Origin of the sequence: Pantoea agglomerans, assembly GCF_020149765.1 — a bacterium.
In the GTDB taxonomy this organism is placed as follows: domain Bacteria; phylum Pseudomonadota; class Gammaproteobacteria; order Enterobacterales; family Enterobacteriaceae; genus Pantoea; species Pantoea alvi.
This window is the reverse complement of the sequence record NZ_CP083809.1, coordinates 3,415,342-3,471,925: the sequence shown is the minus strand read 5'-3', so window position 1 is coordinate 3,471,925 and position 56,584 is coordinate 3,415,342. Positions and strand designations below refer to the sequence as shown.

Genomic DNA, 56,584 nt, shown 5'->3' with positions numbered 1-56,584 from the left:
GGTAAGGGATCCTGCATGGTGCCTCCAGAGTTAATGTTTAGCTGGCGATGCCAGCGCAGTGCGAGAGTCAGGGGTCAGGCCGAAAATCATCAGCGCGCCTGTGGCGGCGATAGCGGCAAGCACCAGCAGCCCGGCGCTACCGCTGTTAAACAGCGATTCGGCGTTGACGCGGATCAGCGGCGCCAGAAAGCCGCCCACCGCGCCGAACAGATTGACGAAACCGATACCGGCCGCCAGTGCGCTGCCGGAAAGCAGCTGCGTCGGCATAGTCCAGAACACCGGCTGCACGGCGATAAAGCCGATGGCCGCCACGCTCAGCGCCACGATCGCCAGCACCGGCGACACCAGGCCCGAGATGCCGATACCCGCGGCGGCGGCCAGCAGCGTTACCGCGGCGATCGGGCGACGTTCACCGCGGCGATCGGCATAGCGGGGGATCAGCCAGGTGCCAAACAGCGCGGCGATCCAGGGAATAGCGGCCACCAGCGACGCGACAAAGCCGACTTTGGTGCCCAGCAGCGCAGCGACCTGCGAGGGTAAAAAGAAGATCAGGCCATAGACCGCAATCTGGATGGTCATGTAGATCAATGCCAGATGCCAGACGCGTCCCTGGCGCAGGGCGTCGCGCAGCCGCGAGGTGGGCTTTTGCTGCTCCTCGCTCGCCAGCTGCTGCTGAAGCGCCGCTTTCTCCTCGCCGCTGAGAAAACGCGCCTGCGCCGGGCTGTTATCGAGCCAGGCAAAGGTAAACAGCCCGGCGGCCACCGCCATCAGCCCCTCAATCATAAACATCCAGAACCAGCCCGGATGGCCGAGAAAGCCGTGCATCTCCAGCAGGGCGCCAGAAAGCGGCGAGCCAAAGGTCAGCGCCAGCGGCGCGCCCATATAGAACAGCCCCATCACGCTGGCGCGCTGCTGCTGCGGAAACCACTGGGAGGTGAGGTAGATCATGCCGGGGAAAAAGCCCGCCTCCGCCGCGCCGAGCAGCGTGCGCACCAGCAAGAATTTCGCCTCGCTATCGGCAAAGGCCATCGCCGCGGAGAGCAACCCCCACAGCAGCGTTGTGCCGCCGATCCAGCTGCGTGCGCCGAAGCGGCGCATCAGCAGATTGGCGGGCACGCCGAACAGGGCATAGACCACAAAGAAGATGCCCGCCCCCAGCGCGTACGCCTCGTTGCTCAGGCCGGTATCCAGCTGGTAGGCCTGTTTTGCGAAGCCAATATTGGCGCGGTCGAGAAACGCCAGCACGTAGAGCATCAGCATAAAGGGGATCAGGCGGGCGCGGTTTTTGCGCACCGCCTGCTGTACAAGACTGTTCATCTTATCGATCCTCCCGACAGGGGCAGCGCGCGGCCTGCATTATTAGTGGGTATAGGGGCGTTTCAGGCCGTCGCGATTGAGTTCGACGCCGAAACCGGGTTTGTCGAGCACCGACTTGTGCAGGCGGCCGCGCGTCGGCACCGGCTCGTCGATCAGCAGCGGATCGAACTGCGGGCGCAGCGTGCTGCAGTCCGGGCTGGTCATCAGAAACTCGCTGAACGGACTATTGGTAAAAGTGATGACCGCGTGGTGCGAGTAGACCGACGAGCCGTGCGGCACCACCAGCTGGCCGCGCGATTTCGCCAGCGCGGCGATCTCGACCAGCGTGGTCAGCCCGCCGCACCAGCCGACGTCGGGCTGCAGGATATCGATGCCGGTATCCGCCAGGGTGCGGAACGAGCTGAGCGTGCCGTGATGTTCCCCGCTGGCGATCAGCATGCCCGGCGGCGCCTGGCGTTTCAGCTGCCTGTAGCCTTCGTACTGCTGCGGCGGCAAACACTCTTCCAGCCACTTAAGGTTGTAGGGGGCGCAGGCGTGCGCCAGTCTGGTGGCAAAGTTAACGTCCTGACTCATCCAGCAGTCGAGCATCAGCCAGAAGTCGGGACCGCAGGCTTCGCGATAGTGGGCGATACGCGCCACCTCTTTGCGGATGCCCGCGTCGCCGTCGTGCGGCCCCCACTGCACCGCCAGCTTGCCGCCGATAAAGCCCATCTCCTGCGCCAGATCGGGCCGCGCGCCGGTGGCGTAGAACTGCAGCTCGTCGCGCACTGCGCCGCCCAGCAGCTGATAGACCGGCAGTTGCGTCACCTTGCCGAAGAGATCCCACAGCGCCAGGTCGACGCAGGAAAGGGTATTCATCACTATGCCGCCGGAGCCGGCGTAGAACATCGTCGCGTTCATCATCTGATCGTGAATCAGCCTGATATCGCTAACGCAGCGCCCCTCAATAAAGCGGTTCAGATGTTTTTCCACGATAAAGCAGCCCATCTCACCGCCGGTAGAGATAGCGAAGCCGGTCTGGCCATTATCAGCCTCGATTTCCACTACCAGCGTGCCCAGCACGTTAATGCCGAACGACTGGCGCGACTGCTCATAGGCCGGGTATTTGCTCATTGGCGTGGCGATATGATCGTCGATCCAGTGGCCGCCCGCCTGGTCGTGATAGTCAGCGCCCGCCGCGGCTTTCTCTGCGGTGGCGCCGCCGGTAAACCAGGCGCGGACGGTTTTGATTTTTGGCAAGCTCATAGCATTCTCCTGATTAAGAAGCGAAAGATTCCGCCGGGCTGCGCCAGCCCAGGGCGTAAGAGATATCGCGCGCGCAGGCCAGCGCCCGGCCAGCCAGATAGTCGCGGTTGTCGTCATCGATCTGCAGCCGCGTGCCGACCAGCGAAATAGCGGCAACTAACTGGCGACGGGCGTCGAAGATCGGCGCGGCGACGCAGCGTACGTCGGGATAATCCTCCCCGTTATCGAAGCTCCAGCCCTGGCGCCGGATGCGCGCCAGTTCGGTAAGCAGCGCCTCTGCGCTGCGAATGGAGGTTGGCGTAACGGCGACAAAGCGCAGCTGGCTAATGATCTGCGCCTGCTCCTCGGCGGGCTGCCAGGCGAGCAGGCATTTACCGATACCGGAGCGGTGCAGCGACAGGCTTTTGCCCTCATGGGATCGCACGCTGATGGTGGCGGGAGACTCCAGCTTCAGGATGTAGCAGGCGTGCCCGCCATCGATAATGCCGAGATGACAAAGCAGGTTGCTCTCCTGCATCAGCCGCGTCAGGCGCGGACGGGCGATCTCGCGGAGATCCATCTTCTCCAGCGCATGCCCGGCAAACTCCACCAGCCGTGTCCACAGGCGGTAGCGATCGTGGCGATCCACCGTGATAAGGCGCTGCTTCTTTAGCTCGGCCAGCAGCAGATAGGCGCTGCTCTTTGGCAGCGTCAGGCCGTCGATAATCTCGGCCGCGCTGCATGGGCCATGCTGGGCGATAAAGTTGAGGATGGCGATGCCGCGGGTAAGTGCGGGTACAGGGGTTATTTCCAGCATGCTGGACTCCAGTCTGATTATCTGGAGGCAGTGTTGGTAAATCAGCGAGCGGGAAACGTGAGCCGCTTCAAAGAACCCAGGTCAGGAGAGCGTGGTTGCGCGCGCGACGCGCAGAGTGTGAGATGCGCCGCGCTGGCAGTACAGCGGGCTGGACTCAGCGCGCCAGCAGGCGATGGATCTGCCGCACGCCCGCTTTAAGCTGGGTGCCGCTGGTGTTGCCGTAGCCCAGCACCAGCCCGCGCAGCGGCGCCTTCTCCCCGCAGTAGCTGGAGAGCGCGGCGGGCGCGTAGCCCGCCTGCCACAGCTGCGCCGCCAGCGCCGCGTCGTCGATCTCATCCGCCAGCCGCAGCACCAGATGCATGCCGCACTCCCCGCCCAGCAGCGGGACCCTCTCACCCAGCGTCTCCTGCAGCGCCTGCCGCAGCGTCTGCTGCCGCTGACGGTAAAGCCGACGCATCTTGCTGAGATGACGCATAAAGTCGCCGCTGGCGATAAAGGCGGCCAGCGCCTGTTGTTCAAGGCGGTTGCCGCCGCGCAGCAGCTCGTGCAGCGCCGGGCGCAGCGGCACCGCCAGCGTCGCAGGCAGCACCATAAAGCCCAGCCGCAGCGCCGGAAACAGCGTTTTGCTGAACGAGCCGACATAGATCACCGGCGCGCCGGGCGTCATGCCCTGCATCGCGCCGATCGGCTCGCCGACGTAGCGAAAATCGCCGTCGTAGTCATCCTCGATAATCCACGCCTGATGCGCCTGTGCCTGGGCGAGCAGCGCCAGCCGTCGCGCCGCGCTCATCACCGCCCCGGTAGGGTACTGATGGGTTGGCGAACAGAAGATCAGGCGCGGCGGAGCGCTCTGCCACAGCCGGGCGTCAGGCGCCAGTCCCTGCTCATCCACCGCCACCGCCTGCACGCGCAGATTGCCGGCCAGCATGGCGGATTTCGCGCCGCGATAGCCGGGATCCTCTACCCAGCCGATATCGCCGGGGTTGCTGAGCAGGGTGACGCAGAGCGACAGCGCCTGCTGCGCCCCCTCGGTGATCACGATCTGCTGCGGCTGGCAGCGCACGCCGCGCGTCAGGCTGAGATGCTGCGCCAGCGCTTCACGCAGCGCCATCTCGCCCAGCGGATCGCCATAGCCCAGCAGGCGCTGCGGCGTGTCGTTCAGCACGCGGTTAAGCGCGCGTCGCCAGGCGGCGAAGGGGAAATGGGTCAGCGCAGGCACGCCGGCGCGCAGCGGCATCTCTTCGCTGCTGTAGCGATGGCCGGAGTGCAGCAGCGCCACGCGGTCGGCCACCGGCGCCTGGCTGCCGGTGTCGACCGCGGCGGGCGCGGGCAGGGCAATCGGACTGACGCGGCTGCCCTGGCGATCGCTGATCAGATAGCCTTCCGCCTGCAGCTGCGTCCAGGCGTTTATCACCGTATTGCGCGACACCTGAAGATCCTGCGCCAGCTGGCGCGTCGCGGGCAGGCGCGTGCCCGCCGGAAGCTGACCCGCAAGGATAGCGCGCTTCACGCGCAGGCAGAGCTGCTGCTGCAGGGTTTCACCGCCGCGCAGCGCGAGCGGCGCCGAGAGCAGCTGGATGGGGGAGGGCGAACAGCGGTCAGGCATGCGTGGATCCATCATTCTTTTAAGCCGTGGAGCTTTTTAGCCTACCAGAAAAGCGGCACGCTCAGGTGACCACCACTCAGGCGATTGCCACAAGGAGATGCTATGCCGCACACCACCAATGAATATGGTCAGCCGGTCGGCCTGCCGTTAACGGACTGGCAGCCGCGTCCGCTGCCGCAGCGCGAGACGCTGGAGGGCCGCTACTGTCGTCTTGAGCCGCTCAGCGTGGCGCAGCACGGCGAGGCGCTGCGCGCCGCCTATGCGCTGGCGCAAGATGGCCGCGACTGGACCTATCTGTTCGCCGGGCCCTTTGCCGACGAGGCGCAGTGGCTCAGCTATGCGCAGCAAATGGAAAGCAGCCGCGATCCGCTGCACTTCGCGGTGATCGATCTGGAGAGCGGACGCGCGGCAGGCACGCTGGCGCTGATGCGCATCGCGCCCGAGCACGGCGTAATTGAAGTGGGGCACGTCGCCTTTTCGCCGCTGCTGAAGCGTACGCGCCAGGCGACCGAGGCGCATTTTCTGCTGATGCGCTACGCCTTCGAACAGCTCGGCTATCGCCGCTACGAGTGGAAGTGCGACAGCCTGAACGCCCCCTCGCGCCGCGCCGCCGCCCGGCTCGGTTTTCAGTATGAGGGGGCGTTTCGTCAGGCGATCGTCTACCGCGGCCGCACGCGCGATACCCACTGGTTCTCGATCGTCGACAGCGAATGGCCGCAGGTGAAGCAGGGCTTCCTGCGCTGGCTGGCGGCGGATAACTTCGGGGCCGACGGGCAGCAGCGCGAAACCCTGGAGGCGCTGCGCCAGCGGCCCTGAGCTAGCTCTGCGGCACGATGCGGATATCCACCATGCCGATGCCGAGCCGCCGCGGATCCTGGCCGGTAATATTGCCCAGATTGCTCTGCTGCGGCTCCGGCGGCGCGATGGTCAGCGTACGCTCGCCCGCCGGATTGGTGAAGTGCAGCGTGGTGGTGGAGAGATCCTCGCCCAGCGTCAGCAGCTGCTCGCTATCGCCGACGCGCACCGGAATCGGGCGGTGCGCGTTAGGCCCGAAGGCGCGCGCGGTGATCACCATATCAAAGCGCGCCGGCAGCGGATCGACATATTCAATGCTGACCGCCGGTGCCAGGTTGGCGTTGGACCAGCGTCCCCAGTTTTCCCAGCGCGAAATGCCGCTGAAGCGCTTCACGCTGGCCGGCGCGCCCGGCACGGCGAACAGAAAGCGGTCGGCATCGTAGCGGATATCGTTATCTTCAACGCGCAGCAGCGCCTCATTGCGCTGGTAGTTGGCGGTGCTCAGCACGCTCTGCGGAAACTGCGCCTGGCCTTTCCACTGCGCTTTGTCGATACGCGCAACGCTCGGCTGGCCGCCAAGCTGTCCCATCGCCACGCAGAAGTCGGTGGAGAGCGCCAGCTCAGGCTGCCACAGCCGCGCCATACGGAAGCAGCGATCGACCCAGACGAACTTCTCGCTGGCGGTAAAATCCGCCAGCTGGTAGCGCAGCGGCGCGGCATATTCCCCCTCCGGCAGCGGCTCGACGTGGTTTTCGGCGACGCGGAACAGGATCGGCAGCCGGAAGGTGGCGCCGGAAAAGCTGAAGCTGTTTTTCGCCGTATCGATAACGAAACGATCGAGCTTTTTCGGGAAGTTCCACAGCTGAATAATATCCGCCTTCCAGCGGGTGATATGGGACTTAAAATCAGCGAACTGGCCCGTCAGCGTTGTTCCCGCGAGGCTGCTGCGGCCGAGGCCGATCGCTTTATCGCCGCCGAGGATATCGAGCACCGTCGCGCCGTTATCCAGCGTGCTGCGCGGCTGGTCGATCACCTCCGCCTGCGGCCGATCGCCGCGGATCACCATAAAGAGATCGCGACGCGGCTGTTTGATCAAATAGGGATGGGCGGTGTTGTTCATCGCCAGATGATCTGAGGTCACCACGATCACCGTGTTTTTAAAGTAGGGCGACGCCTTGATGCGGGCGATCAGCCGCGCCACATGCTCCTGCGAGCAGGCCACTGCGCTGAAGGACTGGTTAGGCTTGCCCTCGTAGCTGTAGCTTTTGCGCTGGCAGCTGCGCGACACAAAACCGTCGGGATGGTGCGTATCCACGGTCAGGGCGAACAGGGCGAAGCGCTTCTGCTGACGCGACAGCGCCTCATATTTCTCAAACACCTCATCCATCACCGTATCGTCGTAGTAGCCCCAGTTGTTGCGGTAGGCTGGATCGGCGACGCTATCTTTCAGCTGCTGCGATCCCACCATATTGGCCGGATCGAAGCCGTGCGAGGTCAGAAAAACGTCTTTACCGGCAAAGCGCAGATCCGCGCCCTGAATAAACCAGTTCTCATAGCCGGAGTTTTTCAAAATATCGCCAAGGCAGACGTTTTGCGGATAGAAGCTGGAGAGCGCGGCAGAGGCGTTACCGTCGAAAGGGGCGAACAGCGGAATGCCGCACTGCGAAGCCACCATGCCCGCGATGGTATAGTCGGTGCCGGGCAGCTGCACGGTCTCGCTGAAATCCAGGCTCTGCGCCTTTTCCTGACTCAGCTCCGGCGCCAGGCCGGGGAAAACCTGCTCGTCAAAGTAGGTGCGCTCCAGGCTTTCGCCATAGATATAGACCAGATTGAGCTGCGGGTTGCTGATGACCTTTTGCGGCACTTTGTAGTAGCTGTCGAAGTCGGAGTCGGCCAGCCGGGTGTGCGAGGCGACCAGGCTGGCGACCTGGCGAAACGCCGGGGTGGTCTGTACCGATCCTGCGGCGCAGGCCACCGCCAGCAGGCTCCAGCCGAGATGGTGCGGCCGCTCATGGCGCCGCAGCAGCCAGCTCAGCAGGCAGATCAGCAAAAAGAGCACCAGCAGCAGCCCGATAGCGGGCACCACATATTTACTGACGCCCGCGCCGGTCAGGCTATTGGTCAGGGTGTAGAGCACCGCGTCGTTAATGCCATCGCCGGTGAAGTAGTTGCTGGCAAAGAGTGTCGCGTTCAGCAGGACAAACAGCACCAGCAGAAGCAGCACAAAGGAGAACCACAATTTATGGCGGCCGGCTTTCCACGAGTAAACGGCAATGGCGGCCAGAAACAGCGCCACTGAGACACATTCGGACAACGTCAAATCCTCTCTTGAAGTGAGTTAGCGCATCCTGCGCAGCCCGCATTGAGTAAGGGTAGGTTTGCGTCAATCTATAATGGCTGTCATAGCGCTGCAACATATGCCGCCCGAATTGTGCAGTGGGTAATCTTTCAGAGGGAAAAGCGCGCGACGGCCGGGGTGGCCGTCGCGGATTGCGGTGAAAAAGAGCCGTAAATCAAAGCCGACCGGTAAGGTATTGCGCCTCGCCGTCGGCGAAGCTCCAGTCGCCTTTGTCGTTCGTAATAAAGCTGATCATCAGATCGTGGCCCTGCACGCCGCTGCTTTCGCGCAGCTCGCGCGCCAGCTCTGCCATAAAGCGCTGCTTTTGTTCCGCACTGCGCGGGCTGGTGTAGACGCGTACCATCACCAGGTTATCGCTGCGGCTAAAGCCGAGGCCGGTATCCTGGAAAAACATATTACACGCCTTGTTTTCGTGAACAATCTGGTAACGGTCACGCGCCGGCACCTGAAAGGCGGTCAGCACCGCGCGGTGCGCCGCATCGAGCAGGGTGCGCAGTTCAGCTTCGGAACGGCCCTGTATCACATCAAATTGCAGTAGCGGCATCGCTTTTTCTCCTGTTGAGGGCGTAATCTATCTGTGCTGTGACAACTATCCTGACGCGTTGGCCAGCAAAGAAAAAGCGCGCCTGCTGAAATGATTATTCAATATAGTGAACAATGCCTGATGAAAGAGATAAAAACGGACGCGCTCTGGATCCATCTGCACTGGCTGCTGGTGCTGGCGGAGCAGGGCAGCTTTACCCGCGCGGCAGAGCGGCTTGAGGTGAGCAAAGCGGCGATGAGCCAAAAGATCAAAGAGCTGGAGCTGGCGGCGGGCACGGCGCTGGTGCAGCGCACCACGCGCAGCGTGCGGCTGACGGCGGCAGGCGAAAAGCTGGTGGAGGAGCTGCGCGACCCGTTCGCGCGTATCGAGCAGAGCTTTTTTGGCGTGCGCGACGCCGCCGGGCCGGTGCGCGGCCTGGTGAGAGTGACCGCGCCGGTGGCTTTTGCGCGCCAGCAGCTGGTGCCGCTCGTCGGGGATTTCCTGCGCGCCTGGCCGCATATCCGGCTGCAGCTCGATGTGACCGATCGCATTGTTTCCCTCAGCAGCGAAGGATTTGACCTGGCGATTCGCCACAGCAGCACGCTGCCGGAAACGCACGTCGCGCTGCCGCTGTGCGATACGCGCACGCTGCTGGTGGCCTCGCCCGCTTATCTGGCGGCGCACGGCGAGCCGCAGACGCCGCATCAGCTGGCGCAGCACAACTGCTTATACTATCCGCGCGGCGTGGAAACCCCGCGCTGGACCTTCGCCGACGCGGCGCAGGAGCGGGTAGAGGTGAGGGTGCAGGGCAGTTTCGCCACCAACAACAGCGAGTCGATACGCGATGCGGCGCTACAGGGGCTGGGCATCGCTATGCTGCCGGACTTCAGCGCCCGCGAGGCGCTCGCCTCCGGCGCGCTGCAGCAGGTGCTGCCGCGCTGGCGAGCCGTAGAGGCCTTTGCGGAGAAGCTCTGGATCGTCAGGCCTTACGCCGCGCAGGTGCCGCGCGCGGTCACCACCTTTACGCACTGGCTACGCGCGCGCTTTGTCGACGCCTGACGACAGCGCCAGCTGCGTCGGCGCCAGCATCATCTCGCCCAGCAGGCTGGCGCGGTTATAGAGGCCGATGCGCAGATTAAAGTCGAGGTGCAGCCGCTCGTCGCCGCTCAGGCGGATAACCGGCGGCGGCGTTTGCGGCCGCTGACGAAACAGCACCGAACAGGCGAACGCGTCGCTGTTGCCGGCGTGCAGCTGCTGATAAAACCAGGCGTTAGCGTCCGCTTTGCGCAGGTGAAGATTCACGCGGCGATACTCTTTTACCGCCACCTGCTGCGCCAGCGACAGCAGCGCCTGCGCCGGGTGATGAATTTTCTGCACGATAAGCGGATAGTCGTCGCGCTTTTTCAGCTCGTTAATATAGTTCTGCACGCCGAGGTTTTTAATCGGGGCCAGCTGTTTCAGCCATTCGCGAATAAAGGCGTTGCCCGGCGCAGCGGCGATAAACCAGCCTTCGATAACCGGCGACAGGAAATTAAGCGTGCTGTTCTCGCGGTAATAGCCAATAACGTCCATCGGCTTATCCTGCTGAACCTGGTGTACCCAGTCGAGCTTCTCAAATAACAGCGTGCCGCAGTCGATGCCGATGCCGCCAAAGCGGTGCAGCAGCTCCAGCCGGATAATTTCGCTTTTATGCGCAGGCGTCAGATCGGCGGAGATAAAGGTCATCTCCGGCAGCCACTGCGCCAGGGTGCTCTGCGTCACCAGATGCAGCGTATGGTCGGGATTGTCCTGGCGCAGCTGGTTGATATTCAGGCGCAGCGAGGGCGGCAGCGTGTCGTCGAGCCAGACCATCCAGATGGTTTTCGGGATCGCCGCAGGCGCTTTTTCCGCGGAGAGGATCACCAGATTCTCCTCCTGGCTGGCGTCATATTCCGGCGCAGAAAGGGCGCTGTGCTTTTTTTTCTGCCACAGCATTTGACTGCTGAAAGAGACGCGTTTCCAGCTGCGCCAGAGGGAGTGTGCAGGACGTTGAGCGTGTTGATTCATGATGCACCTGTTATTGTGATTATTGCGGCGGAAGTGTCCCCCATGAGGCGTAGCGCAGCGCGCGCATTCATTTCCTCACGATTGTGTATAAAAACTCTTCACTGATTTAATAAAGCATTATTTATATGCGCGCTACGACTTTTGCTGAATTTCAGATAATCCGGAATGCGAGAGGTGAAATTGTCGTTTATCGCCTTACCGTCTGCCTTATATTTAATTAAGGCGGTGCTTCGCTTTATTTATTGCCGTTGCTAAAGATAATCCTGGTTTTTATCTCTGCCCTCCAGAAACAGCAGGGGGTGAGCGATTATTTCTTCTCCCATTGCGTTTATTCCGGTTGGTTAACCGTGCTGATGTGTCGATCGGGGCGTGGTGGCGCAGGCGCGGTTGTCTACGCTTAAGGAAGGCTTACTGAGAAAAGGAGTCGCTATGTCTGAACCCACTCGCGGGCTGCTGGCGGTTGATAAGCAGGGCAACCGCGTGCTGTTTCTCAATCCCGAGACCTTTGCCGTTGAGCGCGAGCTCAACGCTTTCCCGCCGCGCCCGCATGAACTGCTAATGCTGCCGGCCTGGCAAAAAGCCTACGTGCCGATCTACGGCGACGGCGTACACGGCGACAATCCCCATCCGGGTCACAAGGTGGCGGTAATCGATCTGGTGAAGCGCGAAATCAGCGGCTTTATCGATCTTTCGCCGCTGCGCGCGCCGCACAGCGGCCAGCTGGGGCGCGACGGCAAGGTTTATCTCTGCTGCGAAAACAGCGCGGCGGTGGCCGTTATCGATCCGGCGACCGACCGCGTGGAAAAAACCATTCCTGTTCCATCGCATAACGCCCACCGCCTGACGCTTTCGCCCAGCGGCCGCAAGCTGTTTACTGAAAACGAAGAGGACGCCAGCATCACCGTCGTGGATCTGTGTGAAGCGGAAGGGCGGGTCATCGATACCATTCTGCTGCCAGGCCCCATCGCCGGCATTGCGGCGTCGCCAAAGCATCCCTATCTGGTGGCCAGCGCGGCGGATGCGCCCTGTCTCTACGTTATCGACCGCCAGAGCCACCGGGTGCGCCAGCGGCTGGCGCTGCCGGGGCACCAAAAACCCTGTCAGGTGGTGCGATTCAGCGCCAACGGCGAGCGCCTGGTGGCGATAGGGGATCGGGAGCCCGTCATCACCCTGTTCGACGATCTGCTCAATCCGCTGGGGGATATCCCGGTAGGAAACCAGCCGATGGATGGCTGCTTCAGCCCCGATAATCAGCAGCTGCTAATCGCTAACGAAGGCGACGGCACCCTGAGCGCGATCGATCTGGCGCAAAACCGCGTTATCGCGACGCCGCGCGTTGGCACCGGCTGCGAAGTGCTGAGCTTTTTCGATCTGGTCAGATAAAAGGGCGGTGGTAGATCGCGGAACTCCAGTGGCGGCTGCTGGCGTGCTTTTCCGCCTGCCAGCCGCGCTTGCGCAGCTCGCGCGCGATCATTTTATTCATCAGGCCGTGGCCGAGCAGCAGCACCGTGCCCTGCTCTGACAGCGCGATCAGCCGATCGGCGGCGCGCGCGGCGCGTGCGCGCGCCCGCTGCAGCGACTCGCTCTCGCCGGCATAGCCGCACAGCCACAGCATGCGCAGCAGCGTCAGCCAGAGCAGAGTCGGCATTTCAAGGCGACGCGCGGCGATCAGCGGAACCGAGATTTCGCTGAACAGCGCATCGATGTGGCTCGGCTGCAGGCCAAGACGGGTCAGCGACGAGCGCGCGCGCGGCAGCGGGCTGCAGACGATCACCGACGCCTGACGCGCAATGGTCAGGCTACGGGGAGGCGGCATGTCGCATACCAGCGCCATATCATACGCCTCGCACCAGTCAGCCAGGCCCTGAGCGCTGAGCCGGCCGGCGACGCGATGATCCGGTTTGCCGTGTCGCATCAGGATAATGGTCACAGGACTCCTCATTTGTTCTGCTCTTAAGCCTAATGCAAAGCGGCGCAATGTTAAAACCTGACTTAACCGGACGAAACCGAGGGGGCTGTCATCCTCTGGTCATCTCTCCAGGGGATAACGCTGTTTGCTACGCGCTGACAGGTTACGTCCGGGTATTATTAAGAGAAAGTGTTAAGTCCAGAATAATACTGGTTTGATGGTATCTTTCTTTATGTTTTTAAGTTGTTGTATTTAAACAATGAAATCGGTTTCATCTTTTGCAGGGCTGTATGATTTTTAACAGATATGGCTAAATTTACTTGATTTATCTACGCGCGTAGATAAACTGGCGCCCAGTGATTACTCGCAGCGGACGAGGCGAGAATGGCTCAGTAAGTTTTGTTCTTTGCCTGCTTTACACGATCGGTGATTAACATCGGCAGCGCAGGCAAAGAGAGAGATTCCAACACCAGGGGATCTTTTACTGACCGCAATAAGGGTTAGCCAACCAGTTTATCGCCATCCAGGGCGTTCTGATTGCTATCAAAGAACCGTCCCACGGAAGGGCGTTCACAATCACTGATACAGGGAAAGAGTATGACGACACAACACCCCGTTGAGCGCGATTCCACGCGTCTGCATTCCGCCGCCGACGAGCGGCTGACCACCTCTGACGGGCGCAAAGATTTCTGGCGCGCCACCTTATCCTGCTGGCTGGGCACCGCGATGGAGTATGCGGATTTCGCGCTCTATGGCCTGGCGGCGGGCATTATCTTCGGCGATGTCTTTTTCCCGCAGGCGACCCCTGCAATGGCGCTGCTCTCCAGCTTCGCCACCTGGTCGGTCGGCTTTATCGCGCGTCCCATCGGCGCGGTGCTGTTCGGCTGGATCGGCGATCGAAAAGGGCGCAAGACGGTCATGGTCCTCACTATTATTCTGATGGGCGCCTCCACCACCTTAATCGGCCTGATACCCAGCTATGCCGCTATCGGCGTCTGGGCGCCCGCCTGTCTGGTGCTGCTGCGTTTTACTCAGGGGCTGGGCGCCGGCGCGGAACTCTCCGGCGGCACGGTGATGCTGGGAGAATATGCACCGGCTGAGCGGCGCGGGCTGGTTTCTTCGGTGATCGCGTTAGGCTCCAACAGCGGCACGCTGCTCGCCGCGCTGGTATGGCTGGTGGTCGTGCAGATGGATCAAGAGAGCCTGCTCGCCTGGGGATGGCGCATTCCTTTCCTCAGCAGCGTGCTGATTGCGCTGGTGGCGCTCTGGATTCGCCGCCACCTGCGCGAAACCCCGGTGTTTGAACGCAGAAAGCAGGAGCTGGAAGCGGAACGCGCTACGGCGCGCAGCGCGCAGCCGGTGGCGGACAGGCGCGGATTCTGGACGCGCACGCGCGCCTTCTGGACGCTGGTCGGCCTGCGTATCGGCGAGAACGGCCCCTCCTATCTGGCGCAGGGCTTTATGGTCGGCTATGTGGCAAAGGTGCTGATGGTCGATAAATCGGTGCCCACCACGGCGGTCTTTATCGCCTCGGTGCTGGGCTTTGCGGTGATCCCGCTGGCGGGCTGGCTCTCTGATCGCTTTGGCCGCCGCATCACCTACCGCGGCTTCTGCCTGCTGCTGATGTTTTACGCCTGGCCTGCCTTCTATCTGCTCGACAGCCGTGAACCGGCCATCGTGATCCCGGTGATTGTGGTGGGCATGGCGCTGGCGTCACTCGGCATCTACGGGGTACAGGCCGCATGGGGGGTAGAGCTGTTCGGCGTTAAACATCGCTACACTAAAATGGCGGTAGCGAAAGAGCTGGGCTCGATTCTGTCGGGCGGCACCGCACCGCTGCTGGCGGCGGCGATGCTCTCCTGGAGCGGCCACTGGTGGCCGATAGCGCTCTACTTCTCCGCAATGGCGGCCATCGGTTTCTTTACGACCTTTGTGGCGCCGGAGACGCGAGGGCGCGATCTTAATCTGCCGGAAGACGCCATCTAGTGCGGCGTCGCTTCCCGCGCACTAACGAACAGGCCGTGAGTATTCACGGCCTTTCGTGTTTACATCGGGAGCTAAAAGCTTGAAACAGCCGTCAGGCAAAGTGACACGCAGCGACGTGGCGAAAATGGCCGGCACCTCGGTGGCGGTGGTCAGCTACGTGATCAATAACGGCCCGCGGCCGGTAGCGGAAAGCACGCGTCAGCGCGTGCTGGAAGCGATCCGGCTGACCGGCTATCGCCCTAACGGCGTGGCGCGCGCCCTGGCGTCGGGCAGCACCAAAACCTACGGCCTGATTGTGCCGAATATCGGCAACACCTTTGTCGCCTCAATGGCGCACGTGCTGCTGCAGGCCTCGCTGGATCACGGCCATGTGATGCTGCTCGGCGACGCGGGCGACGACCGTCAGCGCGAGCTGGAGCTGATCCATAGCCTGCTGAACCGTCAGGTTGACGGCCTGTTTTACAACAGCGTCGATCGTCACCCCTATATCGACGTGATTCAGGCCAGCGGTACCCCGTTTGTGATGCTGGATCGCGTCGAACCGCAGCCCGGCGTCAGTATGCTGCGCGTTGACGAGCGGCAGGCGGCGTTTCAGGTCACCGCTCATCTGCTCAGCCACGGCTATCAGCAGGTCGGCATTATCAGCGGCCCGCTGGAGATGCTTAACGCACAGGATCGGATTCAGGGCTGGCGCGACGCGATGGCGGCGCACCAGGTGCCGGTCGATGAGGCGCTGATCTTTCCCGCCAGCTACACGCGGCAGGGCGGCTACGAGGCGGCGCAGCGCATGCTGGCCGGACCCGGCGTGCCGCGCGCGCTGTTCGCCAGCAACGAAGGTCAGGCGATCGGCGCGATTCGCGCTTTCTTTGAGCGCAACATTCGCGTACCGCAGGATGTGGCGCTGGTCTGCTTCAACGGCACCGATCAGTCCGCTTTCCATGTGCCGACCTTGACCACCGTGCGCCAGCCGCTGCCGGATATGGCGCGCTGCGCTATCGCCATGCTGCAAAACTGGGACGGTGAGGCGAAGCTCCACGAATTCCCGCACTACCTTGAAATTGGCGAATCCTGCGGCTGTACCCCGCCTGTAAAAACTAACGTGACGACAATATGAAAAGAGTGATTATTGACTGCGATCCGGGCAACGGTATCCCCGGCGCCAATACCGACGACGGGCTGGCGATCGCGCTGGCCCTTGCTTCGCCGGCGCTGTCGGTGGAGCTCATCACTACCGTCGCAGGCAATACGCCGAGCGATATCGGCGCGCGGGTGACAAAAGATCTGCTGGTGCGCCTCGGTTTGGCTATCCCGGTGGTGCAGGGCGCCTCGCAGGCGCTAAAAGAGGATCATGCGCCCTGGCGTGCGGCGCTCGATCGCCGCGTCGAGCAGCTCGATATGGTCAGTCTGTGGCAGGGCGTACGTGCGCCGATGCCGATGGCGCCGGACGGCTACGACGCGGCCGAGGCTATCGGCAGGCTGATTTGCGACAATCCCGGCGAAATCACCCTGGTGGCGATCGGTCCGCTGACCAACGTGGCCCTGGCGCTGCAGCGCTATCCGGCGATGGCGGAAGCGGTGGCGGAGATTGTGGTAATGGGCGGCGTGTTTGCGCTGGACGATTACATCAAAGACACCAATTTCGGTCTCGATCCCGAGGCGGCGCATCAGGTGCTGCACAGCGGCGCGGCCGTTACCCTGGTGCCGATGGATGTGACCACCCAGACGCTGCTGACCCATCAGGATCTGTCGCGCATCACCGCCAGCGATCATCCGCTCTCCCATTTTGTGCGCGACACGCTGCGCCCGTGGATCCATTACTCTATCCGCACCCGCCAGCTTGCGGGCAGCTGGATCCACGACGCCCTGGTGGTCGCCTGGCTGCTGAACCAGCGCGTGGCGAACGGCACCGACTATCGGGTGGATATTGAGCTGCGTCCAGGGGCAACGCGCGGCAAAAGCTGGCGCTACCGCACGCCGCTGCGCGTTGACGTCGGTATCCCCGACAACAGCGGCGCGCTGGTTCATGTGCTGCATCACGTCGACAACGCGCTGCTGCTGGAAATGATCGAACAGGCGCTCACCTCCCTCAAACGCTAATCCCCGGCGAGCAGGTGCGGCCAGGCCGCACCATCGCCCGGCGTGAAATGCGCCGACACCCTTAGTTACATCCTGACGTCAGGGATGCCAGCATTTGAACGCGCTGGCGTTTATCAAAGTGCTATAAACAAAACGTTAACAATATCGTAACCGTCTCGCCGGTTACGCCTTCCCTTTTTCGGACCCTTTACCCGAATGACCCTGACAGGATACGTTTATGTTTAACTGGACCCCGACCCAGCGGAATGTGGCGTTTGCCAGCTTCGCCAGCTGGACGCTGGACGCGTTTGACTTTTTTATTCTGGTGTTTGTTCTGAGCGACCTGGCGCACTACTTTCACACCTCGGTTTCCGACGTGTCGGTCGCCATTATGCTGACGCTGGCGGTGCGCCCGATCGGTGCGCTGCTGTTTGGGCGCCTGGCAGAAAAATATGGTCGCCGACCGATCCTGATGCTCAATATCGTGATGTTTTCGCTGTTTGAGCTGCTCTCCGCCTGGTCGCCCAGCTTCGGCGCCTTTCTCGGCTTTCGCGTTATCTACGGCGTGGCGATGGGCGGCATCTGGGGCGTCGCCTCATCGCTGGCGATGGAGACCATTCCCGACCGCTCGCGCGGCCTGATGTCCGGCATCTTTCAGGCGGGCTATCCGTGCGGCTACCTGCTGGCGTCCGTGATCTTTGGGCTGTTTTTCGATGCGGTAGGCTGGCGCGGCATGTTCCTGATCGGCGCGCTGCCGATTCTGCTGCTGCCGTTTATCTACTTCAAAGTGCCGGAGTCGCCGGTCTGGCTGGCGGCGCGCGAGCGCCAGGAGAGCAGCGCGCTGCTGCCGATTATCCGCCAGCACTGGAAAATGTGTCTCTATATGGTGCTGCTGATGGCCTGCTTTAACTTCTTTAGCCACGGCACCCAGGATCTCTATCCCACCTTCCTGAAGGTGCAGCACCAGTTCGATGCCCATACCGTCAGCCTAATCGCCATCAGCTACAATATCGCGGCGATGCTGGGGGGCGTATGCTTCGGCGCGCTGTCGGAGCGTATCGGCCGTAAAAAGGCGATTATCCTGGCGTCGCTGCTGGCGCTGCCGGTGCTGCCGCTCTGGGCTTTTTCCAGCGGCTCCTGGGCGATTGGGCTGGGCGCGTTTCTGATGCAGTTTATGGTGCAGGGCGCGTGGGGCGTGGTGCCGACTTATCTCACCGAGCTGGTGCCCGCCAACGCGCGCGCGGTGCTGCCGGGCTTCGTTTATCAGCTGGGCAATCTGATCGCTTCGGTCAACGCCACGCTGCAGTCGCGCATCGCCGAGGCGCATAACGGCAACTACGGTCTGGGGATGGCCATTGTTGCCGGTACGGTGGCGGTGCTGATCTGCCTGTTTGTCGCCTTTGGCCGCGAAACGCGCGGCATCGAAATCTCAGGCGCGGTGTCGAAGCAGACGCGTTAGATCGCTTCGCACACGTCTATCCACTGCGCCTGCGTCAGCTCGGCCATGCGCTGTGGCGTAATCCGCACGGCGCTATGGACGGCGCCCGCTGCGGGCAGCACTTCATCGAAGCGGCGCAGCGACTCGTCGCAGTAAACCTTGAGCGGATTCTCCAGCCCGAACGGGCAGACGCCGCCAACCGGATGGCCGGTCCAGTTCACCACCTCATCGACGCTGAGCATGCGCGCCTTCGCCCCCAGCGCCGCTTTTAGCTTGCGATTATCGAGCCGGGCATCGCCACGCGTGACGATCAGCACGACTTCATCTTTGACTTTCAGCGACAGGGTTTTGGCGATTTGTCCCGGCGCGACGCCGTGAACGCGCGCCGCCATCTCCACGGTAGCGGTGCTTTGCGACATCTCGATAATGTCGATATCAGGTGCGTGTTCGGCGAAAAACTGCCGTACCGACTCCAGGCTCATCTTTTTCTCCATGCAGGTCGAAGGCGTAAAAACTGCCACAAGGCGGAAAAAGTGTAAACGAGAGAAAGGGAGAAAGTGCGTCGGGACGCGTTTTTATACGCTGAGCGTGCAGTTGCCGCAGCGTTCGACGTCGGGGATACGGTAGCGCTGGCAGCAGCTGCGTCTGACCATCTCGCCGCCGCGCGGCAACATGGTGCGGTAAAGCGGATTATCGCTGCCGTCCTGCAGGCGGCTGGTAAAGAAGAGCATCTGCTCAAGCTGCAGAATCGTCGCCTCATCCAGCAGGGTTTTCAGTTCGCCGAGGAACCAGTGGAAGGAGAAGCCCATATTGTTCCAGATCAGCCTGGCGTTGATGCCGCCGTGCTGGGCGATGGCGTTCACCGCCGGGATCAGATGCTGCTGGATCAGGCGATCGATACGCTGCGGCGCGGTGAGGTAGCGCGCCTCTTCATCTTCGTGCGCCGCAATCCAGAAAGCGCAGGGGTGGCCATGCTCGTGGAACTGAACCTGGATATGCTGCGGCGAGCAGTCGAGCGCGCGCGATTCCGCCAGCAGCGCCAGCATCATCGGCGGCACCAGCAGGCCGAAATACCACTGCGCCCAGAGCGACTGAACCGGCTTCGCCTCCTGAACGGCGTCGGGGTGCTGACGATAGAGATAGTCGCTGTAGCGCTGCGCCAGCGCAGGGAAATGTTGCGGGCGAGCCCACTCCGCCAGCGTCAGGGCGTCTGCGGGAGCGGCTTCATCAAGGTGAATGCTGTCCAGCATATAGCTGTGCTGCTCGCGCATCAGATCGCGCAGCGCGCGCGCCAGCGAGCGATCGCCCTGCATAAAAATAGGCTGAGCGTACTGAAAGCGTTGAGATTGCTGCCTGATGATCGCCATGCTGAATAACACGCCCTGGAAGCAGAGAAGAAAGAATGATAATCGTTCTTAGTCCCATTCACAAGTCGGCGCGGCAGCAACAGATCAGCGGAAAGAAAATTTTCGGCGCAGGGCGGCATCAGCGCCAGCGGCGGCGCGGCGCGCACCGCCGCGCTGCGAAGCATTAAAGCACTTCGCTGCCGGCGGCGAGCGGTTTGGGCAACGCTTCCCAGGCGAGAATAGTATTTCTGCCCTGGTTTTTAGCAACGTAGAGCGCACGGTCGGCGTTAGCGACCGCCTGATCGAACTCGTCGTCAAATATCGGGGCAATGCCTGCGCTGACGGTGACGTGGGTGGAGACCTTTTCGTTGAAGCGATGGGGGATCTCGAGATCGAGCACATACTGGCGAATGCGCTCCGCCAGCTTCATGGCGATCGACGCGTTAACGTTGGTCATCAGCACCAGAAACTCTTCGCCACCGTAGCGCACCACCACATCGCGCGAGCGCACGGCGTCGCGGATCGCCACCGACACGCGCGCCAGCGCCTGGTCGCCCATGGCGTGGCCGTAGTTATCGTTGTACGCCTTGAAGTGGTCAATATCGAGCAGCAGCACAAAGTGGCTGCCGGCGTGATTTTCCAGAATATTGTCCAGCCGGTTTTTCAGTCCGCGTCGGTTATAGAGGCCGGTCAGCGGGTCCAGCATGCTGAGATCGCTGAAGGTCTCTTTTTCTTCATAGAGCTGGCGCATCAGGCGGCGGGTAAAGCGATCGACGCGGCGGCGCATCAGGTGTTGCAGAGAAAAGCCGATCAGCGGCAGCGAGATAGTCAGCAGCAGCATCGCCAGATGTTCGCCATTATCGAGCAGCAGCACCGTTACCACCGGCGGGGTGATATGCAGACAAAAGGCCGGCAGATAATCGCTCAGGGCGATGGCGCTAATAAAAAATACGCTAAGCAGGCTAATCGTCAGAAAGTTATCGTCAAAAAAGAAAACCTGATGATATTTAAGGTCAATATGCCATGCCCAAAACGCACCAAGCAGTAACGCGACAGGATTTAATAAAGGTAATTTCAGTTTCGGCCTGATTAAACACGCAATTAACGTCGAGGCGCTAAATAGCGCAACGGTAATAACCGGAACCGGCAGGTCCGCTGCCGGGCTGCCAACGAAAGGGATCAGGCAAAAAAGCGATACGGCGACATTTAAAAACAGAAAGAGCATCAGCGATAGCCGATATTTGCTCTGTTTCAATTCATCGTAAGATTGTAATTTCATTATTAATACTCGAAACGGCCCTGAAATATCAAAGCGCATTCCGGCGAAAATAAAATTTTTTGCCGGACAATGAGCAAATTTGCTGTGTTATGAAAGGTGTTATCGGCCGCAATCTAGCATTTTCCAACTGGTCTGTCATCTTCCGGCCCGGGGGCGAAAAAAACAGGCTGCAAGATGAGATTTATTATCATATGATAATGCGAATTCTTATCATTTGAGGTCGGCGCAATGTTAATGGCTCTGTTTGCCGCCTGCGGTTTGTGGGGCGTTAGCTGGGTGATGGGGAAGAGACTGGACAGCGCATGGGGCGTGCTGTTGCCCTGCGCGGCGATGCCGTGCTTTGCGCTATGGGAGCCGAGCTTTAGCCAGTGGCGCATAGTGATGGTGGTGGCGCTGCTGCTGACGGTGATTATGCTGTTCCATCGTCGGTTACGTCACTATCTGCTGCTGCCTTCATGTCTGGCATTAGCGGGCGGATTAGCGGCCGTTGCGGTGATCTTTCATGGCGTCTGAAACAAGAAGAGTAAAGCCGGGAGGTAAAGCAGGGGAGGACAACTCTGGTGCGAAGAGAGGGACTTGAACCCTCACGTCCGTTAAGACACTAACACCTGAAGCTAGCGCGTCTACCAATTCCGCCACCTTCGCATTTGAGTCATCTTTTCATGTCGCCGCATTGGTGCGAAGAGAGGGACTTGAACCCTCACGTCCGTAAGAACACTAACACCTGAAGCTAGCGCGTCTACCAATTCCGCCACCTTCGCGCAGTGCGATGCGAGATGAAAATCGTGGTTGTTGGTGCGAAGAGAGGGACTTGAACCCTCACGTCCGTTAAGACACTAACACCTGAAGCTAGCGCGTCTACCAATTCCGCCACCTTCGCGTACCAGCAATACATGACAGTATTGCAACCACGGAGGCGCATTCTAGAGATTTTACACCCGGCGTCAACAGATATTTCGCGACGGCGAATCGACTGCTGTAAAAAGCAACGTTTTCACCGTCGCCGCTGCTTAGCGTGACTTCGCGCCGCGGCCGTAAACGGCGCGGTAAACCTTGAAGCGTCCGTTTTGCGCCAGCACTTCATGGCTGCCGAAGGTCTCGTCCAGCACCTGTGGGTAGGGCAGGAAGGCGTTGGCGACAATGCGCAGCTCGCCGCCGGTATTGAGGTGCTTCACCGCGCCGCGGATCAGGGCCTGCGCCGCGTCCAGGCTGGTTTCACGCCCTTCGTGGAACGGCGGGTTCGAGAGGATCAGATCGAAGCGGCCGGTGACGTCGGAGAAGACGTTGCTCGGGAAAACCTCGCCCTCAAAGCCGTTAATCGCCAGCGTCGCCTTGCTCGCCTCAATCGCCGCGGCGTGTACGTCGCACAGGGTCAGGCGCACTTTCGGCGAGTGGTTGGCCAGCACCGCCGCCAGCACGCCCGAGCCGCAGCCGATATCCAGCACTTTGCCTTTGGTGTGCGGCGCCAGGGTGGTGAGCAGCAGGGCGCTGCCGATATCGAGATCGTCGCGGCTGAAGACGCCCGGCAGGGTGCAGATGGTCAGCGGATCGAGATCGTAGCTGTCGCGGAAGCTATCGGCGTCAAACGTCGGCTGGCTTTCCAGGCGGCCGTGATAGAGGCCGCAGCGGCGCGCGCTGTCGATTTTTTCCAGCGTCGCCCACTCTTCGACCATGCCTTCGGCGCTGCGCACGCCGCTGCGGTTTTCGCCCACGACGAAAATATCGCAGCCCAGCGGCAGCAGCGACAGCAGATTCATCAGCTGGAACAAGGCTTCCGGCTTGTTTTTCGGCCAGTAGTAGACCAGCGTATCGCAGCCTTCTACCTCTTCCTGCGTTGCCACCAGACCGTAGCGCGCCCGGTCGCCCAGACGGCGACTCAGATTTTGCCAGTGATGATACTGCTGGGTATGCGCGCGCGATGAGGCGGTCTCCAGCTGAGCGGGCAGGTCATCCTGCATATCGCCAGCGAACAAGACGTGGCGGGCGGTAAATTCATCACTGTGGCGCAGTATGACTTCGCTGGCCGGGGTAAAAGCAGACATGAAAGGCTCCTGTTAGATCAGAGCGGCGATTATAGTGGTTTGTTGGCGCATGTTCGATGGGTTTGCTAGCATAGCGTCGCATTCCGGCAGCACATCAAAGGTAAATCATGACGTCCAGGCGCGACTGGCTGTTACAGCAAATGGGAATAACGCAGTATCAACTGCGACGCCCGCGCGTGCTTCAGGGCGAAATCGCGGTGCGGCTGACGCCAGGCACAAAGCTGATTATCGTCGCCGAGGTCGCGCCCGGCCTGCACGAGCCGCTGGTGCGGGACGTTCTGCACGCCCTCGCCATCCAGCCTGCCCAGGTGATGGCGCTGACGCCCGATCAGCTGCAGATGCTGCCCGAATCGCTCGACTGCGCGGGCTGGCTGATCGGCATTGACGTGCCGCACCCCTTTAGCGGCGTCGCGCTTCACTCAGCCTCTTTAAATGAACTTTCCAGCAGCGGCGCGGCGAAACGCGCGCTCTGGCAACAGATGTGTAACCATGACAGCGATCTCTTTCCTCACCCCTGAGGACACCGCACAGGCTTTCGCCATCGAGTGCCGCAGCCACGCTTTTCCCTGGCGCGAACAGACCTTCGCCAGCAACCAGGGCGAGCGTTTTCTTAACTATCGCCTCGACGTCGACGGCGTGATGGCCGCCTTCGCCATTACCCAGGTAGTGCTGGATGAGGCGTCGCTGTTTAATATCGCCGTCGATCCCGCTTTTCAGCGGCGCGGCTACGGTCGCCAGCTGCTGCAGCATCTTATCGCTGAGCTGGAGAAACGCGACGTCATGACGCTCTGGCTGGAGGTCCGCGCCTCTAATCATCCCGCTATCGCCCTTTACGAGCAGCTCGACTTTCATCAGGTCAGCCGCCGTCCCAACTACTATCCCACCGCCAGCGGACGTGAAGACGCCATCATTATGGCGCTGACGCTGTAGGCTTTTAAGGAGCTGTAATGTTAAAAGACTGGGATTGCATCCTGTTCGATGCCGATGACACCCTTTTTCATTTTGACGCGTTCGCCGGCCTGCAGCGTCTCTTCGCCGGCTATGATGTTCAGTTCACCGATCAGGATTACGCCGACTACCAGGCGATCAACAAACCGCTGTGGGTCGATTATCAGAACGGCGCAATCTCCGCGCTGCAGCTGCAGACGCGACGTTTTACCGGCTGGGCGGAAAAGCTGAGCGTGGCGCCTGACGTGCTTAACAGCGGCTTCCTTAGCGCCATGTCGGAAATCTGCATGCCGCTGGAAGGGGCGGTCAGCCTGATGCATGCGCTGCACAACAAGGTGCCGATGGGCATTATCACCAACGGCTTTACCGCGCTGCAGCAGGCGCGCCTGGAGCGTACCGGCTTTCGCGACTACTTCTCGACGCTGGTGATCTCTGAGCAGGTCGGCGTGCCGAAGCCGGATGCGGCTATTTTCGACTACGCGCTGGAGCAGATGGGTAACCCGGATCGCAGCCGCGTGCTGATGGTGGGCGATACGCCGGAGTCCGATATTCTCGGCGGCATGAACGCCGGTTTAAAAACCTGCTGGATCGATCACGGCACGCGACCGCTGCCAGAGACGATTCACCCCACCTGGACGGTCAGGTCGCTGAGCGAGCTAAAGGCGCTGCTGCTCGCCTGAGTCTCTGTTCCCCCTGGCGCAGCAAAGGCCCGTTTAACGGGCCTTTTTGCCGGTAGCATTCATTCAGGGAGCTGTTCGCCCGCGCGCAGCCTGTTTAAGGCGTCGGATCCTTGTTTTCACCCTCATCGTCCCCATCTTCTTTAACCGGCGTGCTGGCGGTCAGCAGAAACGGCGACTGCTGCCAGCGGGTGCGGCGATCGCGCAGCAGGGTGCGTGACAGAATAATGCCGATGGCCAGCGCCAGCAGCATCATCAGGCGCAAAATATTGGTGGTGTTGTCCACCTGGCGCGACTCGGTGACCAGCACGTGGGTATCGAGCGTTACGCGCAGGAAGCCAAGGGGGCCGTCGCTGTTGCCGAGCGGCTCCACCAGCTGATGGTTGAAGTAGCTGCCGGCGCGCTTGCCGTCGAGCGCGAGGCGATCGCGCACGTTGATGTTTTCGCCGCTGTGCGCCACCAGGCTGCCGTCGTCGGCGTAAACCGAAGCGTCAAGAATGCGGCTGTTGGTGGTCATCTGGTTGAGGATAGCTTCAATCTGGCTGCGGTTATCGTCGCTGTTATCCATCAGCGGCGACAGGCTAAAGGCGACCTGCTTCGTCAGGGTCTGCGCCAGCTCTTCGACCTGCTCGGAGCGCGCCATCTGATGGCCGAGGCTGAACCAGGAGGCGCCCTGCATCAGAACGACCAGCAGCGCCAGCGAGATCAGCACAATCACCGTGCGGTGTAAGCGAAATTTCAGTGCCCTTTTAGCCATCGATAACCTGTGTTACGTCACAACAGAAACCAGGAGATTATGTTGCCAGAAGCGGCGCAGACAAGGTAGCCTCTTGCGTGGTTTTGTTGTCCCCTACAGGAGCTCTGATGCTGAACCGTCTTACCTGGTGCGATCTGCCCGCCGACCTCTCCGAATGGCCGGGTTTACCCCTTTCCCTTAGCGGCGATGAAGTCATGCCGCTGGACTACCGTGCCGGTCGGACCGGCTGGCTGCTCTATGGCCGTGACCTGACCAAACAGCAGCTTACCGACTATCAGCATCAGTTAGGCGCGGCGATGGTGATCGTCAGCGCCTGGCGCATCGACGACTATCAGGTGGTACGGCTGGCCGGTTCGCTGACGCCGCGCGCCACGAAGCTGGCGCATGAAAATGGTCTCGACGTGGCGCCGCTCGGCAAGATCCCGCATCTGAAAACGCCGGGCCTGCTGGTGATGGACATGGACTCCACCGCGATTGAGATTGAGTGCATCGACGAGATCGCCAAACTGGCGGGCAGCGGCGAGCTGGTGGCGGAAGTCACCGAGCGCGCAATGCGCGGCGAGCTGGACTTCGCCGCCAGCCTGCGCCAGCGCGTGGCGACGCTGAAAGGCGCGGACGCCAATATTCTGAAGCAGGTGCGCGACGCGCTGCCGCTGATGCCGGGACTCACCGAGCTGGTGCAGAAGCTGCAGGCGCTGGGCTGGCAGGTGGCGATCGCCTCTGGCGGATTTACCTATTTCGCTGAATACCTGCGCGACAGGCTGCATCTGGCCCACGTTGCCGCCAACGAACTCGAGATGCGCGACGGCAAGCTGACCGGCGAAGTGCTGGGACAAATTGTCGACGCGCAATACAAAGCGGATACCCTGAAAAAGCTGGCGCAGCGTTTCGACATCGCGCCGGAGCAAACCGTCGCTATCGGCGACGGCGCCAACGACCTGCCGATGATTAAGGCCGCGGCGCTGGGTATCGCTTATCATGCTAAACCCAAAGTGAATGAGCAGACGCAGGTTACTATCCGTCACGCCGATTTGATGGGGGTGTTTTGCATCCTCAGCGGCAGCCTGATTCACGAAGAGCGTTAGAGGTACTGATTTGGCCAAAGCGGCAAAACGCGCCTTCGTTTGTAACGAATGCGGCGCAGATTATCCCCGCTGGCAGGGGCAATGCAGCGCCTGCCACGCCTGGAACACCATCACCGAAGTGCGTATTGCGGCGTCGCCGGCGGCGGCGCGCAATGAGCGCCTGAGCGGCTACGCCGGCAGCGCAGGCGTCAGCCGGGTGCAGAAGCTGTCGGAAATCAGCCTGGAGGCGCTGCCGCGCTTCTCGACCGGCTTTAAAGAGTTTGACCGCGTGCTGGGCGGCGGCGTGGTGCCGGGCAGCGCCATCCTGATTGGCGGTAACCCCGGCGCGGGGAAATCGACGCTGCTGCTGCAGGTGATGTGCCGCCTGGCGCAGGAGATGAAAACCCTCTACGTCACCGGCGAAGAGTCGCTGCAGCAGGTAGCGATGCGCGCGCACCGCCTCGGCCTGCCGAGCGAAAACCTCAATATGCTGTCGGAAACCAGCATCGAGCAGATCTGCCAGATCGCCGAGCAGGAAGAGCCGAAGCTGATGGTGATCGATTCCATCCAGGTGATGCACATGGCGGATATTCAGTCGTCTCCTGGCAGCGTGGCGCAGGTGCGCGAAACCGCCGCCTATCTGACGCGCTTCGCGAAAACGCGCGGCGTGGCGATCGTGATGGTCGGCCACGTCACTAAAGATGGCTCGCTGGCGGGCCCAAAAGTGCTGGAGCACTGTATCGACTGTTCAGTGCTGCTGGACGGCGACGCCGACTCGCGCTTCCGCACGCTGCGCAGCCATAAAAACCGCTTCGGCGCAGTTAACGAACTGGGCGTGTTCGCCATGACCGAGCAGGGGATGCGCGAAGTCAGCAACCCGTCGGCGATCTTCCTGTCGCGCGGCGACGAGGTGACCTCCGGCAGCTCCGTTATGGTGGTGTGGGAAGGCACGCGTCCGCTGCTGGTGGAGATCCAGGCGCTGGTCGATCACTCAATGATGGGCAACCCGCGCCGCGTTGCGGTGGGGCTGGAGCAGAACCGTCTGGCGATTCTGCTGGCGGTGCTGCATCGTCATGGCGGCCTGCAGATGGCCGATCAGGATGTCTTCGTCAACGTGGTGGGCGGCGTCAAGGTCACCGAGACCAGCGCCGATCTGGCGCTGCTGCTGGCGATGGTCTCAAGCCTGCGCGATCGTCCGCTGCCGCAGGACCTGGTGATCTTCGGCGAGGTAGGGCTGGCGGGGGAGATCCGCCCGGTGCCGAGCGGGCAGGAGCGTATCTCCGAAGCGGCCAAGCACGGCTTCAAACGCGCTATCGTGCCGGCCGGCAACGCGCCGAAGAAAGCGGTCGACGGCATGAAGGTTTACAGCGCGAAGAAACTGGCGGACGCGCTGGCGATACTGGATGAGCTTTAAAGGCTGAGCGGGTAAACTCGCAGGCAACTTCAATCCATGCAGGAGGCAGCATGACGTCGTTCGACTATCTGAAAACCGCCATTCGCCAGCAGGGGCATACCCTGCAGCAGGTGGCCGACGCCAGCGGGATGACCAAGGGTTATTTGAGCCAGCTGCTCAACGCCAAAATTAAAAGTCCGAGCGCGCAAAAACTGGAAGCGCTGCATCGCTTTTTGGGGCTGGAGTTTCCGCGCCGCGATAAAACCGTCGGCGTAGTGTTCGGCAAGTTCTACCCGCTGCACACCGGCCATATTTACCTTATCCAGCGCGCCTGCAGCCAGGTCGACGAGCTGCATATTATTATGGGCCACGACGAGCCGCGCGATCGCGCGCTGTTTGAGAACAGCGCCATGTCGCAGCAGCCAACCATCAGCGATCGGCTGCGCTGGCTGCTGCAAACCTTTAAGTACCAGAAAAACATCCGCATTCACTCCTTCAACGAAGAGGGCATTGAGCCCTATCCGCACGGCTGGGACGTCTGGAGTGAAGGGGTGAAAACCTTTCTCAGCGATCAGGGCATCGCCCCAGACTGCATCTATACCAGCGAAACCGCGGATGCGGAGATGTATCAACAGCATCTGGGCGTACGCACCGTGCTGGTCGATCCCGCGCGATCCTTTATGAATATCAGCGGCGCGCAGATCCGTCAGGATCCCTTTCGCTACTGGGAATATATTCCCACCGAGGTTAAGCCCTTTTTCGTGCGCACCGTCGCCGTGCTCGGCGGAGAATCCAGCGGCAAATCGACGCTGGTCAACAAGCTCGCCAATATTTTCAATACCACCAGCGCCTGGGAATATGGCCGCGACTACGTCTTCTCTCACCTCGGCGGCGACGAGATGGCGCTGCAATATTCCGACTACGACAAGATCGCGCTCGGCCAGGCGCAGTACATCGACTTTGCGGTGAAATACGCCAATAAAGTCGCCTTTATCGACACCGACTTTATCACCACCCAGGCGTTCTGCCTGAAGTATGAAGGTCGGGAGCACCCCTTTGTACAGGCGCTAATCGACGAATACCGTTTCGACCTGGTGATCCTGCTGGAGAATAACGTGCCCTGGGTGGCGGACGGCCTGCGCAGCCTGGGCAGCTCGGTGGATCGTCGCGAGTTCCAGTCAATGCTGGTTACTATGCTGCGGGAAAACAACGTCGACTTTGTGCACGTGCGCGAGGACGATTACGACACGCGTTTCCTGCGCTGTATCGAGCTGGTGAAAGAGATGATGGACGCCAAAGCATAAGGCCTTATTTATATTTAACGAGTCAGGGAGGCTGGCTCGTTAAATCTCTAAATTCGACGTCAAATAAACAGAGAATTATTGCGGGTTATAAATGCAATAAGCAGAGAGTGAATTCAGCAAACCATGAAGACTATCAGGGCCCTGTTGAAGCGTGGATAACGATAGAATAAAAGCGGTTCTAAATTTAAGGGCGCCTGGTGGCGCCCTTTTGATTACTTGGTAATACGCTTGTACTTGATACGCTTCGGCTCCAGCGCGTCGGCGCCGAGGGTGCGTTTCTTGTACTCTTCGTACTCGCTGAAGTTACCTTCGAAGAACTCCACCTTGCCCTCATCCTGATAGTCGAGGATATGGGTGGCGATACGGTCGAGGAACCAGCGGTCGTGCGAGATCACCATGGCGCAGCCCGGGAACTCCAGCAGGGCGTTTTCCAGCGCGCGCAGGGTTTCGATATCCAGGTCGTTGGTCGGTTCGTCAAGCAGCAGCAGGTTGCCGCCAACCTGCAGCAGTTTCGCCAGGTGCAGACGACCGCGCTCGCCGCCGGAGAGTTCGCCGACGCGTTTGCCCTGGTCAGTGCCTTTGAAGTTAAAGCGGCCAACGTAGGCGCGGCTCGGCATCTCGAAGGTGCCGATGCGCATCGTGTCCAGTCCGCCAGAGACTTCTTCCCACACGGTTTTTGAGTTATCCATCGCGTCGCGGAACTGATCGACCGACGCCAGCTTAACGGTTTCGCCCAGCTCGATGCTGCCGGAATCGGGCTGCTCCTGACCGGTCATCATGCGGAACAGGGTCGATTTACCTGCGCCGTTCGGACCGATGATGCCGACGATAGCGCCCTTCGGCACTGAGAAAGAGAGATTGTCGATCAGCACGCGGTCACCGTAGGATTTGGTCAGGTTTTTCACCTCAACCACTTTGTCACCCAGGCGCGGACCCGGCGGAATAAAGAGTTCGCTGGTCTCGTTACGCTTCTGGTATTCGGTGCTGTTCAGCTCTTCGAAGCGGGCCAGACGGGCCTTGCCTTTCGACTGACGGCCTCTGGTACCCTGACGCACCCACTCCAGCTCTTTCTCGATCGATTTACGACGTGCGGCTTCGGCAGAGGCTTCCTGCGCCAGACGCTGATCTTTCTGCTCCAGCCAGGAGGAGTAGTTGCCTTCCCACGGAATGCCTTCACCGCGGTCCAGCTCAAGGATCCAGCCCGCAACGTTATCGAGGAAGTAACGGTCGTGGGTAATTGCCACGACGGTGCCTTCGAACTCGTGCAGGAAGCGTTCCAGCCAGGCCACGGACTCGGCGTCCAGGTGGTTGGTGGGTTCGTCCAGCAGCAGCATGTCCGGCTTTTCCAGCAGCAGACGGCACATCGCCACGCGGCGACGCTCACCGCCGGAGAGGTTGCCGATTTTGGCGTCCCAGTCCGGCAGGCGCATCGCATCGGCGGCGCGCTCCAGCTGCGTTTCCAGGTTATGGCCGTCGTGCGCCTGAATAACCTCTTCCAGACGACCCTGTTCGGCCGCCAGCTTGTCGAAGTCGGCGTCCGGCTCGGCGTAGAGCGCATAAACCTCGTCCAGACGCTTCAGCGCGCCGACCACTTCGGAGACCGCTTCTTCAATAGATTCGCGTACTGTCTGTTCCGGGTTGAGCTGCGGCTCCTGCGGCAGATAACCCACTTTGATGCCCGGCTGCGGGCGCGCTTCACCTTCGATATCTTTATCGATGCCCGCCATGATGCGCAGCAGCGTGGATTTACCCGCGCCGTTCAGGCCGAGCACGCCGATTTTCGCGCCCGGGAAAAAGCTAAGGGAGATGTTCTTTAGAATATGACGCTTCGGCGGAACCACTTTGCCGACGCGATGCATGCTATAGACGAATTGAGCCACGTTGTAATGAGCCTCTGATTCTGGTGGGTGAATTAGTGACGAAGTTTAGCCTTTTTGCCTGGCTAATCCCAGCCGCGCGCCGGGATAATTCCGGGCGGACGGCGTTGTTACGCGTAAAAAGAAAAGGCGGGGGTCAGACCGCATCGGGCAGACGCAGCGGCAGCTGCTGCGCCAGCCACTCCGCCAGCGCCTTGTCCGGTGCGCTGTCGCTCACCAGCAGGTCAAAGCGGCGCAGCTCGCCGATGCGGGCGGGCAGCACCTTGCCGAACTTGCTGCTGTCCGCCACCAGAACGCGCTGGCGCGCGCGCAGCATGGCGTGATGCTTCATCGCCAGTTCGTTGAGGTTGTAACAGGTCGCGCCCTGTTCTCTGTCGATGCCCGCCGCCGAGATAAACGCCAGCGTCGGGCAGAGATCGTCAAGAATTGAATGTGCGCCGATCGGCGTGAACAGGGCGTTATCGGCATGAAACTCGCCGCCGCTCAGAATAACGTTGCAGGCCGGTTTTTCTTTTAGCGCCAGGAAAGTATTCATGGCGCAGCAGATAGCGGTAAAGGGGAGATCCTCGGGCAGGGCGTCGACAATATAGGGAATGGTGGTGCCGCAGTCGAAAAAGACCGTATCGTTCTCGCCGATCAGGCTGGCGGCGGCCTGCGCCAGGCGCTGCTTTTTCGCCGCGTTCTGTCCATGCTGATCCGAAACGAAATAGTGGCCGCCATGATTTTTTGGATCGCTGACGATATAGCCGCCCAGCAGCACGACGGTAGATGCCGGCTCGCTGAGATCGCGTCGAATCGTCATCTCTGAAACACCCAGCAGCTGCGCGGCGTCTTTCAGATGCAGCTTGTCAGTGCGTTTCAGCGCCAGGGTCAGTTTCTGAATGCGTTCGTCGCGCCGGGTTTCCATAGAGGTCTCTGTCGTGGTTGATAGCCGAAAGTGATGCGCAGTGGAGAGGAGAGCGCATCAGGATGAACAGCGATAATTGCCGCAATTTTAAGGCGTTGCGCGCACTCAGGCCGGCAGACGATCAATCTTACCCGCAATCAGATCGCCCCGCAAACGCCGCCATGCTCGCCCTATATTTACACGGTTTCTCAACGGCGTGTCATCCTCCCGTCGCAGCCTGCGACCCGCTTTTAGCCAGCCTTGCGCGCCGCGCTGCGTAAATTTTGTGAAGAACATGGCAAGAGCGGGTTCCCCTGGTTAGCATGAAGAATGCCTGGCACGCAGCCGGAGAGCAGCAACAGAGGAGATTTTCGTGGAGAAGTGGCGTAACTGGATGATAGGGATCTGTCTGGCCGGAGCGGCCAGCAGCGCGTGGGCAGACTCGCTGGATCAGCAGCGGGAACGTTATCAACAGATTAAACAGGCGTGGGACAGCAACCAGATGGCGACGGTCGAGCAGCTGCTGCCGACGCTGCAGGATTACCCGCTATACCCTTACCTGCAGTACCGCCTGCTGGCGCAGGACCTCGATCAGGAAACACCGCTCGCCGTTAAAAACTTTATCCAGCAATATCCCACGCTGCCGCCGGCGCGCTCGCTGAAAACCCGCTTCGTCAACGTGCTGGCGCACCGTCAGGACTGGCAGGGCATTCTGAGCTTTAGCCCGGAAGCGCCGACGCCGGTACAGGCGCGCTGCAACTGGCTCTACGCCAAATGGGCCACGGGCGCGCAGCAGCAGGCGTTTGAGGGCGCGAAGGCGATCTGGCTGCGCGGCACTGCGCTGCCCAACGACTGCGATCGCCTCTTCTCCGTCTGGCAATCCTCTGGCCAGATGTCGCCGATTACCGTGCTGGAGCGCATTCGGCTGGCGATGAAGGCGGGCAACGACAGCCTGGTGAGCTTCCTGGCGAAAACCCTGCCGGAAGATTACCAGACCATCGCCACGGGCGTGCTCGCCTTGCAGAGCGATCCTCAGACGGTAGTGAACTTCGCACAGACGGTCGGCCCGACCGATTTTACCCGCCAGGCAACCCTCTACGCCTTTACCCGCGTTGCGCGCGCCGATATGGAGAATGCACGCAGCATGATCCCGCTGCTGGTGCGTGGCCAGAAGATGGAGGCGGATGGCGAGCAAGCGCTGAAGGAGATCGTGGTCTGGCGCATGATGGGCAGCGATTTAACCTCGGAGCAGGCGCGCTGGCGCGATGCCGTGGTGATGAACAGCCAGTCGACGGCGCTGATCGAGCGACGCGTGCGTCTGGCGCTGTCGCAAAACGATCGCCGCGGCCTGAACACCTGGATCGCGCGTCTGCCGCTTGAGGCGAAAGAGAAAGATGAGTGGCAGTACTGGCAGGCCGATCTGCTCTACGCGCAGGGGCGTAAAGAGGAGGCGGACGAGATCCTGCATAAGCTGATGCAGGCGCGCGGCTTCTATCCGATGGTGGCGGCGCAGCGGCTGGGCGTGAAGTACCCGCTGCAGATCGACGAGGCGCCAAAGCCCGACAGTGCGACGGTGCAGGGACCCGAGCTGGCGCGCGTGCGCGAGCTGATGTACTGGGGGCTGGATAACCTGGCGCGCAGCGAGTGGGCCAACCTGATCGCCAGCAAAAACCACACCCAGCAGCAGATGCTGGCGCGCTACGCCAACGAGCAGGACTGGTGGGATCTCAGCGTGCAGGCGACCATCACGGCGAAGATGTGGGACAGCCTGAAAGAGCGCTTCCCGCTGGCGTGGGAGAGCTTCTATAAGAGCAATACCCGCGACAAAGGCATCTCGCCGAGCTACGCCATGGCGATTTCGCGTCAGGAGAGCGCCTGGAACCCGAAAGCGCGTTCGCCGGTCGGTGCCAGCGGCCTGATGCAGGTGATGCCGGCAACGGCGGCGCACACCGTGAAGATGTACAACATCCCCGGCTATATGAACAGCAACCAGCTGCTGGATCCGCAGACCAATATTCAGATCGGCACCCAGTATCTGGAGTATGTCTATCAGCAGTTCGGGCAGAACCGCATTTTCGCCTCGGCGGCCTATAATGCGGGGCCGGGTCGCGTGCGCAGCTGGCAGAACGTCAGCGCGGGCAATCTCGACGCGGTCGCCTTTATCGAGACCATTCCCTTCTCTGAAACGCGCGGCTACGTGAAAAACGTGCTGGCCTACGACGCCTACTATCGCCACTTTATGGGCGAGCCGGATAAGGTGCTGTCGGACAGCGAGTGGAACCGCCGCTACTAGCGTGTTATGCTTCCGTACTCGTTAGTGAGTACGGAAGCCTGTTTAATGACGCAATCTCCCGCCCGGTCGGCACAACAATCCCTTTCTGAAGACAACTGGCGGCGCTTTATCGCGCTGATGCAGCAGGCTTATGCCGATGACGTGGCGCTGCCTCTGCTGCAGCTGATGCTGACGCCGGACGAGCGCGAGGCGCTCGGTACAAGGCTGCGCATCGTCGAAGAGCTGATGAGCGGCACCATGAGCCAGCGCGAGCTGAAAAATGAACTGGGGGTCGGCATCGCCACCATTACGCGCGGGTCAAACAGCCTGAAAGAGGCGCCGCCTGAACTGCGGCGCTGGCTGGAGGGACGTCTGGGACGCGGCGGGCTCAGCGCTGATAAAGCGGATGAGTAAAGGGGCAGAGCGCCAGGATCAACGCCTGATGATAGACGCTGGAGCGCGTCAGCAGGCCGTGGGTGAAGGCGCCAATAGCGCCGCCTTTGTGTTTGATATTTTCCACGCCGGTTAGCCGCGCCATCTCATCGCCCAGCTCGCGTCCGGCGCGCAGGCCCGCCATCACCACCGGCGGCAACGTAAAGCTGGCGGAACGTGACTCGCCGCGCTGGCTGGCATTCTCGACCACCATCCAGGCAAAGGCGCAATCCTCTTCAATACCGGCTTCGATCGCCACCCAGAAATCGGCCTCAGGCGCAGCCTGACGCGCATTGGCGACGCGCTGGCGTGCGCCGGTTCGCGTTTCCGCATCGCTCAGGGGCTGCGCCGCGACGCCGCTATCGACCTCGACCCCGCGAATATGGCAGGATCCTTCGCCGAAAACGTCGTTGAACGCCTGAGAGATTGCGCGAATTTTTGCCGGATTGATGGTGGCTGCGATAACCTGGTACATAATCTATTGAACCCTTTAGGCAAATTTGTCGCAGTATAACGGAAACTCAGCATGCTACAGGTCTATCTTGTTCGTCACGGTGAAACGGTATGGAATGCGCAGCGGCGCATTCAGGGACAATCCGACAGTCCGCTGACGGAGAAAGGAGAGCAACAGGCCCATCAGGTGGGCGAGCGCGTCAAACATCTTGGCATTACCCACGTTATCACCAGCGATCTGGGCCGCACGCAGCGTACCGCCGAGATTATCGCCGACGCCTGCGGCTGTTCGGTGACGCTGGAGCCGCGCCTGCGCGAGCTGAATATGGGGGTGCTGGAGAAGCGCCCGCTCGACGGGTTAAGCGAAGAGGAAGAGCGCTGGCGCAGCGCGCTGGTGGACGGCACGGTAGACGGCCGTATTCCGCAGGGCGAATCGATGGCGGAGATGGCGGCGCGTATGCACGAGGCGCTGAACGCCTGTCTGGCGCTGCCCGCCGGCAGCCGGCCGCTGCTGGTCAGTCACGGTATGGCACTCGGCGTGCTGATCAGCACGATTCTTGGCCTGCCGGCCCATGCGGAGCGACGTCTGCGCCTGCGTAACTGCTCGATCTCGCGCGTCGATCACCAGCAGAGCGCCTGGCTGGCGCAAGGCTGGGTGGTGGAAACGGCAGGCGATATTTCGCATCTTGACGCGCCCGCGCTGGATGAGCTGCAGCGCTAAAAAAAATGCCGTCGCGATGACGGCATTCTAGCGATCAGCTCGCCTGCTGGCGGCGAATCGGGATGAGATATTCGCAGCGGATCTCTTTCGGCGGTTCGCTGCGCTTCTTGCCGCCGTGGGTGTAGAAGCGCTCGATATCCTGGCCCTGACGGCGCGTCAGGCCGAGCGTCGGCATGCAGGTGCCGTAGAGCAGCAGGATAAATTCCTGCAGTTCGTTGCGCGGGCCGTTATAGGTGAACTGCACATAGTCGCCCGCTTCCAGCAGCACGCTCTGGCCGGAGTGCAGGTTCATCGCCTGATCGGACGGCACGGCGGTGGTGTAGAGGATCTCCTGCTCGTCATCCTTCTCCTGGCTGGCGCGCACCTGATGCAGGCCGTACAGCACGGGCGGAACGGTGTCGGTTTCCAGCAGGAACTGCTTCCAGAAGTGAATGCGCATTTCGTCGCGGTAGCTGGAGATCTGCTCCAGGGTACAGCTATAGGTTTGCGTCTGTCCCACCAGCACGGTTTCCGGCAGCGTGACGAAGCTCGATTCCGGCATGCTGTTGTCATCAAGGCGAATCGGCGGGCGAATGCCGAACGAATTCCATTCCGAGGAGCGGCGATACCACGCGGGCGTCTGGTTAAACTGCTTTTTAAAGGCGCGGGTAAAGGTCTGCTGGGAATCGAAACGATACTGCAGCGCGATATCCAGAATCGGGCGGCTGGTCAGGCGCAGCGCTACGGCCGCTTTGGACAGGCGCCGGGCGCGGATATAGGCGCCAATGGCGTGGCCCGTTACGTCTTTGAACATCCGTTGTAAATGCCATTTAGAATAACCCGCTTTCAGGGCAACGTTGTCCAGTGAAAGGGGCTGATCAAGATGGCTCTCCAGCCAGACAAGCAAATCTCGAATGATACCGGCTTGGTCCATAAAACATCCTCATACTCTCTGGGTGCGACTAACGCAGTCGCCGAATAATAGCACTAATTGCACATCAGGCGTGGGCAGCTTTGTTGGGAGATTGTGCCATGTCAATGTGGGATTAAACCGGTCTGGTTTGGTCAACGCGGACAATTGCCAGTACATTACATGCTCGTCTATTAGGTTTGCAATGGTAACGCTATGACAATATCTCGCTTTTTCGCTGCTTCATTCGCTTCGCTGCTGCTGGCGTCGCCGGTTCTGGCCGAAGAGATCGGCTCGGTAGATACGGTATTTAAGATGTTTGGGCCCGATCATAAGATCGTGGTGGAGGCGTTCGACGATCCAGATGTAAAAAATGTAACCTGTTATATCAGCCGGGCGAAAACCGGCGGGATTAAGGGCGGTCTGGGTCTGGCGGAGGATACCGCCGACGCGGCGATCTCCTGCCAGCAGGTTGGGCCGGTCGAGCTGAGCGACGCTATCGCGCAGGGGAAAGCGCAGGGCGAGGTGGTGTTTAAGAAACGGACCTCGCTGGTGTTTAAAAAGCTGCAGGTGGTGCGTTTCTTCGATCAGAAGCGCCATGCGCTCATCTACCTGAGCTATTCCGACAGAGTGGTGGAGGGATCGCCGAAGAATGCGCTGAGCGCGGTGCCAATTATGCCGTGGCGGGAATAAAAAAGGCTTTCAGTGGGTTTTACCGGGGGGCAGCTAAGGTTAGCAAACGGGTAAGAGCCGTCGGGGAGTAAAGCGTCCCGCGACAGGGAGGTCGCGGGAAGAGCGAGCACACTGGCAGCCAGCCCTCGCTTGCGTCAGGTTTTTATTCCTGCAGGTCGCCGCAGAAGCGGTAGCCTTCGCCGTGGATCGTGGCGATGATCTCCGGCGTATCCGGCGTAGATTCAAAGTGCTTACGAATGCGACGAATGGTGACGTCGACGGTGCGATCGTGCGGTTTCAGTTCGCGGCCGGTCATCTTCTTCAGCAGGTCGGCGCGGGTCTGAATTTTGCCAGGGTTTTCGCAGAAGTGCAGCATGGCGCGGAACTCGCTGCGCGGCAGCTTATACTGTTCGCCGTTCGGGCTGATTAGCGAGCGGCTGTTGATATCCAGCTCCCAGCCGTTGAACTTATAGCTTTCAACCTGACGGCGCTCTTCGCTCGGCATCGCCAGATTCATGGTGCGTGACAGCAGATTGCGTGCGCGAATGGTCAGCTCACGCGGGTTGAAGGGTTTGGTGATGTAATCATCCGCGCCAATTTCCAGACCAAGGATTTTGTCCACTTCATTATCACGACCGGTCAGGAACATCAGCGCCACGTTTGCCTGCTCGCGCAGTTCGCGCGCCAGCAACAGGCCATTTTTACCTGGCAGGTTGATATCCATGATCACCAGGTTGACGTCGTTATCGGTCAGCACCTGATGCATTTCAGCGCCGTCGGTTGCCTCATACACGACATAACCTTCCGCCTCGAAAATGCTCTTGAGGGTGTTACGCGTGACCAGTTCGTCTTCAACGATAAGAATGTGTGGGGTCTGCATGTTTCGCTACCTAAAATTTGCCAACAAATCGAAAACAGGGCGTACGCGGTTATTCAGGCTCGCTAAAAGCGCGGTAAGTGGCGCTTAACCGTTGTACGAAATTATGTTCTTGATACACCATCTATCAACGTCAACAACAGTGTTAGCTCAGCCAGTCAGAATGAATATTGCCTGCCCCAGGAGAGAATCTTTTGGCGCATATCCTAACCGTATTAACAGCAACCTAACAGCACCAACAACAACCGATAAGCATAAAAACAACGCTTCGTTGACTTATATCAAATGCAATTGTAGCACGTTAACACTTATGTGAAAAACTTCTCTTGTAATGCAAGCTTAGCTCACAAAAAATATCAGTTTCACTACATATTCACAGGCTGTATAAGCAAATGACAATTTCAAAATGCGCAGACTTATCCTGCTGATTAGATGAAATTTTCAGGGGGAAATGTTAGTTATTGCCTGTCTGGGTTGCATTACAAGCTCGCAGCGACGTTTATTTAATTTTAACATCGTTAACAAATTATTTTCTTAACACGCCAGATTCCGGCTTTAACAGCGGCGCATGGTACTATACGGGGCGATGTCAAAACACAAATGGAATAATCATGCGTTTCCCCCTTATTCTGGTTTCGCCCGCTCGGGCGGAAAATATTGGCGCAGCGGCGCGGGCGATGAAGACCATGGGCTTTAGCGAGCTGCGCATCGTCGCCAGCGACGCCTGGCAAGATCCCGCCGCGCGCCGGGTCGCGCACGGCGCCGGAGAGATCCTGGATAACCTGCGCACCTTCGACACCCTGAGCGACGCGCTGACCGATATCGACTTCTCCGTCGCCACCACGGCGCGCAGCCGCGCCAGATTCCGCTACTACGCCACGCCGCAGCAGGTGGAAGCGCAGCTGCTGGAGAAGCGTCAGTGGGTGAACAGCATGGCGTTGGTCTTTGGGCGCGAGGATAGCGGACTCACCAATGAAGAGCTGGACCTGGTCGATCTGCTTACCGGCATTCCGATGGCGCAGGATTATCCCTCGCTCAACCTCGGCCAGGCGGTGATGGTTTACTGCTATCAGCTTTCCGCGCTTAATCGCGTAGCGCCGCCCGCCGCACCGCAGGCGGACGCCCGGCAGCTGGAGGCGCTGCGCCACCGTTTTGAGCGGCTGCTGCAGACGCTTGAGGTCAGCGACGATCGCAAAATGGCCGACTGGATCGATCAGCGCATCGGCCTGCTGGAGCAGCGCGACAGCGCTATGCTGCATCGCCTGCTGCATGATGTAGAAAAAAAACTTATAGATAAATCTTCCTGAAAAATCGTCTTTCGCAGCGGCTGATCGCAAAAAGCGCGGGACAGGCAAACGATTCTGCAGGCGTTTTGCCGATCGGCACGCAGCAGTGCGCAGCGGCGAAAAACGGGCCGCCGGACAAATTCGTTGACTTGACCGGCGCTTTGCTTTACTTCTGGAAAGCAGACAGACTCTAAAAGACAGACAGAAAAAATCTCAATGCGTAACTCAACCAGCCTGAACATCACCATTATTACAACCACCATTACCACGGGTAAAGGTGCGGGCTGACGCATACAGGAAAAACAGAAAAAAGCCCGCACCTGAACAGTGCGGGCTTTTTTTTCGGCGTAAATTCAGGAGAGCTTTAACATGCGAGTGCTGAAATTCGGTGGGACCTCGGTAGCGAACGCGGAACGTTTTCTTCGCGTCGCTGACATTCTGGAAAGCAATGCGCAGCAGGGACAGGTTGCCACCGTACTCTCTGCACCTGCAAAAATTACCAACCATCTGGTGGCGATGATTGAGAAGACCATCAGCGGCCAGGATGCGCTACCCAATATCAGCGACGCCGAGCGGATTTTCGACGAGCTGCTGCAGGGGCTGGCGGCGGCGCAGCCGGGCTTTGACTATGACGGTCAGAAAACGCGCGTCGACCTGGAGTTCGCCCAGCTGAAGCAGGTGCTGCACGGCATCAGCCTGCTGGGACAGTGCCCCGACAGCGTTAACGCCGCTATTATCTGCCGCGGCGAGAAGCTCTCTATCGCGATTATGGAAGCGCTGCTGCTGGCGCGCGGCCACGGCGTCACCGTGATCGATCCGGTGGAGAAGCTGCTGGCCGTCGGCCACTATCTCGAATCCACCGTTGATATCGCGGAATCGACGCGCCGCATCGCCGCCAGCCAGATCCCGCCGCAAAATATGATCCTGATGGCCGGCTTTACCGCAGGCAATGAGAAGGGCGAACTGGTGGTGCTGGGCCGTAACGGCTCTGACTACTCCGCCGCGGTGCTGGCCGCCTGTCTGCGCGCCGACTGCTGCGAAATCTGGACCGACGTAGATGGCGTCTATACCTGCGATCCGCGTCAGGTGCCCGACGCGCGCCTGCTGAAGTCGATGTCTTACCAGGAGGCGATGGAGCTCTCTTATTTTGGCGCGAAAGTGCTGCATCCGCGTACCATCGCGCCTATCGCGCAGTTCCAGATCCCATGCCTGATTAAAAACACCGCCAACCCGCAGGCGCCGGGCACCCTGATCGGCGGCGAAGGTGAGCATGACGAGAACCCGGTCAAAGGGATCACCAACCTGAATAATATGGCGATGTTCAACGTCTCCGGACCCGGGATGAAGGGCATGGTCGGTATGGCGGCGCGCGTCTTCGCCGCGATGTCGCGCACCGGCATCTCGGTGGTGCTGATCACCCAGTCCTCCTCTGAATACAGCATTAGCTTCTGCGTACCGCAGAATGAGCAGGCGCGAGCGCGCCGCGTGCTGGAAGAGGAGTTCTACCTTGAGCTGAAAGACGGGCTGCTCGATCCGCTGGGCGTAATGGAACAGCTGGCGGTGATCTCCGTGGTCGGCGACGGGATGCGCACGCTGCGCGGCATCTCCGCCAAATTTTTCTCCGCGCTGGCGCGCGCCAATATCAATATCGTCGCCATCGCGCAGGGCTCGTCAGAGCGCTCTATCTCCGTGGTGGTAAGCAACGATGACGCTACCACCGGCGTACGCGTGGTACACCAGATGCTGTTCGCCACCGATCAGGTGATCGAAGTCTTTGTGGTGGGCGTCGGCGGCGTCGGCGGCGCGCTGCTGGATCAGCTCTATCGCCAGCAGGCGTGGCTGAAACAGAAGCATATCGATCTGCGCGTCTGCGGCATCGCCAACTCGCGCGCGCTGCTGACCAACGTACACGGCATCGACCTGAGCGACTGGAAAGGGGCGCTGAGCGAAGCCAAAGAGCCCTTTAATCCTGACCGCCTCAATCGACTGGTGAAAGAGTATCATCTGCTTAACCCGGTGATTGTGGACTGCACCTCCAGCCAGGCGGTAGCGGATCTCTACGCCGACTTCCTCGGCGACGGCTTCCACGTGGTGACGCCGAACAAAAAGGCCAACACCTCGTCATGGAACTACTACCAGCAGATGCGCGCCGCCGCCGCAAAATCGCGTCGCAAATTCCTCTACGACACCAACGTCGGTGCGGGACTGCCGGTTATTGAAAACCTGCAGAATCTGTTAAACGCCGGCGACGAGCTGATTAAATTCTCCGGCATCCTCTCAGGCTCGCTCTCCTTTATTTTCGGCAAGCTGGACGAGGGCGTTTCGCTCTCTGAGGCGACAAAAATGGCGCGCGAGCTGGGCTTTACCGAGCCCGATCCGCGCGACGACCTTTCAGGTATGGACGTGGCGCGCAAGCTGCTAATCCTGGCGCGCGAAGCGGGCCATAAGCTGGAGCTAGGCGATATCGAGATCGAGCCGCTGCTGCCCGCCAGCCTGAATGAGATCGCTGACGTAGAGGCGTTTATGCAGCGCCTGCCGGAGCTGGACAGCGCCTTCGCCGCGCGCGTTGCCGCAGCGCGTGACGAAGGAAAAGTGTTACGCTTCGTCGGCGCGATTGAAGAGGGCGGCCTCTGCAAAGTGAAAATTGACGCGGTCGACAGCAACGATCCGCTCTATAAAGTGAAAAACGGCGAGAATGCCCTGGCGTTTTACAGCCGTTATTATCAGCCGATTCCGCTGGTGCTGCGCGGATATGGCGCGGGCAATGATGTGACGGCGGCGGGCGTCTTCGCCGATCTGCTGCGCACCCTGTCATGGAAGTTGGGAGTTTGATGATGGTAAAAATTTACGCACCGGCCTCGATTGGCAACGTCAGCGTCGGCTTCGACGTGCTGGGCGCGGCGGTGTCGCCGGTAGACGGCACGCTGCTGGGCGACTGCGTCACGGTGGAAGCGGCGCAGCGCTTTTCGTTGCAAAACAGCGGACGCTTTGTCAGCAAGCTGCCGGACGATCCCAAAGAGAATATCGTCTATCAGTGCTGGCAGCGCTTCTGCGAAGCGATCGGTGAAGAGGTGCCGGTGGCGATGACGCTGGAGAAAAATATGCCGATCGGCTCCGGCCTCGGCTCCAGCGCCTGCTCGGTGGTGGCCGGTTTAATGGCGATGAACGAGTTTTGCGGCAGGCCGCTCAGCGATACTCAGCTGCTGACGCTGATGGGCGAGCTGGAAGGGCGCATTTCCGGCAGCGTACACTATGACAACGTCGCGCCATGCTTCCTCGGCGGCATCCAGCTGATGCTTGAGGAGAACGGCATTATCAGCCAGGCGGTGCCGGGCTTCGACGACTGGCTGTGGGTGATGGCCTATCCGGGCATTAAAGTCTCTACCGCCGAAGCGCGCGCCATTCTGCCCGCGCAGTATCGCAAAGAAGATGTGATCAAACATGGCCGCCTGCTGGCTGGCTTTATTCACGCCTGTCATAGCGGGCAGCCGCTGCTGGCCGCTAAACTGATGCAGGATGTGATCGCCGAACCTTACCGCACGAAGCTGCTGCCGGGCTTTGCCGAGGCGCGCCAGGCCGCCGTCGACACGGGCGCGCTGGCGTGCGGCATTTCAGGTTCCGGCCCTACGCTTTTCGCCGTTTGCAATCAGATGGAAACGGCGCAGCGGATGGCGGACTGGCTGCGCCAGCACTATCTGCAGAATGATGAAGGCTTCGTCCATATTTGCCGTCTTGATACGGCTGGCGCACGTAAACTGGGATAACGCATGAAACTCTATAACCTTAAGGATCATAACGAGCAGGTGAGCTTTTCGCAGGCGGTGAAACAGGGCCTGGGCTCGCAGCAAGGGCTGTTCTTCCCGCTTGAACTGCCGGAATTTGAGCTGACCGACATCGACGCGATGCTGGAGATGGATTTCGTCAGCCGCAGCAGCAAAATTCTTTCCGCCTATATCGGCGACGAAATCGCGCCGCATCAGCTGGCCGAACGCGTTAAAACCGCCTTTGCGTTTCCCGCGCCGGTTGCAAAAGTCAGCGACGATATCGCCTGCCTGGAGCTGTTCCACGGCCCGACGCTGGCGTTTAAAGATTTCGGCGGCCGCTTTATGGCGCAGATGCTCTCCTGTGTTTCGGGCGCGGACGAGCAGATCACTATTCTCACCGCCACCTCCGGCGACACCGGCGCGGCCGTGGCGCACGCCTTTTACGGTATGGAAAACGTCCGCGTAGTGATTCTCTACCCGCAGGGCAAAATCAGCCCGCTGCAGGAGAAGCTGTTCTGCACGCTGGGCGGCAATATCGAAACCATCGCCATCGACGGCGACTTCGACGCCTGTCAGGCGCTGGTGAAGCAGGCGTTTGATGATGAGGAGCTGAAAAAGGCGATCGGCCTGAACTCCGCCAACTCCATCAATATCAGCCGCCTGCTGGCGCAGATCTGCTACTACTTCGAAGCGGTGGCGCAGCTGCCGCAGGAAAAACGTAACCAGCTGGTGGTTTCCGTGCCGAGCGGCAACTTCGGCGATCTCACCGCCGGCCTGCTGGCGAAATCGCTCGGCCTGCCGATCAAGCGCTTTATCGCCGCTACCAACGCCAATGACACCGTGCCGCGCTTCCTGCAGGGCGGCAGCTGGACGCCGAACGCCACGGTTGCCACGCTGTCGAACGCCATGGATGTCAGCCAGCCGAATAACTGGCCGCGCGTGGAGGAGCTGTTCCGCCGCAAAACCTGGCGCCTGACCGATCTCGCCTACGGCGCGGTGAGTGATGAAACGACCGAAGCGACGATGCGCGAGCTGGCGGAAATCGGCTATATCTCCGAGCCGCACGCGGCTATCGCCTATCGTCTGCTGCGCGATCAGCTGCAGGAAGGTGAGTTTGGGCTGTTCCTTGGCACGGCGCACCCGGCGAAATTCAAAGAGAGCGTCGAGGCGATTCTGGGGCAGTCGCTGCCGCTGCCGCAGGCGCTGGCGGATCGTGCCGGGCTGCCGCTGCTGTCGCATCAGATGAGCGCTGATTTTGCGCCGCTGCGCGCGTTTCTGCTGAAGGCGTAATCGTCATCACCAGCGGCGCGCCTGTGGTCAGGCGCGCCGTTGTTGTCCCCCTGAAGGCATCAAGCGGCGTCCGCCTGCGCTTATTTCTGCTCGTAACGCTTAAACACCAGCTCGTTCTCGCTGCTGCTCGCTTTATCAAAGAAGTAGCCGTCCACGTCAAACTGCTTCAGCGCCTCGGGATCGGTGAGGCGATGCTGAATAACGTAGCGGCTCATCAGTCCGCGCGCTTTTTTAGCGTAAAAGCTGATCACCTTAAACGCGCCGTTCTTTTCGTCGAGGAACACCGGCTTCACCAGACGGCCCTGCAGCTGCTTCGGCTTAATCGCCCGGAAATATTCGTCCGATGCCAGATTTATCAGCACGTCGTCGCCCTGTTCCTGCAGCGCGGCGTTAAGATGCTGCGTCAGCAGATCGCCCCAGAAGCTGTAGAGATCTTTGCCGGCCGGGCTGGCCAGCTTAATGCCCATCTCCAGCCGATAGGGCTGCATCAGGTCGAGCGGACGCAGCACGCCGTATAGGCCGGAGAGCATGCGCAGATGCTGCTGGGCGAAGTCAAAATCCGCTTCGCTGAAGCTCTCCGCCTGCAGGCCGGTATAGACATCGCCTTTAAAGGCCAGAATCGCCTGGCGCGCATTGTCCGGCGTAAAGTCGGGCTGCCAGCTGTTGAAGCGTTCGGCATTAAGGTGTGCCAGCTTGTCGCTGATGCCCATAAGCGAAGCGATCTGCGCCGGTGAGAGATCGCGCGCCACCTCAATCAGCTGTTGTGATTTTTCTAACAGCGCAGGCTGGGTATAACGCTGGGTCGCCAGCGGGCTGCTAAAATCGAGCGTTTTGGCGGGTGAGATCACCATTAACATAGTCGCTTCCTCGGTTATCCTTTGTCGCTACAGGGAAAATGTCACTTGTCAGGCTGCCGAGTGTAACAAAAAAGCCGCAGCGACAGGCAAATCGCAGCCATTCGTTAGCGCTATCGTAAACGGCATCTGGCGACCTTGCGCCTCGGTTGCCGCATGATATTATCGCAACAGCCTTTTTCACCCTGACATTACATAAGAGACAACAGACATGACGGACAAACTGACCTCCTTGCGTCAACTTACCACCGTTGTCGCCGACACCGGCGATATCGCAGCCATGAAGCTCTATCAGCCGCAGGACGCCACCACCAACCCCTCTCTGATTCTTAACGCCGCGCAGATCCCTGAATACCGCAAGCTGATTGACGAAGCGATTAGCTGGGCGCGCGAGCAGAACGGCAGCAAAGATGAGCTGATCTCGCTGGTGTCGGACAAACTGGCCGTCAACATTGGTCTGGAAATTCTTAAGCTGATCCCCGGTCGCATCTCGACCGAAGTTGATGCGCGTCTCTCCTACGACACCGAAGGCAGCATCGCTAAAGCGCGCAGCCTGATCAAGCTCTACAACGACGCGGGCATCAGCAACGACCGTATCCTGATCAAGCTGGCCTCCACCTGGCAGGGTATCCGCGCAGCGGAGCAGCTGGAAAAAGAGGGCATCAACTGTAACCTGACGCTGCTCTTCTCCTTCGCCCAGGCGCGCGCCTGCGCGGAAGCGGGCGTGTTCCTGATTTCGCCGTTCGTGGGCCGTATCCTCGACTGGTACAAGAGCAACACCGACAAGAAAGAGTATGCGCCGCATGAAGATCCGGGCGTGGTGTCGGTTTCCGAAATCTACAATTACTACAAGCAGCACGGTTATGAAACCGTGGTGATGGGCGCAAGCTTCCGTAACGTCGGCGAGATCCTGGAGCTGGCGGGCTGCGATCGCCTGACCATCTCTCCGGCGCTGCTGAAAGAGCTGGCAGAGAGCGAAGGCACGGTTGAGCGTAAGCTGAGCTACAGCGGCGACGTCAAAGCGCGTCCGGCGAAGATGACCGAATCTGAGTTCCTGTGGCAGCACAACCAGGATCCGATGGCGGTGGCGAAACTGGCGGAAGGCATCCGCAACTTCGCCGTTGACCAGGGCAAGCTTGAGAAAATGATCGCTGACCTGCTGTAATCTGTTGCCGTGGCGGCCTGGCCGCCGCGGTTTTCTCTTTGCCTCACTTCTATTATCCTTCCTGCTATTCCTCTCTTGTCTTACCGCTTTGCGGTCAACCCGGGTAACAACATCATGGATACTTTACGCATTGGCCTGATCTCCGTTTCCGATCGCGCGGCGAACGGCATTTATCAGGATCAGGGCATTCCGGCGCTGGAGGCCTGGCTAACCAGCGCGCTGGCGACCCCTTTTACCACCGAAACCCGCCTGGTGCCGGATGAGCAGCCGCTGATTGAACAGGCGATCTGCGAGCTGGTGGATGAGCGCTTCTGCCATCTGGTGCTGACCACTGGCGGCACAGGGCCGGCGCGCCGCGACGTGACGCCTGACGCCACGCTGGCAGTGGCCGACCGCGAGATGCCCGGCTTCGGCGAACAGATGCGCCAGATCAGCCTGCAGTTCGTGCCTACCGCCATTCTGTCGCGCCAGGTCGGCGTGATCCGCAAACAGTCGCTGGTGCTGAACCTGCCGGGACAGCCGAAGTCGATTAAAGAGACGCTGGAAGGGGTGAAAGAGGCCGACGGCAAGGTAAAAGTGCCGGGTATTTTCGCCGCTGTACCTTACTGTTTACAGCTGCTGGAAGGGCCTTATGTAGAAACGCACCCTCAGGTGGTAGCAGCTTTTCGCCCCAAAAGCGCGATAAAGCAGATAAATAACTAAAATTTCGTCATTTCAGGGATAGCCTCTGGCGATGCTGGTGTAGTGAAAGATGAACGGTATAGTAAGCAGAGATTTACAAAACTACCTTTATCTCTGGAACCTCTACGCTTATGGATTCACATGCTGCCCATCGCCTGAAAGGTCAGGATTACAAAACGCTGTCGCTGGCCGCCCTCGGCGGCGCGCTGGAGTTCTACGACTTTATTATTTTTGTCTTTTTCGCCGCGGTTATCGGCGAGCTTTTCTTCCCACCGGACATTCCTGACTGGCTGCGTCAGCTGCAAACTTTTGCCATTTTCGCCGCCGGTTATCTGGCGCGTCCGCTGGGCGGCCTGATTATGGCGCACTTTGGCGACAAGGTGGGGCGCAAGAAAATGTTCAGCCTGAGCATTCTGCTGATGGCGCTGCCGACGCTGGCGATGGGCGTGCTGCCCACCTATGAAACGGCAGGCATTATCGCGCCGCTGCTGATGCTGCTGCTGCGCCTGCTGCAGGGCGCAGCAATTGGCGGCGAAGTGCCGGGCGCCTGGGTGTTTGTGGCGGAACACGTGCCGGAAAAGCGCATCGGTTTTGCCTGCGGCACCCTGACCGCCGGACTCACGGCGGGGATCCTGCTGGGGTCGCTGGTCGCGACCGCCATCAACAGCAGCATGTCGCCGCAGATGGTCGCCAGCATCGGCTGGCGCATTCCCTTCTTTCTTGGCGGGCTGTTTGGGCTGCTGGCGATGTATCTGCGCCGCTGGCTGCATGAGACGCCGGTCTTTCAGCAGATGCAGCAGCGCAAAATGCTGGCCGATACGCTGCCGCTAAAAACAGTGCTGACCCAACACAAAGGCGGCGTGCTGCTCTCAATGCTGCTTACCTGGCTGCTCTCCGCCTGTATTGTGGTGGTGATTTTAATGGCGCCGGCGCTGATGCAAAAGCAGCACGCGATTAGCGCCGCGCTGAGTTTGCAGGCTAACTGTCTGGCAACGGTGATGCTGCTGGCAGGCTGCGTTATTGCCGGCTGGCTGGTGGACTGGGTCGGCGCGGCGAAAACTCTGATGGGCGGTTCGCTGCTGCTGGCGGTTTGCAGCTGGCACTTCTTCGCCAGCCAGACGCCGGATGGTGAGGGGCTCTTCTTTAACTACGGTCTGGCGGGGCTGAGCGTCGGCGTGGTAGGGGTGGTGCCTTCATTAATGGTGCGCGCCTTTCCGGCGGCGGTGCGCTTTACCGGCATCTCTTTCTCCTACAATGTCGCCTACGCTATCTTCGGCGGGCTGACGCCGATTTTTGTCACGCTAATCCTGCGCCTGACGCCGCTGGCGCCCGCCTGGTACGTGCTGGCGCTGGCGCTGGCCGGATTGCTTATCGGGCTGTGGCTTTACAGTATTGAACGGCAGGGCGCGCTGGCGAGCGATACGCGCCTGTAGCCAGGCGCGTCAGGGAAGGTTACTCGACGGCCGCTTCTTTCGGCGTAGCTGCGGCGCGCTTCATCAGCGGTGCGGTAAGCAGATAAACGAGGCAGGCGACAATAATCGAGTTGAAAACCGGCACGCCGCGCTCAACCAGCAGTCCGGTGGCGCTGCCCGCCACGCTGGCGATCAGCGCAGGCCAGCCGATAAGCCTGGAGGTCGTCGGCAGCGCGTTGCTGCCGCGGCTCTGCGCCAGCGTCTGGCGGTCGGTCTTCAGCAGATAGTAATCCACAATCATCACGCCCAGCACCGGCGGGAAGATCACGCCCAGCAGCTCAAGAAAATCCACGAAGCGATCGAGAATGCCCAGCACCGAGCAGAGCGTGCCGAGAAAACCCAGCAGCAGCGTAATCACGCTATAGCGCGGTTTAAAGCCGGTCAGCCCTTCCGTGGCGTTGGCGATGCCCAGCGCCGAAGAGTAGAGGTTGAGATCGTTGATGCGCAGGGTGGAGAAGACCACCGCGAACAGCCCCAGGGTACTGGTGGTCTGGGTAATAATGGCGATGATGTCAGAGGTATGTAGCTCTTTCGCAATCAGGATCGCCAGCCCGTTCACGCCGTACTCGCCCGCCAGAATAGTCAGCAGGGTGATGGCGAAAACGTCTTTGCCGCTGCGTGAGAAACGCGTCAGGTCCGGCGTCATCAGGCTGGCAAGAATGGCGCCGCCAATCACCATGGTAATGGCCGCGCTGACGGTAATCGCCTCTGTGGGCGCAGCCGGCGGAATGGTGCTGCCCGCCTGGCCGTGGAATGCGTGCCAGAAGATCCAGCCAACCAGCGCGATAAACAGCGGAACCGCCACGCGCGCGGTAAAGCGCAGCGCCTTAAAGCCAAAGGCGACCAGCAGCGTCAGCACCGCGCCCGACAGGGAGGCGGACTGCGCGAAGCTCAGCTTGCCGTCCAGGGCGTAGCTCAGCGACCGGGCGAAGACCGCATTCTGGATGCCAAACCAGCCAAGCAGGCTGACGGCGACCAGCAGGCCGATCAGGACCGAGCCGTGGCGGCCGAAGCCGCACCAGCGCGCCAGCAGGCTGCCCGACAGCCCTTCGCGCATCCCGGCGTAGCCGAGGGCGAAAGTCAAAAAGCCAAACAGCAGGCTCGCCAGGGTAATGGCGGTAAAGGCTGCGCCGAGGGTCATACTGTTGCCCAGTACGGCACCGAGCATAAACTGATCCAGCGCGGTCAGCATGCCCATATGCACGATAGCGACGCTAAGCAGCGAGAGCCTTTCGCCCGCAGGCACACGGCTTAACGGGTAGTCATCAAATTTACTCACAACAGGTTTTCCTTGCCGGTTTAAATAAAAGAGACGCCTTTGCTGAGCAGCTTCTCTGGCAGGTAGTTCTCCAGCGACTCAGCGCGGCAGTACTGCTCGAACTGTTGCAGCGAATGCACGTCAGCCTTTTGATAAAGGGTGGCGATGCGGTTGCCGATGGTTTTCACGCTGAGGTTATAAATCCGGGCGATCTCTTTGGCGCTGAATCGCCTGAGCAGCAGAAAAATCACATCCAGTTCAGCAGGGGTAAAAAGAGGGTGTTCAAGCCGGGTGGTCAGCACCGAGCTCTTTTGCGGATGAATAAAGGTCAGCGCGCTAATATTCTCTACCGGACGCGCATTCCAGATGCAGCCGAGGAAGAGATTACGGTTATCAAATACCGGATATTTTTCGCTGATAAAAGGGGTGAGATAGTTTTTTCCATACCAGTAATGCGTTTCTATCACGGCGACGCGCGTTTTTAGCGCCTGTGCTTTTTCATCGTGTTCGCAAAACTCGTCGGCGCAATCGCTCCAGGGCGTTGGAAACTCATTATCTTTTTTACCCTCGAGCAAATAGTTTTTCGGCGTGGCGGTATATAACCGTGCCGCGCTATTCATATAAAGATGTTGTGACGCCGCATCCTTAAAACCCCATGGCGTAGGTAACAGGTCCATGGTAGTCGCAAAGGCGGAAATAAAATCGTCGATACTGCGATATGGGCTGCCCATAGCGCCTCGCTGATGAGATGCGGATTATAATCTTTTTGCCAGATAATAACGGGCAAAGCGCTCTGCATAGCCTTCCTGTTCGCCGTAGACGCGATAGCCGAGCTTCTCGTAGAAGCCGCGCGCCTGAAAGCTTAAGGTGTCCACCACCGCCATATGGCAGCCGCGGCGGCGCGCCTCTTCTTCCGCCTTTTGCATCAGCTCGCGTCCGGTGCCGTGCTTGCGATGCGACTCATCTATCCATAAATAGTGAATATCCAGCGTGCCAAACCAGGTGTGCGCCAGCAGCCCGCCCTGAATATGTTGCTCATCATCATACAATATAACATTTAGCGGCTTCATATTGACGTCAGCGAAGCGGCTATTATGCTGCCAGAGCTGCTGAATAATATATTCTTCAGCCTGACGATCCTGAATATGGCCGATCTTTATTTCCATATAATAATGTCCATACCATAACAATATGAAAAGAGCAGGTGGGTGTAAAATGCCTGGAATTCCCATTATTACCATGACGTCCGGCTGGACGCAAGAGATAAGATTACCCCTGTGAAATTAGTCGCTTAATATTATGATGGTGCCAGCTATTTGATGACTATGGCATCGCAGCTCTTCGCCGACATCAGGGAAAAATTAAAACTAATTTAGTCTGGAAATAATAACGATAATATATTTTCTTCTGCTCCTTCGCTGGGCTGACCGCTTCACACCGCACTGAATCAACAGGCAGTTCAAAGGCCGCGCAAAGCGCGGCCTTTTTCTTTGCGCTGGCGGAGAGGCGAAGCGTAACGGGTCCAGAAAAGCTGGCCCTGAAAAAAAATTTTCTTTTAACCCTTGATGCGCTTCGAAGCGGCCCCATTTAGTTGTCATCGAGCGTTGTGAGCCCGGGAAAAAAAGCGAGTAATGGCGGTTGAAAGCCAACAAAGCGCCCGCATTAAGGGTTCACAACCCAAATTGACAAAGAATTTAAGTGGGAGACGTTTAGATGGGTAAGATTATTGGTATTGACCTGGGTACAACCAACTCTTGTGTTGCGATCATGGACGGCGGTAAAGCGCGCGTGCTGGAGAATGCCGAAGGCGATCGCACCACGCCTTCAATTATTGCTTATACGCAGGATGGCGAAACTCTGGTGGGCCAACCGGCTAAACGTCAGGCGGTGACCAACCCGCAGAATACGCTGTTCGCTATCAAGCGTCTGATCGGCCGTCGTTTCCAGGATGAAGAAGTGCAGCGTGATATCAAAATCATGCCGTACAAAATCACCTCTTCCGACAACGGCGACGCCTGGCTTGAAGTGAAAGGCCAGAAAATGGCGCCGCCGCAGATCTCTGCGGAAGTGCTGAAAAAAATGAAGAAGACCGCTGAAGACTATCTCGGCGAGCCGGTGACCGAAGCGGTTATTACCGTTCCGGCCTACTTTAACGATGCGCAGCGTCAGGCGACCAAAGACGCCGGCCGTATCGCAGGTCTGGAAGTAAAACGCATTATCAACGAACCGACCGCAGCCGCGCTGGCTTACGGCCTGGATAAAGGTCAGGGCAACCGCACTATCGCGGTTTACGACCTGGGCGGCGGTACCTTCGATATCTCTATTATCGAAATCGACGAAGTTGACGGCGAAAAAACCTTTGAAGTTCTGGCAACCAACGGTGACACCCACCTGGGTGGTGAGGACTTCGACAGCCGCCTGATTAACTATCTGGTTGCGGAATTTAAGAAAGATCAGGGCATCGATCTGCACAACGATCCGCTGGCGATGCAGCGTCTGAAAGAAGCAGCAGAGAAAGCGAAAATCGAGCTCTCTTCTGCACAGCAGACCGACGTCAACCTGCCGTACATCACGGCGGATGCGACCGGTCCGAAACACCTGAACATCAAAGTGACCCGCGCGAAACTCGAGTCACTGGTAGAAGATCTGGTTAGCCGCTCTATCGAGCCGCTGAAAGTTGCGCTGCAGGATGCGGGACTCTCTGTCTCTGACATCAACGACGTGATCCTGGTCGGTGGTCAGACCCGTATGCCGATGGTGCAGTCCAAAGTGGCTGAGTTCTTCGGCAAAGAGCCGCGTAAAGACGTTAACCCGGACGAAGCGGTGGCCGTAGGTGCTGCGGTACAGGGCGGCGTGCTGGCGGGCGACGTCAAAGACGTTCTGCTGCTGGACGTAACCCCGCTGTCGCTGGGTATCGAAACCATGGGCGGCGTGATGACCTCGCTGATCAGCAAGAACACCACGATCCCGACCAAGCACAGCCAGGTCTTCTCAACGGCTGAAGACAACCAGTCTGCCGTGACCATTCACGTGCTGCAGGGCGAGCGTAAGCGTTCAAGCGATAACAAATCGCTGGGTCAGTTCAACCTGGACGGCATTCAGCCTGCACCGCGCGGCATGCCGCAGATCGAAGTTACCTTCGATATCGATGCGGACGGCATCCTGCACGTTTCAGCGAAAGACAAGAACAGCGGTAAAGAGCAGAAGATCACCATCAAAGCCTCTTCCGGCCTGAACGAGGACGAAATCGAAAAAATGGTTCGCGATGCAGAAGCGAATGCTGAATCGGATCGTAAGTTCGAAGAGCTGGTGCAGACGCGCAACCAGGGCGACCAGATTGCGCACAGCACCCGCAAACAGCTGGAAGAAGCGGGCGATAAACTCTCTGCCGACGACAAAGCGCCAATCGAGTCCGCGCTGAGCGAACTGGAAACCGCGCTGAAAGGCGAAGACAAAGAGGCGATCGACGCTAAGATGCAGGCGCTGATGCAGGTTTCCAGCAAGCTGATGGAAGCGGCTCAGCAGCAGGCACAGGCTGGCGGCGCTGATGCAGCCGACGCTTCTGCGAAGAAAGATGACGACGTGGTCGACGCTGAATTCGAAGAAGTGAAAGATAACAAAAAATAATTGCCCCTGACCGGGCGCGACGGTTGGCCTGACAGCCGTTGAAACCAGCACGGGCGTAGGAGATCTCTCCACGCCCGTGCGAGCATGTTAAGGGCTAAAAATGGCAAAGAGTGACTACTACGAGATTTTAGGCGTCTCCAAATCCGCCGACGAGCGTGAAATTAAAAAGGCGTATAAACGCCTGGCGATGAAGTATCACCCCGACCGCAATCCGGGTGACAAAGAAGCGGAAGCCAAATTCAAAGAGGTCAAGGAAGCCTACGAAATCCTGACCGACGCGCAGAAGCGCGCGGCCTACGATCAGTACGGTCATGCGGCGTTTGAACAGGGCGGCATGGGCGGCGGTGGATTCGGCGGCGGCTTTGGCGGCGGCGGCGCGGACTTCAGCGATATCTTTGGCGACGTCTTCGGCGATATCTTTGGCGGCGGTCGTCGTCAACGCGCAGCGCGCGGCGCCGATTTACGCTACAACATGGAGCTGACGCTGGAAGAAGCGGTGCGCGGCGTGACCAAAGAGATCCGCATCCCGACGCTGCAGGAGTGCGACGTCTGCCACGGCAGCGGCGCCAAAGCGGGCTCTCAGCCGCAAACCTGTCCGACCTGCCATGGCGCAGGCCAGGTGCAGATGCGTCAGGGCTTCTTTACCGTGCAGCAAGCCTGTCCGACCTGTCACGGTCGCGGCTCGGTGATTAAAGATCCGTGCAACGCCTGTCATGGTCATGGACGCGTCGAGAAGTCGAAAACCCTGTCGGTGAAAATCCCCGCAGGCGTCGATACCGGCGACCGCATTCGTCTTAGCGGCGAAGGCGAAGCTGGCGAGCAGGGCGCGCCGGCTGGCGATCTCTACGTTCAGGTCTCGGTGAAGAAACACCCGATCTTCGAGCGCGAAGATAACAATCTCTACTGCGAAGTGCCGATCAACTTTGCTATGGCGGCGCTGGGCGGCGAGATCGAAGTGCCGACGCTGGATGGACGCGTGAAGCTGAAAGTCCCGGCGGAAACCCAGACCGGCAAGCTGTTCCGCATGCGCGGCAAAGGCGTGAAATCGGTGCGCGGCGGCGCGGTCGGCGATCTGCTGTGCCGCGTGGTGGTGGAGACCCCGGTCAATCTGAACGAGAAGCAGAAAAAGCTGCTGCGCGATCTGGAAGAGAGCTTCGGCGGTCCCACCGGCGAGAACAACAGCCCGCGTTCGAAAAGCTTTTTCGACGGCGTGAAGAAGTTCTTCGACGATCTGACTCGCTGAACTGCCTGCTCATAAAATCAAGCCAGCGCTCTGCCGCTGGCTTTTTTTTGCCCCTCCTCGGGCGATTAACCCCGCTCGCTGGCTCATCCCTTTTCACAACCTGTTATCATTGTTCGCCTGTACGCTTTTTTGTTTTCTGGGAAGGATAACGCGTGAATATCAGGCTAAAAAAATGGCTTAACAATGATGCCACCAGCGGCGTGGTGCTGATCCTGGCGGCTGCGCTGGCGATGTTTCTGGCGAATAACGGCGGGACGCAGCAGGCCTATCAAAACCTGCTGGCCGTGCCGGTCGAGTTCCGCTTCGGCTCGCTCGATATCAGCAAGAACCTGCTGCTGTGGATCAACGACGCGTTGATGGCGCTCTTCTTTCTGCTGGTGGGCTTAGAGGTCAAGCGCGAGATGGTGATGGGCGCGCTGGCAAAGCGCGAGCAGGCGATTTTCCCGCTGATAGCTGCGCTGGGCGGCATGCTGATGCCGGGGCTGCTGTTTCTGGCGTTTAACGGCGCGGATGCGGCTACGCGCAGCGGCTGGGCGATTCCTACCGCCACCGATATCGCCTTTGCGCTGGGCATCCTCGCGCTGCTGGGCAGCCGCGTACCGCCAGCGCTAAAAATCTTCCTGATGGCGCTGGCAATTATCGACGACCTGGGCGCGATCGTGATTATCGCGCTCTTCTATACCAGCGACCTGTCAATGACGGCGCTGGGCGTCGCCGCGCTGGCCATTGTGGTGCTGGCGGCGATGAACCTGCTGAACGTGCGCAACACCGGGCTCTATCTGCTGGTCGGCATGGTGCTGTGGACCGCCGTGCTGAAGTCGGGTGTACACGCGACGCTGGCGGGCGTGGTGGTGGGCTTCCTGATCCCGCTGAAAAAGCAGGAGGGACACTCACCGGCTATTCATCTGGAGCATGCGCTGCATCCCTGGGTGCGCTGGCTGATCCTGCCGCTGTTCGCCTTCGCCAACGCGGGCGTGTCGCTGGAGGGCATTCACGCAGGGGATATCTTTTCGCTGCTGCCGCTGGGGATAGTGGCGGGGCTGCTGATTGGCAAGCCTGTGGGCATTACGCTCTTCTGCTGGCTGGCGGTAAAGTTCAGGCTGGCGACGCTGCCGCAAAATACTCGCCTGGCGGATATCGCCGCGGTCGGGGTGCTGTGCGGTATTGGCTTTACCATGTCGATTTTTATCGCCTCGCTGGCCTATGGCGAGAGCAATCCGCAGCTGATTACCCTGGCGAAGCTGGGTATTCTGCTGGGGTCGATTTTGTCTGCGGTGGCGGGCTACGTGATTCTGGGGCGACGTCTGGCGCGCTGAACCTTTACTTCTGGCAGGCGTCTGCGTCAGGCGCTTGCCTGGGGCAGGCGCTTAACGGAGGCGAAAAAAACCGGCTAAGCGCCGGTTCTTTTTACAAAGCGATAAACAAAGGCTTACGCCATTTTGTTGATCTGAGCAGTCAGGTTTGCTTTATGACGTGCAGCTTTGTTTTTGTGGATCAGACCTTTAGCAGCCTGACGGTCCACGATCGGTTGCATTTCGTTAAATGCGTTCTGCGCAGCAGCTTTGTCGCCAGCTGCGATCGCCGCGTATACTTTCTTAACGAAAGTACGCATCATAGAACGACGGCTCGCGTTATGCTTGCGACGTTTTTCAGATGTTACGGCGCGTTTCTTAGCTGATTTGATATTAGCCAAGGTCCAACTCCCAAATGTGTTCTATATGGACAAATCAAAGGCCGAGGACTATGCCTTTTGAGCCTTCTTTTGTCAATGGATTTGTGCAAATAAGCGTCGTTTTACAAACCACGCCCGGTTACGTAATTGATGGCGCAAGATTCTACCAGCTTCCCCTCTTTGAATACAGCCTTTCGCAACAAAATTCTCTGATAAGCGGGCGGCGCGCGTCAGGCCCCGATAAATGGCGCGTTCTGCGCAGGAAAGGTGTGGCTACGGGTTAACCT

53 protein-coding genes, 3 tRNA genes and 1 other annotated feature (1 of these 57 cut by a window edge) are annotated in these 56,584 nt (G+C 59.8%); of the genes, 29 read left to right on the top strand and 27 right to left on the bottom strand.

Annotation, left to right across the window (positions count from 1 at the left end; genetic code table 11):
- The 5 genes from yfaU to LB453_RS19275 all read right to left on the bottom strand — a co-directional run.
- Positions 1-17, bottom strand: the 5' end (the start) of a protein-coding gene (gene yfaU / locus LB453_RS19295; protein ID WP_103793858.1) for a 2-keto-3-deoxy-L-rhamnonate aldolase. Its footprint begins 784 nt before the window's first position; only the first 17 of its 801 coding nucleotides appear in the window; the start codon lies at positions 15-17; its stop codon lies beyond the left edge, outside the window.
- Positions 18-30: 13 nt separating this feature from the next.
- The gene (locus LB453_RS19290) at positions 31-1,317 is read right to left on the bottom strand and encodes an MFS transporter (protein ID WP_103793859.1); all 1,287 of its coding nucleotides are present in this window, start codon (positions 1,315-1,317) and stop codon (positions 31-33) included.
- A gap of 42 nt (positions 1,318-1,359) precedes the next feature.
- On the bottom strand, positions 1,360-2,562 hold the full coding sequence (rhmD, locus tag LB453_RS19285; RefSeq protein WP_103793860.1) for an L-rhamnonate dehydratase: 1,203 nt from the start codon (positions 2,560-2,562) through the stop codon (positions 1,360-1,362).
- A gap of 13 nt (positions 2,563-2,575) precedes the next feature.
- Positions 2,576-3,358, bottom strand: a complete 783-nt coding sequence (locus LB453_RS19280; RefSeq protein ID WP_103793861.1) for an IclR family transcriptional regulator — start codon at positions 3,356-3,358, stop codon at positions 2,576-2,578.
- Positions 3,359-3,512: 154 nt separating this feature from the next.
- Positions 3,513-4,964, bottom strand: a complete 1,452-nt coding sequence (locus LB453_RS19275; protein ID WP_103793862.1) for a PLP-dependent aminotransferase family protein — start codon at positions 4,962-4,964, stop codon at positions 3,513-3,515.
- A 102-nt stretch (positions 4,965-5,066) separates the two neighbouring features.
- On the opposite strand from LB453_RS19275, the gene LB453_RS19270 reads away from it, so the two are divergent.
- Positions 5,067-5,780, top strand: coding sequence for a GNAT family N-acetyltransferase (locus LB453_RS19270; protein ID WP_103793863.1), 714 nt, complete (start codon positions 5,067-5,069; stop codon positions 5,778-5,780).
- A 1-nt stretch (position 5,781) separates the two neighbouring features.
- Here the strand turns inward: LB453_RS19270 and opgB are convergent, their stop codons facing one another.
- Both opgB and LB453_RS19260 read right to left on the bottom strand, forming a co-directional pair.
- Positions 5,782-8,073 (bottom strand): phosphatidylglycerol--membrane-oligosaccharide glycerophosphotransferase, encoded by a 2,292-nt coding sequence (gene opgB / locus LB453_RS19265; RefSeq protein WP_103793864.1) that lies wholly within the window; start codon positions 8,071-8,073, stop codon positions 5,782-5,784.
- A 199-nt stretch (positions 8,074-8,272) separates the two neighbouring features.
- Positions 8,273-8,662: a tautomerase family protein gene (locus LB453_RS19260; RefSeq protein WP_103793865.1), complete on the bottom strand. Its 390-nt coding sequence runs from the start codon at positions 8,660-8,662 to the stop codon at positions 8,273-8,275.
- A gap of 120 nt (positions 8,663-8,782) precedes the next feature.
- On the opposite strand from LB453_RS19260, the gene LB453_RS19255 reads away from it, so the two are divergent.
- Positions 8,783-9,700 carry a LysR family transcriptional regulator gene (locus tag LB453_RS19255; protein WP_103793866.1) on the top strand — a complete coding sequence of 306 codons (918 nt, stop codon included), beginning with the start codon at positions 8,783-8,785 and terminating at the stop codon, positions 9,698-9,700.
- On the opposite strand, the gene LB453_RS19250 is transcribed toward LB453_RS19255, so the two are convergent.
- Positions 9,674-10,687, bottom strand: a complete 1,014-nt coding sequence (locus LB453_RS19250) for a glycosyltransferase family 32 protein (RefSeq protein WP_103793867.1) — start codon at positions 10,685-10,687, stop codon at positions 9,674-9,676. The genes LB453_RS19255 and LB453_RS19250 overlap by 27 nt on opposite strands.
- 429 nt (positions 10,688-11,116) lie before the next feature.
- Between LB453_RS19250 and LB453_RS19245 the strand changes: the two genes are divergently transcribed.
- Positions 11,117-12,070 carry a YncE family protein gene (locus LB453_RS19245; RefSeq protein ID WP_103793868.1) on the top strand — a complete coding sequence of 318 codons (954 nt, stop codon included), beginning with the start codon at positions 11,117-11,119 and terminating at the stop codon, positions 12,068-12,070.
- Here the strand turns inward: LB453_RS19245 and LB453_RS19240 are convergent.
- A complete protein-coding gene (locus LB453_RS19240; RefSeq protein WP_103793869.1) occupies positions 12,063-12,617 on the bottom strand; it encodes a histidine phosphatase family protein in 555 nt (184 codons plus the stop codon). The genes LB453_RS19245 and LB453_RS19240 overlap by 8 nt on opposite strands.
- 576 nt (positions 12,618-13,193) lie before the next feature.
- On the opposite strand from LB453_RS19240, the gene LB453_RS19235 reads away from it, so the two are divergent.
- The 4 genes from LB453_RS19235 (at position 13,194) to LB453_RS19220 (ending at position 18,117) form a co-directional block, all read left to right on the top strand.
- Positions 13,194-14,582, top strand: a complete 1,389-nt coding sequence (locus LB453_RS19235; protein WP_103793870.1) for an MFS transporter — start codon at positions 13,194-13,196, stop codon at positions 14,580-14,582.
- Positions 14,583-14,706: 124 nt separating this feature from the next.
- On the top strand, positions 14,707-15,696 hold the full coding sequence (locus tag LB453_RS19230; RefSeq protein ID WP_103794036.1) for a LacI family DNA-binding transcriptional regulator: 990 nt from the start codon (positions 14,707-14,709) through the stop codon (positions 15,694-15,696).
- Positions 15,693-16,679, top strand: coding sequence for a nucleoside hydrolase (locus LB453_RS19225; RefSeq protein WP_103793871.1), 987 nt, complete (start codon positions 15,693-15,695; stop codon positions 16,677-16,679). Before LB453_RS19230 ends, LB453_RS19225 begins: the two co-directional genes overlap by 4 nt.
- 217 nt (positions 16,680-16,896) lie before the next feature.
- Positions 16,897-18,117 carry an MFS transporter gene (locus LB453_RS19220; protein ID WP_103793872.1) on the top strand — a complete coding sequence of 407 codons (1,221 nt, stop codon included), beginning with the start codon at positions 16,897-16,899 and terminating at the stop codon, positions 18,115-18,117.
- Here LB453_RS19220 and LB453_RS19215 read toward each other — a convergent pair.
- From LB453_RS19215 to LB453_RS19205, 3 genes are all read right to left on the bottom strand, one after another.
- The gene (locus LB453_RS19215) at positions 18,114-18,578 is read right to left on the bottom strand and encodes a YbaK/EbsC family protein (RefSeq protein ID WP_103793873.1); all 465 of its coding nucleotides are present in this window, start codon (positions 18,576-18,578) and stop codon (positions 18,114-18,116) included. The genes LB453_RS19220 and LB453_RS19215 overlap by 4 nt on opposite strands.
- A 93-nt stretch (positions 18,579-18,671) precedes the next feature.
- The gene (fhuF, locus tag LB453_RS19210) at positions 18,672-19,463 is read right to left on the bottom strand and encodes a siderophore-iron reductase FhuF (RefSeq protein ID WP_103793874.1); all 792 of its coding nucleotides are present in this window, start codon (positions 19,461-19,463) and stop codon (positions 18,672-18,674) included.
- A 163-nt stretch (positions 19,464-19,626) separates the two neighbouring features.
- The gene (locus tag LB453_RS19205) at positions 19,627-20,721 is read right to left on the bottom strand and encodes a GGDEF domain-containing protein (protein ID WP_103793875.1); all 1,095 of its coding nucleotides are present in this window, start codon (positions 20,719-20,721) and stop codon (positions 19,627-19,629) included.
- Positions 20,722-20,949: 228 nt separating this feature from the next.
- On the opposite strand from LB453_RS19205, the gene LB453_RS19200 reads away from it, so the two are divergent.
- Positions 20,950-21,234 (top strand): DUF1435 domain-containing protein, encoded by a 285-nt coding sequence (locus tag LB453_RS19200; RefSeq protein ID WP_103793876.1) that lies wholly within the window; start codon positions 20,950-20,952, stop codon positions 21,232-21,234.
- 45 nt (positions 21,235-21,279) lie between these two features.
- On the opposite strand, the gene LB453_RS19195 is transcribed toward LB453_RS19200, so the two are convergent.
- From LB453_RS19195 to rsmC, 4 genes are all read right to left on the bottom strand, one after another.
- Positions 21,280-21,366 (bottom strand) — tRNA-Leu (locus LB453_RS19195).
- Positions 21,367-21,395: 29 nt separating this feature from the next.
- Positions 21,396-21,482: transfer RNA gene (locus LB453_RS19190), tRNA-Leu, on the bottom strand.
- A gap of 32 nt (positions 21,483-21,514) precedes the next feature.
- Positions 21,515-21,601 (bottom strand) — tRNA-Leu (locus LB453_RS19185).
- Positions 21,602-21,731: 130 nt separating this feature from the next.
- On the bottom strand, positions 21,732-22,763 hold the full coding sequence (gene rsmC, locus LB453_RS19180) for a 16S rRNA (guanine(1207)-N(2))-methyltransferase RsmC (protein WP_103793877.1): 1,032 nt from the start codon (positions 22,761-22,763) through the stop codon (positions 21,732-21,734).
- A gap of 107 nt (positions 22,764-22,870) precedes the next feature.
- Between rsmC and LB453_RS19175 the strand changes: the two genes are divergently transcribed.
- Genes LB453_RS19175 through yjjG form a run of 3 tightly spaced genes read left to right on the top strand, consistent with a single transcriptional unit; the run spans position 22,871 to position 24,391 of the window.
- Positions 22,871-23,281 (top strand): DNA polymerase III subunit psi, encoded by a 411-nt coding sequence (locus LB453_RS19175; protein WP_103793878.1) that lies wholly within the window; start codon positions 22,871-22,873, stop codon positions 23,279-23,281.
- Complete coding sequence (rimI, locus tag LB453_RS19170) at positions 23,253-23,693, top strand: ribosomal protein S18-alanine N-acetyltransferase (RefSeq protein ID WP_033749390.1); 441 nt, start codon at positions 23,253-23,255, stop codon at positions 23,691-23,693. The genes LB453_RS19175 and rimI overlap by 29 nt, the downstream gene beginning before the upstream one ends.
- Before the next feature lie 17 nt (positions 23,694-23,710).
- Positions 23,711-24,391 (top strand): pyrimidine 5'-nucleotidase, encoded by a 681-nt coding sequence (yjjG, locus tag LB453_RS19165; RefSeq protein WP_103793879.1) that lies wholly within the window; start codon positions 23,711-23,713, stop codon positions 24,389-24,391.
- Positions 24,392-24,485: 94 nt separating this feature from the next.
- Here yjjG and LB453_RS19160 read toward each other — a convergent pair whose 3' ends face one another.
- Positions 24,486-25,145 (bottom strand): YtjB family periplasmic protein, encoded by a 660-nt coding sequence (locus tag LB453_RS19160; protein WP_103793880.1) that lies wholly within the window; start codon positions 25,143-25,145, stop codon positions 24,486-24,488.
- Between the two features lie 107 nt (positions 25,146-25,252).
- Here LB453_RS19160 and serB point away from each other — a divergent pair, with 107 nt between their 5' ends.
- Genes serB through nadR form a run of 3 tightly spaced genes read left to right on the top strand, consistent with a single transcriptional unit; the run spans position 25,253 to position 28,906 of the window.
- Positions 25,253-26,230: a phosphoserine phosphatase gene (gene serB, locus LB453_RS19155; protein WP_103793881.1), complete on the top strand. Its 978-nt coding sequence runs from the start codon at positions 25,253-25,255 to the stop codon at positions 26,228-26,230.
- A 10-nt stretch (positions 26,231-26,240) separates the two neighbouring features.
- Complete coding sequence (gene radA / locus LB453_RS19150) at positions 26,241-27,623, top strand: DNA repair protein RadA (protein WP_033749394.1); 1,383 nt, start codon at positions 26,241-26,243, stop codon at positions 27,621-27,623.
- 50 nt (positions 27,624-27,673) lie between these two features.
- Entirely contained in the window at positions 27,674-28,906 is a 1,233-nt protein-coding gene (gene nadR / locus LB453_RS19145; RefSeq protein WP_103793882.1) for a multifunctional transcriptional regulator/nicotinamide-nucleotide adenylyltransferase/ribosylnicotinamide kinase NadR, read from the top strand.
- A gap of 212 nt (positions 28,907-29,118) precedes the next feature.
- Here the strand turns inward: nadR and ettA are convergent, their stop codons facing one another.
- Both ettA and deoR read right to left on the bottom strand, forming a co-directional pair.
- Positions 29,119-30,786, bottom strand: coding sequence for an energy-dependent translational throttle protein EttA (gene ettA / locus LB453_RS19140; RefSeq protein WP_103793883.1), 1,668 nt, complete (start codon positions 30,784-30,786; stop codon positions 29,119-29,121).
- A gap of 133 nt (positions 30,787-30,919) precedes the next feature.
- Entirely contained in the window at positions 30,920-31,690 is a 771-nt protein-coding gene (deoR, locus tag LB453_RS19135) for a DNA-binding transcriptional repressor DeoR (RefSeq protein ID WP_103793884.1), read from the bottom strand.
- A 352-nt stretch (positions 31,691-32,042) separates the two neighbouring features.
- Between deoR and sltY the strand changes: the two genes are divergently transcribed.
- On the top strand, positions 32,043-33,962 hold the full coding sequence (gene sltY, locus LB453_RS19130; RefSeq protein ID WP_103793885.1) for a murein transglycosylase: 1,920 nt from the start codon (positions 32,043-32,045) through the stop codon (positions 33,960-33,962).
- A 45-nt stretch (positions 33,963-34,007) separates the two neighbouring features.
- Complete coding sequence (gene trpR, locus LB453_RS19125; RefSeq protein WP_103793886.1) at positions 34,008-34,355, top strand: trp operon repressor; 348 nt, start codon at positions 34,008-34,010, stop codon at positions 34,353-34,355.
- Here the strand turns inward: trpR and yjjX are convergent.
- A complete protein-coding gene (yjjX, locus tag LB453_RS19120; RefSeq protein ID WP_103793887.1) occupies positions 34,330-34,848 on the bottom strand; it encodes an inosine/xanthosine triphosphatase in 519 nt (172 codons plus the stop codon). The two genes, trpR and yjjX, sit on opposite strands and share 26 nt — an antisense overlap.
- Positions 34,849-34,899: 51 nt before the next feature.
- Here yjjX and gpmB point away from each other — a divergent pair, with 51 nt between their 5' ends.
- Positions 34,900-35,547, top strand: coding sequence for a 2,3-diphosphoglycerate-dependent phosphoglycerate mutase GpmB (gene gpmB / locus LB453_RS19115; RefSeq protein WP_103793888.1), 648 nt, complete (start codon positions 34,900-34,902; stop codon positions 35,545-35,547).
- 34 nt (positions 35,548-35,581) lie between these two features.
- On the opposite strand, the gene robA is transcribed toward gpmB, so the two are convergent.
- Entirely contained in the window at positions 35,582-36,460 is an 879-nt protein-coding gene (gene robA, locus LB453_RS19110) for an MDR efflux pump AcrAB transcriptional activator RobA (protein WP_103793889.1), read from the bottom strand.
- Positions 36,461-36,652: 192 nt separating this feature from the next.
- Here robA and creA point away from each other — a divergent pair, with 192 nt between their 5' ends.
- Complete coding sequence (gene creA / locus LB453_RS19105) at positions 36,653-37,129, top strand: protein CreA (protein WP_103793890.1); 477 nt, start codon at positions 36,653-36,655, stop codon at positions 37,127-37,129.
- A 142-nt stretch (positions 37,130-37,271) separates the two neighbouring features.
- On the opposite strand, the gene arcA is transcribed toward creA, so the two are convergent.
- Positions 37,272-37,988, bottom strand: coding sequence for a two-component system response regulator ArcA (arcA, locus tag LB453_RS19100; RefSeq protein WP_033749412.1), 717 nt, complete (start codon positions 37,986-37,988; stop codon positions 37,272-37,274).
- 608 nt (positions 37,989-38,596) lie between these two features.
- Between arcA and LB453_RS19095 the strand changes: the two genes are divergently transcribed.
- From LB453_RS19095 to thrC, 5 genes are all read left to right on the top strand, one after another.
- Positions 38,597-39,292, top strand: coding sequence for a tRNA/rRNA methyltransferase (locus LB453_RS19095; protein WP_103793891.1), 696 nt, complete (start codon positions 38,597-38,599; stop codon positions 39,290-39,292).
- Positions 39,293-39,487: 195 nt separating this feature from the next.
- Positions 39,488-39,559 (top strand): thr operon leader peptide, encoded by a 72-nt coding sequence (thrL, locus tag LB453_RS23455; RefSeq protein ID WP_127908399.1) that lies wholly within the window; start codon positions 39,488-39,490, stop codon positions 39,557-39,559.
- Positions 39,498-39,615: a sequence feature (Thr leader region), on the top strand. It overlaps the preceding gene by 62 nt.
- Positions 39,616-39,640: 25 nt before the next feature.
- Positions 39,641-42,103, top strand: a complete 2,463-nt coding sequence (thrA, locus tag LB453_RS19085; protein WP_103793892.1) for a bifunctional aspartate kinase/homoserine dehydrogenase I — start codon at positions 39,641-39,643, stop codon at positions 42,101-42,103.
- Between the two features lie 2 nt (positions 42,104-42,105).
- Complete coding sequence (gene thrB / locus LB453_RS19080) at positions 42,106-43,035, top strand: homoserine kinase (RefSeq protein WP_103794037.1); 930 nt, start codon at positions 42,106-42,108, stop codon at positions 43,033-43,035.
- A 3-nt stretch (positions 43,036-43,038) separates the two neighbouring features.
- Positions 43,039-44,325: a threonine synthase gene (gene thrC, locus LB453_RS19075; RefSeq protein WP_103793893.1), complete on the top strand. Its 1,287-nt coding sequence runs from the start codon at positions 43,039-43,041 to the stop codon at positions 44,323-44,325.
- An 80-nt stretch (positions 44,326-44,405) separates the two neighbouring features.
- Here the strand turns inward: thrC and yaaA are convergent, their stop codons facing one another.
- A complete protein-coding gene (gene yaaA, locus LB453_RS19070) occupies positions 44,406-45,182 on the bottom strand; it encodes a peroxide stress protein YaaA (protein ID WP_103793894.1) in 777 nt (258 codons plus the stop codon).
- A 208-nt stretch (positions 45,183-45,390) separates the two neighbouring features.
- Between yaaA and tal the strand changes: the two genes are divergently transcribed.
- From tal to LB453_RS19055, 3 genes are all read left to right on the top strand, one after another.
- Positions 45,391-46,344: a transaldolase gene (gene tal / locus LB453_RS19065; protein ID WP_103793895.1), complete on the top strand. Its 954-nt coding sequence runs from the start codon at positions 45,391-45,393 to the stop codon at positions 46,342-46,344.
- A 114-nt stretch (positions 46,345-46,458) separates the two neighbouring features.
- Entirely contained in the window at positions 46,459-47,046 is a 588-nt protein-coding gene (gene mog / locus LB453_RS19060; RefSeq protein ID WP_103794038.1) for a molybdopterin adenylyltransferase, read from the top strand.
- A gap of 110 nt (positions 47,047-47,156) precedes the next feature.
- The gene (locus tag LB453_RS19055; RefSeq protein WP_103793896.1) at positions 47,157-48,458 is read left to right on the top strand and encodes an MFS transporter; all 1,302 of its coding nucleotides are present in this window, start codon (positions 47,157-47,159) and stop codon (positions 48,456-48,458) included.
- A gap of 19 nt (positions 48,459-48,477) precedes the next feature.
- Here LB453_RS19055 and LB453_RS19050 read toward each other — a convergent pair whose 3' ends face one another.
- Genes LB453_RS19050 through LB453_RS19040 form a run of 3 tightly spaced genes read right to left on the bottom strand, consistent with a single transcriptional unit; the run spans position 48,478 to position 50,921 of the window.
- Positions 48,478-49,776, bottom strand: coding sequence for a cytosine permease (locus tag LB453_RS19050; RefSeq protein WP_103793897.1), 1,299 nt, complete (start codon positions 49,774-49,776; stop codon positions 48,478-48,480).
- Positions 49,777-49,796: 20 nt separating this feature from the next.
- Positions 49,797-50,486 (bottom strand): helix-turn-helix transcriptional regulator, encoded by a 690-nt coding sequence (locus LB453_RS19045; protein ID WP_103793898.1) that lies wholly within the window; start codon positions 50,484-50,486, stop codon positions 49,797-49,799.
- Between the two features lie 24 nt (positions 50,487-50,510).
- Positions 50,511-50,921 (bottom strand): GNAT family N-acetyltransferase, encoded by a 411-nt coding sequence (locus LB453_RS19040; protein ID WP_103793899.1) that lies wholly within the window; start codon positions 50,919-50,921, stop codon positions 50,511-50,513.
- Between the two features lie 547 nt (positions 50,922-51,468).
- On the opposite strand from LB453_RS19040, the gene dnaK reads away from it, so the two are divergent.
- The 3 genes from dnaK (at position 51,469) to nhaA (ending at position 55,941) form a co-directional block, all read left to right on the top strand.
- Positions 51,469-53,382 carry a molecular chaperone DnaK gene (gene dnaK, locus LB453_RS19035; protein WP_103793900.1) on the top strand — a complete coding sequence of 638 codons (1,914 nt, stop codon included), beginning with the start codon at positions 51,469-51,471 and terminating at the stop codon, positions 53,380-53,382.
- 100 nt (positions 53,383-53,482) lie between these two features.
- Positions 53,483-54,625, top strand: coding sequence for a molecular chaperone DnaJ (gene dnaJ, locus LB453_RS19030; protein WP_103793901.1), 1,143 nt, complete (start codon positions 53,483-53,485; stop codon positions 54,623-54,625).
- A gap of 152 nt (positions 54,626-54,777) precedes the next feature.
- Positions 54,778-55,941 carry a Na+/H+ antiporter NhaA gene (nhaA, locus tag LB453_RS19025; protein ID WP_103793902.1) on the top strand — a complete coding sequence of 388 codons (1,164 nt, stop codon included), beginning with the start codon at positions 54,778-54,780 and terminating at the stop codon, positions 55,939-55,941.
- Positions 55,942-56,054: 113 nt separating this feature from the next.
- Here the strand turns inward: nhaA and rpsT are convergent, their stop codons facing one another.
- Complete coding sequence (gene rpsT / locus LB453_RS19020) at positions 56,055-56,318, bottom strand: 30S ribosomal protein S20 (protein WP_033749434.1); 264 nt, start codon at positions 56,316-56,318, stop codon at positions 56,055-56,057.
- Positions 56,319-56,584 lie beyond the last annotated feature (266 nt).

Coding starts and splice junctions, on each gene's coding strand:
- LB453_RS19290 (WP_103793859.1), bottom strand. CDS start 1,317: ATGAACAGTCTTGTACAGCAGGCGGTGCGCAAAAACCGCGCCCGCCTG.
- rhmD (WP_103793860.1), bottom strand. CDS start 2,562: ATGAGCTTGCCAAAAATCAAAACCGTCCGCGCCTGGTTTACCGGCGGC.
- LB453_RS19280 (WP_103793861.1), bottom strand. CDS start 3,358: ATGCTGGAAATAACCCCTGTACCCGCACTTACCCGCGGCATCGCCATC.
- LB453_RS19275 (WP_103793862.1), bottom strand. CDS start 4,964: ATGCCTGACCGCTGTTCGCCCTCCCCCATCCAGCTGCTCTCGGCGCCG.
- LB453_RS19270 (WP_103793863.1), top strand. CDS start 5,067: ATGCCGCACACCACCAATGAATATGGTCAGCCGGTCGGCCTGCCGTTA.
- LB453_RS19260 (WP_103793865.1), bottom strand. CDS start 8,662: ATGCCGCTACTGCAATTTGATGTGATACAGGGCCGTTCCGAAGCTGAA.
- LB453_RS19255 (WP_103793866.1), top strand. CDS start 8,783: ATGAAAGAGATAAAAACGGACGCGCTCTGGATCCATCTGCACTGGCTG.
- LB453_RS19250 (WP_103793867.1), bottom strand. CDS start 10,687: ATGAATCAACACGCTCAACGTCCTGCACACTCCCTCTGGCGCAGCTGG.
- LB453_RS19245 (WP_103793868.1), top strand. CDS start 11,117: ATGTCTGAACCCACTCGCGGGCTGCTGGCGGTTGATAAGCAGGGCAAC.
- LB453_RS19235 (WP_103793870.1), top strand. CDS start 13,194: ATGACGACACAACACCCCGTTGAGCGCGATTCCACGCGTCTGCATTCC.
- LB453_RS19230 (WP_103794036.1), top strand. CDS start 14,707: ATGGCCGGCACCTCGGTGGCGGTGGTCAGCTACGTGATCAATAACGGC.
- LB453_RS19225 (WP_103793871.1), top strand. CDS start 15,693: ATGAAAAGAGTGATTATTGACTGCGATCCGGGCAACGGTATCCCCGGC.
- LB453_RS19220 (WP_103793872.1), top strand. CDS start 16,897: ATGTTTAACTGGACCCCGACCCAGCGGAATGTGGCGTTTGCCAGCTTC.
- LB453_RS19215 (WP_103793873.1), bottom strand. CDS start 18,578: ATGAGCCTGGAGTCGGTACGGCAGTTTTTCGCCGAACACGCACCTGAT.
- fhuF (WP_103793874.1), bottom strand. CDS start 19,463: ATGGCGATCATCAGGCAGCAATCTCAACGCTTTCAGTACGCTCAGCCT.
- LB453_RS19205 (WP_103793875.1), bottom strand. CDS start 20,721: ATGAAATTACAATCTTACGATGAATTGAAACAGAGCAAATATCGGCTA.
- LB453_RS19200 (WP_103793876.1), top strand. CDS start 20,950: ATGTTAATGGCTCTGTTTGCCGCCTGCGGTTTGTGGGGCGTTAGCTGG.
- rsmC (WP_103793877.1), bottom strand. CDS start 22,763: ATGTCTGCTTTTACCCCGGCCAGCGAAGTCATACTGCGCCACAGTGAT.
- LB453_RS19175 (WP_103793878.1), top strand. CDS start 22,871: ATGACGTCCAGGCGCGACTGGCTGTTACAGCAAATGGGAATAACGCAG.
- rimI (WP_033749390.1), top strand. CDS start 23,253: ATGACAGCGATCTCTTTCCTCACCCCTGAGGACACCGCACAGGCTTTC.
- yjjG (WP_103793879.1), top strand. CDS start 23,711: ATGTTAAAAGACTGGGATTGCATCCTGTTCGATGCCGATGACACCCTT.
- LB453_RS19160 (WP_103793880.1), bottom strand. CDS start 25,145: ATGGCTAAAAGGGCACTGAAATTTCGCTTACACCGCACGGTGATTGTG.
- serB (WP_103793881.1), top strand. CDS start 25,253: ATGCTGAACCGTCTTACCTGGTGCGATCTGCCCGCCGACCTCTCCGAA.
- nadR (WP_103793882.1), top strand. CDS start 27,674: ATGACGTCGTTCGACTATCTGAAAACCGCCATTCGCCAGCAGGGGCAT.
- deoR (WP_103793884.1), bottom strand. CDS start 31,690: ATGGAAACCCGGCGCGACGAACGCATTCAGAAACTGACCCTGGCGCTG.
- trpR (WP_103793886.1), top strand. CDS start 34,008: ATGACGCAATCTCCCGCCCGGTCGGCACAACAATCCCTTTCTGAAGAC.
- yjjX (WP_103793887.1), bottom strand. CDS start 34,848: ATGTACCAGGTTATCGCAGCCACCATCAATCCGGCAAAAATTCGCGCA.
- gpmB (WP_103793888.1), top strand. CDS start 34,900: ATGCTACAGGTCTATCTTGTTCGTCACGGTGAAACGGTATGGAATGCG.
- robA (WP_103793889.1), bottom strand. CDS start 36,460: ATGGACCAAGCCGGTATCATTCGAGATTTGCTTGTCTGGCTGGAGAGC.
- creA (WP_103793890.1), top strand. CDS start 36,653: ATGACAATATCTCGCTTTTTCGCTGCTTCATTCGCTTCGCTGCTGCTG.
- arcA (WP_033749412.1), bottom strand. CDS start 37,988: ATGCAGACCCCACACATTCTTATCGTTGAAGACGAACTGGTCACGCGT.
- LB453_RS19095 (WP_103793891.1), top strand. CDS start 38,597: ATGCGTTTCCCCCTTATTCTGGTTTCGCCCGCTCGGGCGGAAAATATT.
- thrA (WP_103793892.1), top strand. CDS start 39,641: ATGCGAGTGCTGAAATTCGGTGGGACCTCGGTAGCGAACGCGGAACGT.
- thrB (WP_103794037.1), top strand. CDS start 42,106: ATGGTAAAAATTTACGCACCGGCCTCGATTGGCAACGTCAGCGTCGGC.
- thrC (WP_103793893.1), top strand. CDS start 43,039: ATGAAACTCTATAACCTTAAGGATCATAACGAGCAGGTGAGCTTTTCG.
- yaaA (WP_103793894.1), bottom strand. CDS start 45,182: ATGTTAATGGTGATCTCACCCGCCAAAACGCTCGATTTTAGCAGCCCG.
- tal (WP_103793895.1), top strand. CDS start 45,391: ATGACGGACAAACTGACCTCCTTGCGTCAACTTACCACCGTTGTCGCC.
- mog (WP_103794038.1), top strand. CDS start 46,459: ATGGATACTTTACGCATTGGCCTGATCTCCGTTTCCGATCGCGCGGCG.
- LB453_RS19055 (WP_103793896.1), top strand. CDS start 47,157: ATGGATTCACATGCTGCCCATCGCCTGAAAGGTCAGGATTACAAAACG.
- LB453_RS19045 (WP_103793898.1), bottom strand. CDS start 50,486: ATGGGCAGCCCATATCGCAGTATCGACGATTTTATTTCCGCCTTTGCG.
- LB453_RS19040 (WP_103793899.1), bottom strand. CDS start 50,921: ATGGAAATAAAGATCGGCCATATTCAGGATCGTCAGGCTGAAGAATAT.
- dnaK (WP_103793900.1), top strand. CDS start 51,469: ATGGGTAAGATTATTGGTATTGACCTGGGTACAACCAACTCTTGTGTT.
- dnaJ (WP_103793901.1), top strand. CDS start 53,483: ATGGCAAAGAGTGACTACTACGAGATTTTAGGCGTCTCCAAATCCGCC.